The sequence below is a fragment of the Mycobacterium shunyiense genome (genome assembly GCF_058270075.1).
The window spans coordinates 245605-302709 of sequence record NZ_JBZDPU010000017.1 but is presented as its reverse complement, the minus strand read 5'-3'; the positions used below and the strand labels follow the sequence as shown (position 1 = coordinate 302709).

General features: G+C 63.1%; 53 protein-coding genes and 2 pseudogenes (2 of these 55 cut by a window edge). 34 read left to right on the top strand and 21 right to left on the bottom strand.

All coding sequences use genetic code 11. From position 1 onward, the window contains the following. The 5 genes and pseudogenes from AC4ELH_RS22515 to AC4ELH_RS22495 all read left to right on the top strand — a co-directional run. Positions 1-220, top strand: a pseudogene (locus AC4ELH_RS22515) (TniQ family protein) (its annotated part extends 197 nt beyond the left edge of the window); the annotation flags it as partial. 147 nt (positions 221-367) lie between these two features. Beyond that, positions 368-2170: a hypothetical protein gene (locus AC4ELH_RS22510; protein ID WP_234814728.1), complete on the top strand. Its 1803-nt coding sequence runs from the start codon at positions 368-370 to the stop codon at positions 2168-2170. 239 nt (positions 2171-2409) lie between these two features. Then, positions 2410-3207, top strand: coding sequence for a TnsA-like heteromeric transposase endonuclease subunit (locus AC4ELH_RS22505; RefSeq protein WP_105367234.1), 798 nt, complete (start codon positions 2410-2412; stop codon positions 3205-3207). Then, on the top strand, positions 3200-5368 hold the full coding sequence (locus tag AC4ELH_RS22500) for a transposase family protein (protein ID WP_498886801.1): 2169 nt from the start codon (positions 3200-3202) through the stop codon (positions 5366-5368). The genes AC4ELH_RS22505 and AC4ELH_RS22500 overlap by 8 nt, the downstream gene beginning before the upstream one ends. 2 nt (positions 5369-5370) lie before the next feature. Further along, positions 5371-6408 carry a TniB family NTP-binding protein gene (locus AC4ELH_RS22495; protein WP_498886799.1) on the top strand — a complete coding sequence of 346 codons (1038 nt, stop codon included), beginning with the start codon at positions 5371-5373 and terminating at the stop codon, positions 6406-6408. Positions 6409-6430: 22 nt separating this feature from the next. Here the strand turns inward: AC4ELH_RS22495 and AC4ELH_RS22490 are convergent, their stop codons facing one another. Further along, positions 6431-8125 carry a TniQ family protein gene (locus tag AC4ELH_RS22490; RefSeq protein ID WP_498886900.1) on the bottom strand — a complete coding sequence of 565 codons (1695 nt, stop codon included), beginning with the start codon at positions 8123-8125 and terminating at the stop codon, positions 6431-6433. A 573-nt stretch (positions 8126-8698) separates the two neighbouring features. On the opposite strand from AC4ELH_RS22490, the gene AC4ELH_RS22485 reads away from it, so the two are divergent. The 4 genes from AC4ELH_RS22485 to AC4ELH_RS22470 all read left to right on the top strand — a co-directional run bounded on the left by AC4ELH_RS22485 (position 8699) and on the right by AC4ELH_RS22470 (position 10868). After that, positions 8699-9130 carry a hypothetical protein gene (locus tag AC4ELH_RS22485; RefSeq protein ID WP_498886797.1) on the top strand — a complete coding sequence of 144 codons (432 nt, stop codon included), beginning with the start codon at positions 8699-8701 and terminating at the stop codon, positions 9128-9130. A gap of 99 nt (positions 9131-9229) precedes the next feature. Continuing rightward, positions 9230-9814, top strand: a complete 585-nt coding sequence (locus AC4ELH_RS22480) for a helix-turn-helix domain-containing protein (RefSeq protein ID WP_498886795.1) — start codon at positions 9230-9232, stop codon at positions 9812-9814. A gap of 418 nt (positions 9815-10232) precedes the next feature. Further along, complete coding sequence (locus AC4ELH_RS22475) at positions 10233-10508, top strand: helix-turn-helix domain-containing protein (protein ID WP_051577068.1); 276 nt, start codon at positions 10233-10235, stop codon at positions 10506-10508. Between the two features lie 99 nt (positions 10509-10607). Then, positions 10608-10868: a helix-turn-helix domain-containing protein gene (locus AC4ELH_RS22470; protein ID WP_036446786.1), complete on the top strand. Its 261-nt coding sequence runs from the start codon at positions 10608-10610 to the stop codon at positions 10866-10868. Positions 10869-11439: 571 nt separating this feature from the next. On the opposite strand, the gene AC4ELH_RS22465 is transcribed toward AC4ELH_RS22470, so the two are convergent. Next, entirely contained in the window at positions 11440-11766 is a 327-nt protein-coding gene (locus AC4ELH_RS22465; RefSeq protein ID WP_234814512.1) for a carboxymuconolactone decarboxylase family protein, read from the bottom strand. Between AC4ELH_RS22465 and AC4ELH_RS22460 the strand changes: the two are divergent. Together AC4ELH_RS22460 and AC4ELH_RS22455 are read left to right on the top strand one after the other, a co-directional pair. Then, positions 11759-11989: pseudogene (locus AC4ELH_RS22460) on the top strand (AMP-binding enzyme); the annotation flags it as partial. The gene AC4ELH_RS22465 and the pseudogene AC4ELH_RS22460 overlap by 8 nt on opposite strands. A gap of 19 nt (positions 11990-12008) precedes the next feature. Beyond that, positions 12009-12617: a DUF305 domain-containing protein gene (locus tag AC4ELH_RS22455; protein ID WP_498886792.1), complete on the top strand. Its 609-nt coding sequence runs from the start codon at positions 12009-12011 to the stop codon at positions 12615-12617. A 23-nt stretch (positions 12618-12640) separates the two neighbouring features. Here AC4ELH_RS22455 and AC4ELH_RS22450 read toward each other — a convergent pair whose 3' ends face one another. The 5 genes from AC4ELH_RS22450 to AC4ELH_RS22430 all read right to left on the bottom strand — a co-directional run bounded on the left by AC4ELH_RS22450 (position 12641) and on the right by AC4ELH_RS22430 (position 17801). Beyond that, entirely contained in the window at positions 12641-13324 is a 684-nt protein-coding gene (locus AC4ELH_RS22450) for a TetR/AcrR family transcriptional regulator (RefSeq protein ID WP_498886790.1), read from the bottom strand. A gap of 10 nt (positions 13325-13334) precedes the next feature. Next, a complete protein-coding gene (locus AC4ELH_RS22445) occupies positions 13335-14564 on the bottom strand; it encodes a CaiB/BaiF CoA transferase family protein (RefSeq protein ID WP_498886788.1) in 1230 nt (409 codons plus the stop codon). Next, a complete protein-coding gene (locus tag AC4ELH_RS22440) occupies positions 14564-15757 on the bottom strand; it encodes a cytochrome P450 (RefSeq protein ID WP_498886786.1) in 1194 nt (397 codons plus the stop codon). Before AC4ELH_RS22440 ends, AC4ELH_RS22445 begins: the two co-directional genes overlap by 1 nt. 187 nt (positions 15758-15944) lie before the next feature. After that, positions 15945-16727 carry a FadR/GntR family transcriptional regulator gene (locus tag AC4ELH_RS22435; protein WP_498886784.1) on the bottom strand — a complete coding sequence of 261 codons (783 nt, stop codon included), beginning with the start codon at positions 16725-16727 and terminating at the stop codon, positions 15945-15947. Between the two features lie 75 nt (positions 16728-16802). After that, positions 16803-17801, bottom strand: coding sequence for an LLM class flavin-dependent oxidoreductase (locus AC4ELH_RS22430; protein ID WP_498886898.1), 999 nt, complete (start codon positions 17799-17801; stop codon positions 16803-16805). 49 nt (positions 17802-17850) lie between these two features. Here AC4ELH_RS22430 and AC4ELH_RS22425 point away from each other — a divergent pair, with 49 nt between their 5' ends. The 11 genes from AC4ELH_RS22425 (at position 17851) to AC4ELH_RS22375 (ending at position 30671) form a co-directional block, all read left to right on the top strand. Further along, positions 17851-18021, top strand: coding sequence for a hypothetical protein (locus AC4ELH_RS22425; protein WP_498886782.1), 171 nt, complete (start codon positions 17851-17853; stop codon positions 18019-18021). Between the two features lie 1751 nt (positions 18022-19772). Continuing rightward, positions 19773-20486: an MlaE family ABC transporter permease gene (locus AC4ELH_RS22420; RefSeq protein WP_498886896.1), complete on the top strand. Its 714-nt coding sequence runs from the start codon at positions 19773-19775 to the stop codon at positions 20484-20486. Further along, positions 20483-21331 (top strand): ABC transporter permease, encoded by an 849-nt coding sequence (locus AC4ELH_RS22415; protein WP_498886780.1) that lies wholly within the window; start codon positions 20483-20485, stop codon positions 21329-21331. The genes AC4ELH_RS22420 and AC4ELH_RS22415 overlap by 4 nt, the downstream gene beginning before the upstream one ends. A gap of 4 nt (positions 21332-21335) precedes the next feature. Then, entirely contained in the window at positions 21336-22853 is a 1518-nt protein-coding gene (locus tag AC4ELH_RS22410; protein WP_498886777.1) for an MCE family protein, read from the top strand. Positions 22854-22893: 40 nt separating this feature from the next. Continuing rightward, positions 22894-23922: an MCE family protein gene (locus AC4ELH_RS22405; protein WP_498886775.1), complete on the top strand. Its 1029-nt coding sequence runs from the start codon at positions 22894-22896 to the stop codon at positions 23920-23922. Next, positions 23919-25328 (top strand): MCE family protein, encoded by a 1410-nt coding sequence (locus AC4ELH_RS22400; protein ID WP_498886773.1) that lies wholly within the window; start codon positions 23919-23921, stop codon positions 25326-25328. Before AC4ELH_RS22405 ends, AC4ELH_RS22400 begins: the two co-directional genes overlap by 4 nt. Then, entirely contained in the window at positions 25328-26734 is a 1407-nt protein-coding gene (locus AC4ELH_RS22395; RefSeq protein WP_498886771.1) for an MCE family protein, read from the top strand. Before AC4ELH_RS22400 ends, AC4ELH_RS22395 begins: the two co-directional genes overlap by 1 nt. Next, positions 26734-27885: a virulence factor Mce family protein gene (locus tag AC4ELH_RS22390; protein ID WP_498886769.1), complete on the top strand. Its 1152-nt coding sequence runs from the start codon at positions 26734-26736 to the stop codon at positions 27883-27885. Before AC4ELH_RS22395 ends, AC4ELH_RS22390 begins: the two co-directional genes overlap by 1 nt. A gap of 1 nt (position 27886) precedes the next feature. Then, positions 27887-29344 (top strand): MCE family protein, encoded by a 1458-nt coding sequence (locus tag AC4ELH_RS22385; RefSeq protein ID WP_498886767.1) that lies wholly within the window; start codon positions 27887-27889, stop codon positions 29342-29344. Continuing rightward, entirely contained in the window at positions 29308-29979 is a 672-nt protein-coding gene (locus AC4ELH_RS22380; RefSeq protein ID WP_498886764.1) for an Rv1363c family protein, read from the top strand. Before AC4ELH_RS22385 ends, AC4ELH_RS22380 begins: the two co-directional genes overlap by 37 nt. Continuing rightward, complete coding sequence (locus AC4ELH_RS22375; RefSeq protein WP_498886762.1) at positions 29976-30671, top strand: Rv1363c family protein; 696 nt, start codon at positions 29976-29978, stop codon at positions 30669-30671. Before AC4ELH_RS22380 ends, AC4ELH_RS22375 begins: the two co-directional genes overlap by 4 nt. On the opposite strand, the gene AC4ELH_RS22370 is transcribed toward AC4ELH_RS22375, so the two are convergent. Further along, positions 30651-31271, bottom strand: a complete 621-nt coding sequence (locus tag AC4ELH_RS22370) for a cysteine hydrolase family protein (RefSeq protein ID WP_498886760.1) — start codon at positions 31269-31271, stop codon at positions 30651-30653. The genes AC4ELH_RS22375 and AC4ELH_RS22370 overlap by 21 nt on opposite strands. Before the next feature lie 78 nt (positions 31272-31349). On the opposite strand from AC4ELH_RS22370, the gene fadD4 reads away from it, so the two are divergent. Continuing rightward, positions 31350-32870 (top strand): fatty-acid--CoA ligase FadD4, encoded by a 1521-nt coding sequence (fadD4, locus tag AC4ELH_RS22365; RefSeq protein WP_498886758.1) that lies wholly within the window; start codon positions 31350-31352, stop codon positions 32868-32870. On the opposite strand, the gene AC4ELH_RS22360 is transcribed toward fadD4, so the two are convergent. Genes AC4ELH_RS22360 through AC4ELH_RS22350 form a run of 3 tightly spaced genes read right to left on the bottom strand, consistent with a single transcriptional unit; the run spans position 32871 to position 35684 of the window. Beyond that, entirely contained in the window at positions 32871-34028 is a 1158-nt protein-coding gene (locus AC4ELH_RS22360; RefSeq protein WP_498886756.1) for a cytochrome P450, read from the bottom strand. A 15-nt stretch (positions 34029-34043) separates the two neighbouring features. Beyond that, complete coding sequence (locus tag AC4ELH_RS22355; RefSeq protein ID WP_498886753.1) at positions 34044-34841, bottom strand: SDR family oxidoreductase; 798 nt, start codon at positions 34839-34841, stop codon at positions 34044-34046. A gap of 12 nt (positions 34842-34853) precedes the next feature. Continuing rightward, positions 34854-35684, bottom strand: coding sequence for a mycofactocin-coupled SDR family oxidoreductase (locus tag AC4ELH_RS22350; RefSeq protein WP_498886752.1), 831 nt, complete (start codon positions 35682-35684; stop codon positions 34854-34856). A 172-nt stretch (positions 35685-35856) separates the two neighbouring features. On the opposite strand from AC4ELH_RS22350, the gene AC4ELH_RS22345 reads away from it, so the two are divergent. Next, positions 35857-36684 (top strand): enoyl-CoA hydratase/isomerase family protein, encoded by an 828-nt coding sequence (locus AC4ELH_RS22345; RefSeq protein ID WP_498886750.1) that lies wholly within the window; start codon positions 35857-35859, stop codon positions 36682-36684. Between the two features lie 53 nt (positions 36685-36737). Here the strand turns inward: AC4ELH_RS22345 and AC4ELH_RS22340 are convergent, their stop codons facing one another. Genes AC4ELH_RS22340 through AC4ELH_RS22325 form a run of 4 tightly spaced genes read right to left on the bottom strand, consistent with a single transcriptional unit; the run spans position 36738 to position 40613 of the window. Further along, complete coding sequence (locus AC4ELH_RS22340) at positions 36738-37517, bottom strand: SDR family oxidoreductase (RefSeq protein WP_498886748.1); 780 nt, start codon at positions 37515-37517, stop codon at positions 36738-36740. A gap of 38 nt (positions 37518-37555) precedes the next feature. Continuing rightward, on the bottom strand, positions 37556-38626 hold the full coding sequence (locus AC4ELH_RS22335) for an acyl-CoA dehydrogenase family protein (RefSeq protein ID WP_498886746.1): 1071 nt from the start codon (positions 38624-38626) through the stop codon (positions 37556-37558). Then, a complete protein-coding gene (locus AC4ELH_RS22330) occupies positions 38623-39756 on the bottom strand; it encodes an acyl-CoA dehydrogenase family protein (RefSeq protein WP_498886744.1) in 1134 nt (377 codons plus the stop codon). Before AC4ELH_RS22330 ends, AC4ELH_RS22335 begins: the two co-directional genes overlap by 4 nt. Next, entirely contained in the window at positions 39753-40613 is an 861-nt protein-coding gene (locus AC4ELH_RS22325) for an SDR family oxidoreductase (protein WP_498886743.1), read from the bottom strand. Before AC4ELH_RS22325 ends, AC4ELH_RS22330 begins: the two co-directional genes overlap by 4 nt. 101 nt (positions 40614-40714) lie before the next feature. Between AC4ELH_RS22325 and AC4ELH_RS22320 the strand changes: the two genes are divergently transcribed. From AC4ELH_RS22320 to AC4ELH_RS22310, 3 genes are read left to right on the top strand one after another with little or no spacing between them, the layout of a single operon-like run. Beyond that, positions 40715-41935 carry a Zn-ribbon domain-containing OB-fold protein gene (locus AC4ELH_RS22320; protein ID WP_498886741.1) on the top strand — a complete coding sequence of 407 codons (1221 nt, stop codon included), beginning with the start codon at positions 40715-40717 and terminating at the stop codon, positions 41933-41935. Continuing rightward, on the top strand, positions 41932-43092 hold the full coding sequence (locus tag AC4ELH_RS22315; RefSeq protein WP_498886739.1) for a thiolase C-terminal domain-containing protein: 1161 nt from the start codon (positions 41932-41934) through the stop codon (positions 43090-43092). The genes AC4ELH_RS22320 and AC4ELH_RS22315 overlap by 4 nt, the downstream gene beginning before the upstream one ends. A gap of 10 nt (positions 43093-43102) precedes the next feature. Further along, positions 43103-43912 (top strand): enoyl-CoA hydratase/isomerase family protein, encoded by an 810-nt coding sequence (locus tag AC4ELH_RS22310; RefSeq protein WP_498886737.1) that lies wholly within the window; start codon positions 43103-43105, stop codon positions 43910-43912. Positions 43913-43956: 44 nt separating this feature from the next. On the opposite strand, the gene AC4ELH_RS22305 is transcribed toward AC4ELH_RS22310, so the two are convergent. The 5 genes from AC4ELH_RS22305 to AC4ELH_RS22285 form a co-directional block, all read right to left on the bottom strand. Then, the gene (locus tag AC4ELH_RS22305) at positions 43957-44778 is read right to left on the bottom strand and encodes a PaaI family thioesterase (RefSeq protein ID WP_498886735.1); all 822 of its coding nucleotides are present in this window, start codon (positions 44776-44778) and stop codon (positions 43957-43959) included. Then, positions 44775-45515: a FadR/GntR family transcriptional regulator gene (locus AC4ELH_RS22300; protein ID WP_498886733.1), complete on the bottom strand. Its 741-nt coding sequence runs from the start codon at positions 45513-45515 to the stop codon at positions 44775-44777. Before AC4ELH_RS22300 ends, AC4ELH_RS22305 begins: the two co-directional genes overlap by 4 nt. Positions 45516-45631: 116 nt before the next feature. After that, entirely contained in the window at positions 45632-46774 is a 1143-nt protein-coding gene (locus AC4ELH_RS22295; RefSeq protein ID WP_498886731.1) for an acyl-CoA dehydrogenase family protein, read from the bottom strand. Between the two features lie 23 nt (positions 46775-46797). Then, entirely contained in the window at positions 46798-47778 is a 981-nt protein-coding gene (locus AC4ELH_RS22290) for an acyl-CoA dehydrogenase family protein (RefSeq protein ID WP_498886729.1), read from the bottom strand. Positions 47779-47809: 31 nt separating this feature from the next. After that, the gene (locus tag AC4ELH_RS22285; protein WP_498886727.1) at positions 47810-49039 is read right to left on the bottom strand and encodes an acyl-CoA dehydrogenase family protein; all 1230 of its coding nucleotides are present in this window, start codon (positions 49037-49039) and stop codon (positions 47810-47812) included. Between the two features lie 113 nt (positions 49040-49152). Between AC4ELH_RS22285 and AC4ELH_RS22280 the strand changes: the two genes are divergently transcribed. The 6 genes from AC4ELH_RS22280 (at position 49153) to AC4ELH_RS22255 (ending at position 55340) form a co-directional block, all read left to right on the top strand. Beyond that, positions 49153-50649 carry an aldehyde dehydrogenase family protein gene (locus tag AC4ELH_RS22280; protein WP_498886726.1) on the top strand — a complete coding sequence of 499 codons (1497 nt, stop codon included), beginning with the start codon at positions 49153-49155 and terminating at the stop codon, positions 50647-50649. 111 nt (positions 50650-50760) lie between these two features. Continuing rightward, positions 50761-51972 carry a CaiB/BaiF CoA transferase family protein gene (locus AC4ELH_RS22275; RefSeq protein ID WP_498886724.1) on the top strand — a complete coding sequence of 404 codons (1212 nt, stop codon included), beginning with the start codon at positions 50761-50763 and terminating at the stop codon, positions 51970-51972. A gap of 2 nt (positions 51973-51974) precedes the next feature. Next, positions 51975-52919, top strand: coding sequence for a VOC family protein (locus tag AC4ELH_RS22270; RefSeq protein WP_498886723.1), 945 nt, complete (start codon positions 51975-51977; stop codon positions 52917-52919). Positions 52920-52955: 36 nt separating this feature from the next. Beyond that, positions 52956-53777 carry a mycofactocin-coupled SDR family oxidoreductase gene (locus AC4ELH_RS22265; protein ID WP_498886721.1) on the top strand — a complete coding sequence of 274 codons (822 nt, stop codon included), beginning with the start codon at positions 52956-52958 and terminating at the stop codon, positions 53775-53777. A gap of 4 nt (positions 53778-53781) precedes the next feature. Then, positions 53782-54522, top strand: coding sequence for an alpha/beta fold hydrolase (locus AC4ELH_RS22260; protein ID WP_498886719.1), 741 nt, complete (start codon positions 53782-53784; stop codon positions 54520-54522). Positions 54523-54527: 5 nt separating this feature from the next. Continuing rightward, complete coding sequence (locus AC4ELH_RS22255) at positions 54528-55340, top strand: SDR family NAD(P)-dependent oxidoreductase (RefSeq protein WP_498886717.1); 813 nt, start codon at positions 54528-54530, stop codon at positions 55338-55340. Between the two features lie 541 nt (positions 55341-55881). Here AC4ELH_RS22255 and AC4ELH_RS22250 read toward each other — a convergent pair. Continuing rightward, positions 55882-56511 carry a TetR/AcrR family transcriptional regulator gene (locus AC4ELH_RS22250; RefSeq protein WP_498886716.1) on the bottom strand — a complete coding sequence of 210 codons (630 nt, stop codon included), beginning with the start codon at positions 56509-56511 and terminating at the stop codon, positions 55882-55884. Between the two features lie 158 nt (positions 56512-56669). On the opposite strand from AC4ELH_RS22250, the gene AC4ELH_RS22245 reads away from it, so the two are divergent. Beyond that, positions 56670-57105 carry the start of a cytochrome P450 gene (locus AC4ELH_RS22245; RefSeq protein ID WP_498886714.1) on the top strand. 797 nt of this gene lie beyond the right edge of the window, so the window shows 436 of its 1233 coding nt (coding positions 1-436); its start codon is at positions 56670-56672; its stop codon lies off the right edge, out of view.

The following is a 57105-nucleotide window of genomic DNA, read 5'->3' as shown; positions in this document are numbered from 1 at the left end:
GCTCAGGGTATCAACGGGCGCTGCGCCCGATGACCTTCGCGCGATGACCATGGTGCGCTACGAGGGGCATCTCGTCTCGATCGATCAGTCGGTCGGAGGACTGCAGTGGTCGACGTGGCATCCAAATCGCACACGGTTCTGTCCTGCATGCTTGATGGAATCGGGCGGTCGGTGGCAGCTGCGCTGGCGCCTGCCGTGGGTGTTTGTCTGCGACTTGCATGGGTGCCTGCTGGAGGACACTTGCTCGCGGTGTGGTCAGACGCAACAAGTGTCACCATTTTGGCTCCCCCCGGGACTCATACCTGACCTGCGGCGGTGCAGGTCGCGGGTTGGTAGCGGGAGGGAGCGCAAGCGGTGCCAAAACGACTTGCTCGCAACTGCCTCCGCTCGGCTGGTCGTCGGCGATCCCCTTGCACAGGCACACTCTCGGCTGTCGGAGATCTTGGCACAAAAGGTCACCACCTTTGGTGTTTATGCGCTGTCGCCGGCGTCGAGCTTGCAGGTGCTCGCTGATCTGCGTGCGCTGTCGGCGCACCTGCTCGCCGCAGTCGCACTGGATGACGTAGACGACTTTCTAGGCGCGAACCGGTGGTGTTCGCTCAGTGCGCGAGTAACAGCGTCGAACACGGGCCTCGAGCAATGGGGCGACCCGCAGGCCTTCTCTTCACAGGCTCCCGCCCTAATCACCGGCATCGGCATCGCGCTGGCTTTGAAGCTCCTTGAGGCTGAGTCGGTGTACGACGCCGGAGTTCGTTTGCGCGCGGTCGTCGGTTGGAGTCGGGCTCACGACAAAATTCCTAACCCCTCGCAGTTGAGGTGGAGAAAACTGAGCCCTGCACTAGAGGCGGTGTATCTGAGCGCCGCCAGTGTGCATCTAACTCCATCGAGCAAGCTGCGCTACCGAACAATGACTGAGCTTCCGCAATACCCCGATGGCGACGACGACAGACGTTGCGATGCTGCTCTACGGAGTATTCCATCGGCGTTGTGGCGTGACTGGACGCTGCGGCTTGTCTCCAGGGTGCCCTGCCCGGATACGGTGGGTCCGTCCTTGTCTGCCGTGTTGCTGATCATCGGCACACGTATCCCGGTCGACGACGCCTATCGACGCCTTGGGTGGGAGGGCCATCGGCAACAAAAAAATTTGAGGGTCTACAGAGACCTCCATCGAAATCCGTTGTGGCCGAATATCGCTACCGCGATCATCCGGTTACACGATTACCTTCTGGCCCACCCCAGCCCAGTTGACTACCAGCGGCGACGCACACTTGACTACACCGACTTGCTGCCGACTGATCGGTGGACGAACATCTGCGAACGTGCGGGCCTAAGTCACAGAGAGTCAGTCGCATATTTGGAAACCGCCCGGACGTGGTTGTTCGAACGTGTCAGCGGCCGGCCTGCGGGCACGATCCCGTTCATCAGAGGGCACGTCGCGGCTCAAAACATGCGCAACCAGTTCGTCGAGCGGTTTACGTCCGAGCTCCTTACGGCACTCGACCGAGAAGCGGAACGATTCCTGCACGACCACAGTATTTTTGGCGAGCCTGTGTGCTGGGCGCCACCTCTCAGCATCGTCAGCGATCTTGAACTGCCAGGACCAGATCTCGGCACGATCTCGTTATCCGAACTGCATCTGATTGTCGATGTCAAGGCAAGGACGGTGACCAGCGCGGCGTGGCACTTCGGTGTGAGCACCTCAGTAATTCGGCTATTACTTGAACGCTTTCCGAGGCAAAGCCAAGTGTTTCCAGAAGGGCAGGTGAGTCAAGATAGCGGGGTGCGTCCAGAGGGGCAGGTGAGTCAAGAAGAACAGAGGGGTCCATCGACACAGCTGGAACGACTCAGGTCAACTCTCACCCGGCAAGACCTCATCAGGTTGCATCATGGCGAACGATTGTCCGTCAGAACCATTGCCGCGCGGTTCGGTGTGCGAAGCAAAGCGGTGTATGCCCTGGCCTCTGAGTACAACGTCGAGACCCGGAAGGGCAGGGGGCGCCCCCGGCTGGATATCGACCCAGCCTGGTTCAGACGTGAGCGCGTCCAGAATGGCCGGTCGCTCCGTGACATCGCCGATGAGATCGGTGCGTCATACGCAGCGGTGCGCCAATTCGGTCAACGGCAAGGCATAGCTGTGGAGCGCTTTCGCCCGCGCCGCAAACCATCGTGACGACGAATTGTACGAACGACGAAGGAAACATGCGCCTAGGGTGAGCTCAGACCTGGGCCGATTGAGAATGGCTTCGTGGTTGACAGATTCGCCCGGTGCGCGCTGGTCGGCGTAGCCGGAGTGTTACTACCCCATTCCTTGGCGCCGGCAATCGGGCTTTGGCGGCTTGTGATCGTTGGGGGCTAGCTAGCGGTGCTCAAACCGCTGGCGAGTGACTAAACTGAGTTCACGCGATCACGATGGACGTGGAAGTCGAGGCGATGCGTCCGTGTCGAGCTGCTGATGCCAATGACGGCGTTCCCGCCGCCAGCAGCGCCGGTTTGTGTTTGGCCTGGGAATTCAGTATCGACGGAGCGCCGACCAGCGAGTGGTCATGGTCAGACGATGCATCCCCGCCTCTGGATCGTTTGACCCCGGTACGTCAGCCCCAGTCCTCCGAACATAATCGCCACGTCCCGGCGACGGTCTACTCGATGACCAACGGTGACTTCGTATCACTGGAATCAGGACTGGAACACGATCTGGTTCGCAGGCTTGATCGCGATCCTGCAGTCGTGCGAATCTTGCCGCAGCCGTTTAGGTTGCGGTGGAGTGGATCTGTGGAAGGCACCCACACTCCAGACATCCTTACGTTGCACACCGACGGTGCGCCGACAGTGTGGGACGTCCGCGGACTGGATAAACAAGACGATGACTTTCTGGCGGAGAGCGCGGTGATCCGTCAGGTATGCCCATTGGTGGGATGGCGTTACGAACTGTTCGCCGGAACGGACGAAATTGAGCGGTTGAACATGCTGTGGCTGAATGGTTTCCGTCGGAAACCGCCGTGGGCATTTCGTTGTGAAGACCTAGTCCGCCTAGCGGTGGGGCCGGGCGGCTCCACCATAGCGGGCGTATCCTCCCACGACGATGGCAGTGGCGAGCTCATCTCCACCATGTGGCATCTTTTGTGGTGCAACAAGTTACAGATTGACGTGACAGCGTCATGGACGCTGGACACGATCGTCACGCTCGGACAGGAGTGTGCAGATGACTGATGGCCGCACAACACTCATTGCAGGTGCCCGGATACTCACCGAAAAGGGCACGGCCGTTGTTGTCGCCGTACCGAATGGCGAGGTCCAGCTTCGCGACGTCTTCGGTGAGGTCACATCCTATCCATACGACGATTTACCGATCATTCAGAATATGCGCAACACAGACGCAGTCGACCTCATGGAGCCGTTAAGGCCGTTATGGGACAGGCTTCATGAGCACGTGCGCCAGCAGGCGCTCGAACGTCTGGAGATCGTCCAAGAAATCCTGACTGGCTTCCGCGAGGGCCACCCCGAACTTGCCCGGCCTGGCGAACCGCGCTACCCATTCGGGCCAGATTTCGGAGAATCGGAGTCGCGCCGTTGCGCGGTCATGGCCGAACTTCTTGTTCTGGAGAGCCAGAGCCAGCGTCAGAGTCACCGGCGGCCACGGGGCGGTTCAGGCGAGGAATCAGATTCCGCTGGGCGTAATCCCAGCACCATCCGAAATTGGTTGCGTCGCTTCAAAAACGGTGGCCTGCGAGCTTTGATCGACGGGCGGAGTCTTCGTGAAAGTATGTTCTGGGAGCTCATCGAAGGTCCCTACCGTGAAATGGCCCCCAAGGTTATCGACACGCTCGACGGAGACATCTCGACCGTCTCGCTGTCCGAACTGGATCGTCGTATCCGGGTCAAACTGCGTAACAACGGAGTTGGCGACTGCGTGACACCGCAAAGGATCACGCAGCAGTTCCTGTCCACCCTCAAACGCCAGAAAGGCAGAACTACTCGCTCGCAACGCACCCGCGCCTTGCAGAAGGTGTCAGGCACCCGCCACTATCCGGCGATTCGACCGGGACAAGTGGTGGCTATCGATGTCACTCGCGCCGATAACCTCGTGTTCGACCCTCTCAGCGGAAAACCCGTCAGCGTAGAGATCATTACTGGCATTGACGTTGCGACCCGCGTGATTCCCGCGTTGCGCGTCGTACCTCGCAGCGCCAACGGATTGGAAGCGGGACTGCTCCTTTACGATGTGTGCCGCCCGTTTTCCCTGCGCGTCGCTGGGACCACGGTGAGTGATTGGCGATGGGTAGGTTTGCCATCTGCGGTCGACTTCTCTGAGGTTCATGTCCACACCGCCCACCGTCACGTGGCACCGGACTTCTCGACGCTGCAAGGCGACCACGCCATCCCGTCAGTGATGCCAGACGCCATCCACTGCGACCACGGATCCATCTTCATTTCCGAGTGGTTCATCTCGTTGCTGCGCGATCTAGGAATCGATCTGCTGTTAAGTCGAGGTAAGAAGCCGACAGACAATCCACAGGTCGAACGGTGGCACGAAACGATTCAGCGTGCGCTGCAACAAATCCCAGGATACAAGGGAAGAAACGTTTCCGAGCGTGGCCGATTGGTCAGCCAGGAACCGTTGTTAACCGCACATGAACTGCAGGAACACCTACGGCGTTTTGTTGCTTTGGATTATCACCGCACCGGCCATACGGGGATCGTGGTGCCGGGCTGTGAGGAAGCCGACGCCGAGGCCAGGTTGTGCCCCCTAGAGATGTGGGACGCAATGGTTGAGGCGACGGGGCGGATCGACGTGCCGCAACGCCCAGATCTGATCTACCAGTTCCTGCCAATTCGATGGGGAACGATCCAACAAGCGGGCGTCGAATTCAGTGACATGACTTACGACTCACCGGTATTGGAGGACTACCGCGCCGTGCCCACAGGCTATTTCCGCCCTGGGGACAAAGCCGCCCCGTTCTACGTCGATCCTCACGATCTTTCTCGTATCTGGTTCCCGGATCCGCAGACCAAACGTGTCGAGCCGGTGGAGTGGCGCGGTGCGCAACGTACGCTGGCGCCGATGACCGACGTGATTCTTGGCGCCGTGCGTCGGCGGATCATAGCGCGCGGCGGTAATGCTGTGTTGAAGCGAGGCTCTGCCACACGCCAAATCCTCGCTGAGCTCACCGAACTCACAACCGCCCCCACCGATCCCAAACTGAAGGCTCAGCTCGCGGCCGCGGGCCGCCGCGTCGAACAATCCCGGATCGACCACGACGAAGCACAACGAGCCCAAGGCGTTACACAGGGCGGGCAGCCAGCCGCCCCTGCACCGGCAGATTCGATGCGTCGGCGGTGGCCGAACCTGCTCGGAGACGAGGGCACCTGACTATGGACGCGCGGATGTGGCACAACTACTGCCTGTTGAAAGCTCCGGAGAAACCGCCACCACTGACTCTGAAGTTGGCGAAGAGCATGTCAGATGAGGAGCGCGCGGCGTATATCGATCGACTCCAGCGTTGGCTTGAGCACCTCTACTTGCTCACCCCAGAGCTCGAGGTGATCTGTGCAGCGATGACAAACGTTGTGCGTGTCAACGCTCGAAAACCACCAGGCACCAAGGATGTCATCGTACTGACAGGGCCGAACGTAATCGGCAAGAGTAGCGTGATGATGCGATGGGGGCGCGACCGCTACCTCGAATGGACACGCTTCGCCCCTCACGATCAATACGGATATCCCATCATCCAACTGTCCGAGGACAGCGAAGCGGACCTGGTCCCGCTCGCGTGGATGAATCTTCCGGCGGATGCCGTGAAGGGTGCCTTCGACCGTGAGTTCCTTGGGTGCTTCGGACTTTCGGGCCAAGGCAGGGTTGACCAGCTAACCCACAGAGCAATCAGTGCCGCCGCGCGCCACCAGACCCGTGTGCTGATCGTCGACGACGTTCACCTGTTGAAGACGGATTGGAAAGGGGGCCGCGCAGTCCTCGACCATCTCAAGCACATCAACACCGAACTGGGGATGATTGGAGCCACGCTCATTCTGGTGGGGCCAAACCTCGTGGGCGGCGACATAGTGTGCGACCCTCAAATCGAGGGCCGGCTCAAGCTGATGAAGTTTCCGTCCTACAGTAAAGACAATGTCGACGAGATGCGTCGCTGGCAAGCTGTCGCCCTCCAACTCGAAAAGAAGGTTCTCCCATACCTGCCCGCTGGTAGGCGCGGCATGTTGTTCACCCAGCTCGCCGGTGAACTGTTGTACCGCACCGACGGCTATCTGGGAGATCTCGCGGAGCTTGTGGCCGCCGCGACTCTCGCCGCGATTGAGGACGGTACGAACCGAATTCTTTTGCGGCACCTCAATGGTGTGAGGCTGTCTGAGCGTGCCGAGAACATCCGACGCGCACCCCACACCGACGGGAGCTGAAGTGCAGCCGGCTGCTCGTCGCTCATGAGTCGGAGAGCACTAGTGTGCGCAGATCATACTGTGCCGCAAGCGAGATCGATTTGCGAAACATATCGTAGGAATCCCTGCGCCGGAATGTGATCGGATCCACCCACCCGGGACTGGTGTGGATCGGTGCTTGAGCAACCTCACACCACATCCATGCGATGGCATAAGGCAGCGACGTGGGCCGTCGCGACGGCGACATGGACGTACGCCAGTTTTCCCACCATGTGCCTGGGTCTTGTGCCAGCGCACGAACGACGGCTTCACGGCGCCGAAAATCACGACCAGGAAAAAGGAGATATGTCGCTCGATGGACGGCAGCGGCGAATTCCTCGGGAGACACGCGCATACGACCACTTGCTGCACGAGCAGTGCGTACCCCCACCTCGGGCTCCATACCGATCATGGCTGCAGCGGCCGACCAACTCTGCACCGGCGAAATGGCTCTCACAATGCACAACGACGCATACATACGACCTGTCCGCTCATATCCGCCCAACATTGGGGCAAAGATATCGCGAAAAATACGGGCGTCTAGCATCTGCGGAATCGAAGACGTGGTGAGCGCTCGGCTACCGTGGACTACTGTGAGCCGACGCCCCACATGGTGCTTGTTGGCAACGGCAGCACGGATCAGCCTTTCCATAGTCGCCGTTCGAGTGCTCCTGTTCAACAGCCACGTGCACGGCCCGCCGGGTTGATCGGCATTGCAGTCGAGCCACGGAACCAAGAAGGCGACCGCACTGCCTAGGCTTGTCTGGCTCAGGATGACATGTGCTTCGGCCAGAGCGTGACCACGCACGACGGCACTCTGAGGAGGGCGAAAGCCCCAGCGCGGGCCGCCACGTGCGGCGGCACGCTGGGCAGATTCAGCGTGGAGAACCTCGGCCCACGGTGCAAAGCCTGCACCTCTAGGTTGTGCGAGCAAATGGATCAAAAGTGTTGCAAGGTGGCGTATCTCGGCAAGGTACGTACCAGGATCGGTGAGGGCTCCGAGCATCGGTACCTGTTGTCCTGAAAGAGCTTCTTGGATGACCTGAGCTGATTCGAGAACGGTAGGAGGGCAGTCATCGGTTTTGTGGCTGAGCACCGAATATTCACAACAATTCCCGGATCCGACTGAGTTCCCGCACAGTTGCTCTCGGCCTACAAAGGCTCGCAACGGCATACGTCGGTGCGTGCGAAATCGACCACCACACGCAGTGCATTCGGTAACCATGAAAACCTGATGTGCGCTACACACCGCGATAATCGGCAACCGCCAGTGCAACTCCCAGACCCCACAATCGCCGAGACACATCGGACAAGCCTGCGTGCCCAGCCCCGGAAACCATCCCTGGCCGACGACCTGTCGGTAGGTATGCCTTCGTGATGGGTCCAGGTTTTCCAACTGAAACGGCAAGCCGGCCCCGAATCGCAGAAGCGATGCACGACGTACAGACTCTTCGCCGACATCGCCAAGCCTGGCAATCCTCTCCACAATCAATGGGTCCGGTTTGACCATCAAAAACGCCGCAGTCGGCGACCCCGCCTCGTCCGGTGCCGTGAGAAGCCGAAGTAGCTCTGTTGGGAGAAGGTCGTTAACGGTGGCGAGGCGTTCCAGGAAGCCGTCCAGTGCTTCGCCGTCCCTGAGTCGTACACGGGCGGGCAACCTGCCTGTCGTTCCAGGCCGTACCTCTCGTGGGTGGGTCATGATCAGGTTTGCAGGCGCGCTAACGCGACAACGCCGAACCAGCTGCTGCATCTGGCGACAATGCAGTTCGGCGGCCGGCGCCAAAGTCTCTGTTGGGTCCCGAATGCGCCAGCGCAGGCCTGTGCAAAGACGTGTGGTAGGCAGAGTTGAATAGCAGATTGCCGCAGGCAATTACACCTCCTAATGTATCACTAGTGATACATTAGGAGGTGCGGTCCGGGAGTGGCTGATCTGAAGAGTTGGAACTACGGGGTGGGATCCAACCGCGCAAGAGGCGCCTGCAGGCGCCGGCAAGACGCCCTCGAGTGCCCTCCCGGATCCGCCTATGGGTGGCGTTGCCTCGGGCTGCGGCCCTGGCGGGGATGTCGAAGAGCCATTCGTGCATCAGGCCACTTCTACCGTTCTCCACTTGCGCGAGCATGGCTCGGCCCACATTGGCGGCGTTCGGTAGCCGCTCCTGCGTCAGTCACCGCCAGGCGAGTGGCCTCCCATGCGGCAGCGCGGTCTGGTATTCGGCGCCGGACATGGCGTTTCGCAAAGCGATGCGGTACGTATCAACGAGAGGAACTGGCCATGGCCACCACCATCGAACGGATCGCGCACCGTGCCCAAATCCGCCGCGCCCGTGAACGCCTCGACCAAATCGAAGAGATGCGCGCCGCTGACGAGCTCAATAAGCTCGGCAAGAGCCAACGAGAAATCGCCGACCTGCTCATCACCACGCAGCCACGCGTGGGCCGACTGCTGCGCGGTGCCCAAACGCTCGGAGATGCCCCGACGCCAGAGGAACTCATCCTGCGCGCCACCGTCGAAGACATACCCCGGGATCTCCTCGTCGGAGGGCTCAGCGCGTACGACTACACGTTCACCGAGTACGCCCCAGCTCCCCACGAAGGTTCTGTCCCGGGCACTTGGTCCCAGGTAAATACGGCCCACCAGCTCGGACTGCTCAGCAAGGAGGAGAATGGGACTATCCGCGCCGCAGTCCGACCGCCGACTCTGTAACCGGGTCCATGCCGTGGCCGCTGTCCTCCACGGCGGGATCGACACGTTTTCCTAACGAATATCGTCGAGTGTTAGAAGTCGTTAGAGATGGTGAGTGTCATGCAGCCAAACCCTGAGCTGGACCAGCTCCTCCAAGACCGATTCGAGATCACCACCGCCCAATTCGTCGCTGCATTGGAGCTGCTTCCCGCGGTGCGTCCCTGGGCCGCCTCACTCACCGAAGACGAAGCCAGGATCCTCGACGGGCATGACTTTCCCGAGGAGAGCGACGCCTTCCTCGTCGCGGGCACCGAGGTTGCCGGCCACGTCGCCCACTTCACCTTCAGTGCATTCACAGGTAAACAAGTGGCGGCCGGGCTGGGCATCAGCTCGTCCCGAGTGCGGCAGAAGCGACTGGCCGGCGAACTGTGGGCCATGTCCGATGGCCGCGGCTGGCTTTTTCCCATGGTGCAGTTCGAGATTGACGACAAGGGTGGCCCGCGCCGGCAGGTTCGCGGCCTCGACCAGGTCTTCAAAGCGCTGCCCGCTGGCCTCCACCCCGTCGCCATCGCAGGGTTTCTCCGCGCTCCACAGCCCGACCTGTCCGATGAACGCCCGATGACTCCTCTGGAATGGCTGTGCGACGGCGGCGACATCGGCCGAGCTGTCACTGCGGCCGCCAACACCGACTGGTACACCGTGTGACAACACGCTTTCCGGGCTGCTACCTGCTGCAGACCTACGCGCGATGGGCATCCGCGACGACGACTACCGCGTCGTGCCTACGGCGAGTTGTGGTGGCGCGTTCACCGCACCACCGGTGCCAACGTTTTGGCGCGGAACGCAGTCCGGGAACACGGCCGCCGGACTTGAGATTCGACCTGCAACCCACACACCCGCTCGTTCCCGCTCTGGCATTGGTATCTGGCGCGGAGCCCCAGGTCTTACATCCGCCCTAGGCGAAGCCTTCCAAGTCGCACGCATCGCTGAGTCGCCGAAGCCTCCGGTGCGGCGACAGGACTCGGATTGCACGACGGACGATATGGAATATTGCCCGTGTGGTGCGCAGAACCTCCAGCGCTTCTCAGCAGAAATGCCCTACTAGTAGGGCTACGATTGGCTGGTGGATGAAAATGGCGGACAGGGGTCGGACCGATCCTGCTCAAACGCCGGCGCGCAGCTTTCGGCGCAGCGCCGCCGGTACGTCGGTACCCGCATCGCTCGTCTGCGCGCACAACGGGGATATGCCTCCGAGCAGCTGGCGGATCTGGCCGGCCTCACCCTCGACGAGCTCGAAGAGATTGAGAGCGGACATCGCGGGGTTGTCTTCGAGCGTCTCCTTGACATCGCGGACGCACTTGACATCACCGGGGCCGAACTTGTCGACGGCATGATGTAGCGCACGAGGATCCCGCGCCGGTGGGAGATTCAGGCCGTGCTGATCTGGCACGCGGTTTTGGTGCGCTTGACCTGCAGGCACTCCTGCTAACTTAAGGAGGTGCCGACCCGACCCAGTCAGGACGACCCCAAACGAGTGAAAGTTTGGGAGAGGCGGCGACGCGCACTCGGGGCCCGGGTCGTTCAACTGCGCACAGAGCGCGGGCTAACGCAGGTGGAACTGTCCGCGAAGTCGGGAATTTCCAGAAACGTCCTCATCGACGTAGAGCAGGGAAGGCGCGGTCTGCTTTACGAGCGTCTCGGCGACTTGGCCAAAGCGCTGGGCGTCAGCGCGTCCGACCTCCTCGAAGGCATCAGATAACGCGGCAGGCCAGCCGGCATGCAACTCGTGCCGCTCGGAGACCGTCCCTGAATTCGGCGCCGCATATCGGCGGGCAATACTTCCAGCGACTTCCTGGTCGCTGGACCTGAAATCACGTTTCGGAGACAGACTAAACACGTGCGAACTTCCAGAACCACCGCCCATCGCGCCTGCACACCGAGCCCGCAGCGATGTGCTGAGAGACACACGGCAGCGTGCCGTCCTGGGGCCATACCACTCGGAACCTCGTGGTGATCTCCTCCCGGCTGCGGTAGCCCGAGGGATTGCGTCCGCGATTGTGCAGGCGACCGCCCTCGGGGGTGCGGAGGCGTAGAGGCGCTCGACGGCGATCGCACCCTCAATGTCTGCGCAGTGATAAGCCGCCGCGGTCGAGGCGACCCCGCTGACCATGCGGTGGCCGACGAGCAGAGGGATTCCGACCTTGGGTGGCGGAGCATCTTGGTGCCGGGCCCGAGGACTGCTTGAGGTACAACCCCTTGATCGTGTCCGGGAGGATGACCGGGCTGGGGACAAAAACAACAACACACGACAGGCGGCGGCCGGCTCCGCTTTAGCGATCGGTCGCGGAGGCCGGGCTTGTGGCGGACGGGCTGAGAACAGCTTCTGCCACGGAGGACCGAGCCGTCGCGGCGGCTGGAAAGCCGGCGTAGCTGCTGCAGTGATAGATCACTTCGGCAATCTCGTCGTCGGTCAACCCGTTACGACGTGCGATCGGGAAGTGGGATTTCAGCTCATCGGTGGCGCGTAGCGCGATCAAGATGCCGAGCGTGACAAGGCTTCGGTCCCGACGGGACAGTCCCTCTCGTCCCCAGAGTCGCCCGAAGACGTTATCGATGCTGATCTCGAGGAGTTCGGGTGCGAAGCTTTCCTTGGTCATCCGTGCCGGCGAAACCATTTCCTCCGGACCGGTCGAAGACGTTCTCAACGCACACCCTGCGGTCGCTGAGGGGGCCGCCGTCGCCGCTCCGCATCCCCGTTACAGCGATGTGGTTGCCGCGGTCGTGGTCCACAAGCCGGGTGCCGCGTTGGATCTCGACGAACTGCGCGACCACTTCGCCGCGTCCGGGCTCGCGAAGCAGAAAACCCCGGAGCGTTTGGCGTGATCGATAGGCTGGCGAGATGAGGTCCACTCCCTTCCGATTGCTGAGCGCACTGAGCGCGGTCGCTGCAGTCCTGTTCCTGCCGTCCTGCGGCGATGCGACACCGGACGATAAGCCTCAACCGACATCGGAAACTCCCGCGATCAACGGCGAGCCGGCGGGATCGAATGCTGGTGATTCTTCGTTCGCGGTGAACATGATCGCCAATCATGCTCAGGCTGTGCAGGTTGCAGAATTGGTTCCGGACCGTACGACCAACTCGGACCTTGTCGAGCTGGCAGCCGGCATCGTGTCGTCACGTCGGACAGAGATTGCGTTGATGAAGGCGCTCCTGGTCCAGTGGAACGCGGATTCCACGACATCGTCGACGCCAGATCACCCGGCGGTCCCCGCGCAGGGCACCATCGAGGAGCAGATGCTGAGTCGACTGCAAGCACTGAGCGGGCAGGACTTTGACGTTTTGTGGCTCCAGTCGATGATTGCGCATGCGCAGGGAGCACTTCAGATTGCCGACACCGAGATTGCCGACGGTGAGAACGTCGATGCCCTGACGTTGGCGAAGCAGATCGTTACAAAGCAGCAGGCGGAGATCGACCGCATGCAACTGCTTCTCGCGAGTGGCGGATAGGGACCTGACGCCGGGAGAACAGGCTATGGCTTGTTGTGGCGCAGCTGATCCGCGAGATTGTTCAGCGCGTCGAGGGCAGCTCCGACCGCGACTTGGACCTCCATGGTGCGCGAGACACGTTCGCCGCTGAAGCCATTTGAGGCGGCAAGTCCGGGGATGATGAAGTGGCGGAAGCGTCGTATGACCTCGCCTTGGGACCGATCGATTTCCTCGGCGGCGAGGTAGGTCTGCTCGACGAGGAAGTCGACCATCTCGTCGATCTCGATATCAGTACGCACCTCGCCGCTGTGCTGGCCTTCGACCAGTACAGGCCCCATCGCATCCACGGCTACCTGATGAACGCGGGGATCGTGGACGGTTGCGGAGTGCTGGGCGATGAGAGCCGAGATGGATGGATCGGACGGCAGCTCTTGCGCGGTGTACACCAGCGCGGCCTCGATCTTGGCGAACACGCCGGCCTTGGCCGCCATGATCGCTTGCACCTGCAATACGTGCCTGCGGGCGCGTAACAAGGCAACCTGCACCAGCATCTCCGAGACACTGCCGAGCTGGCGGAAAGCGGTGGCGCGGGAGACGCCGGCGATCTTGGCCACCACTTCCATCTGCACTGCGTTGATCCCGCGGGCCGTGATCTCCTCATCGGCTGCGCGAATCAACCGGTCCTTAACCGTGCCGTCGTCACGTGAGTGGAAGTCGACGGCGTTCACGGAGGTCAGACTACGTGATCGCACCGGCGACTTTGAGCTCGATGAGGTGGTCATCGCCGACTCCTAGTTCGCGTAGTACGTCGTCGGTGTGTTCGGCGAACTGCGGAGCGCGTTCGAGGTTGCCAGGGTCGTCGTCGAATTTCACCGGGCTCGCCACCAGGCGCTGCGGATTGCCTTCGGCGTCAACGATGCTGGCGATGCGGCCGTTGGCGGTGAGTGCTTCGTCATTGGCCATCTCCCAGGCGTCTTGTACGGGCGCCCACTGGCCGGTGCCGCGACCGAGTATTTCTTTGCATTCGGCGAAGCTCAACTCGGCGATGGCGTGGTGAACGATGTCATAGGCAAGGTCGGCGTTTTCCGCCATGGCCTGTAGTGATGCGAAGCGCGGGTCGGTGGCGTATTCATCGAGGCCCATCAGATGGCAGAACTCCGGCCAATACCGGGTGGGCTGAAGCATCGACAGCTGCATGAATCGCCCGTCGGAGGTGCGGTAGGCGCCGGTGAGCGGGTTACCCGGGGCTTGGGTGCGGCGCTCGATTTTCGGCAGCGGACCGCCCCACAGCATTGCCATGTTGACACTGAACTGCGTGGTCCAGGCACCCACCGCGAGTAAGGAGACGTCAAGCACCGACGGCTCGCCTGTCACGTGCCGTCCATAAAGTGCGGCTGCCACGCCACCCGCGATGGTCATGCCGCCGATGTTGTCGCCGTAAGCCCCGGCGGGCATGAAGGCCGAGTGGTCGGCATCGGGTGGGTTGAGTCCGTCGGCGCTGCCGCCGCGGGCCCAGAATGCGGTCGCATCGTAGGCGCCAGCATCATTGTCGGGTCCGTGCATGCCGAATCCGCTCCCCGCCACGTAGATGATGTCGGGGTTGACGCGGCGAACGTCATCGACACCGATGTTCAACTTCGCACGTGCCGATGGCAGATAGTTGGTGAGAAACACGTCGCTGCGTCGGACGAGTTCGTCGAAAACAGGCCGGCCTTCGGCATTGTCGAGGGCGAGACCGACGCTGCGTTTGCCGCGATTGGGCGCCTCCATGATCGGCGCGAACGACGATCCCGGTTTCGAGGCCGCGGCGCCGAGCACCTTGACCAGCCCGCGCTGGGCATCACCGGTGACCGGATGTTCGATCTTGATCACCTCGGCACCCCAGTCGGCCAGCACCGCACCGGCTGACGGCACGTAGGTGAACTGTGCCACTTCGAGAACACGAACTCCGCTGAGCGGCTTGCGCATCAGAGGTCCCAAACCAGAGGCAGGCTCTCCAACCCCAACTGCGAGCCGCTTTCCAGCATTTGCGCGTCCGGGGACACTCGGTAGTTCGGTATCCGCTTGTGCCATTCCTCAAGGGCGATCCGGAGTTCTTGACGGGCCAGGTGCGAACCGAGGCACCGGTGCGGACCGGCACCGAAACCGATGTGATTGTTCGGCTTGCGAGTGATGTCCACTGACGTCGCATCGGGGAAGGCGGCGTCGTCGCGGGTCGCGGCAGCCAGCGGAATGTTCACCATGTCGCCGGCCTTCATCGGGCATCCTTGAACTTCGATGTCGGCCATCACCTTTCGGGCCGGAATGACGATCGCGTAGGCCCGGACGAACTCCTCGACAGCGGTCGGGATGGTGGCGGGTTCTGTAACGATCCGCTCCCGGTCGTCCTCGTTCCGGGCGAGGTGAAGGAACGCCCAGCCGAGCGTGACCGAGACGGTGTCGAGGCCCGCCATGAACATCAGCAGGCAGAACGACAGGAGATCCTGGTCGGTGACCGGCTTTCCGTCGATCTCGTAGTCCAGTGCCTTACTTACGATGTCGTCGCGTGGCTCTTCGCGCCGCTCGGCGATGACGGTCGAGAACCGGCCCATCACCGCGAACATCGCGGTCATCTGCTTCTGCAACTTCTCCTCGTCACTGCCGCCGGCATGGAGGATGTCGTGCTCCCACTCCAGGTATTGGTCGAGTTCGTCAACGGGCAGGCCCATGAGATCGAGAAAGATGGTGGTCGGAAAGCGGGTTGCGAAGTCGGCCATGAAGTCGCACGATCCGCGCTCGGCGATGCCGTCGATGAGCTCGATCGCGCGCTGCCGCACTGTCGACTCCATTCGTGCCACCGCGCCCGGGGCAAACAGTGGGCCCAGTTGGCGGCGCCACTGCTTGTGCTCGTCGCCGTCCAGCATCTCCGGAATCCACTTGATTGCAGGTTCCGGATCCAGGGCGGTCACCACACTGTTCGAGAAGACCTCCGGGTTCTGCATGATCTCCAGGATTCCCTGGTAGTTGCACACAGTCCAGAACCCTGGGCCGAATTCATTTCGGTACCAAGGGAACTGAGCACGCAGTTCGTCATACCGACGAAACCAGGTGCCCTCGGGTTCGGTTGTTGTGTAGTCGAAGGTAGCGGTCGGCACGGTCTCGGCCCGCTCACTCGTTGTCACTCTGCCTCCTAGCTGCGATTAGCGCAGACATTCGTCTCACTATTGCGACGAAATTAGGTAGATAGTATCAGTGGAGGCGGCTCCGTGCGAGACCTGGGACACAATTCTGGAACCTATGAGCGCGAGCGCACAGGTTAGATGAACCCGCGGAAGGCGTGGCCGGGGCAACCGGCCCGAGGGCGAGGATTCAGTAGATGATGTCGCGGACTTGAGTTTTCTCGTAGCCCTTGAGCAGGGCGGCGCCGGAGTTCTCCATGTGTTTGCGCCAGTGTGTCTCGGTCTCAACAACTTTGCGCGCTGAGACCAGGTCGTAGAGCCGGGCATAGGAGCGCATGAGTTTGGTGTACTGCGCTTTCGGTACCACGTTTTGCGCGCTCTGGAGAGCGGCTGTCATGTGTCTTTCGAAGATCTCGTGGAGCATGCCGGCGATCATCGCCAGGGTGGCGTTACCCGACAGTTCCACCAAGCCTCGGTGTAGCTCGGTCGTCGCCGTCGCCAGCCGTCCCGTTTCCCACGCCGTGGGGATCCCGTCGATCAGGCGTTTGAGTTCTCGGTGCGTCTTCGCGGTCCCGTCTTTGGCGAGCAGGCCGGCTGCATAGGGCTCGATGCCGATCCGTGCTGTCATGACGTCGGTAAGAGTCGTTCCCGATAGCGCGAGCAGCAGCCCGGCGGGCCTCGCGACGACTTCGGGCCCTGGTACGCAGACCCGGGCGCCGGTACGTGAGCCGCGACGGACCTCCACCAAGCGGTCAGATTCCAGCACCCGCACGGCTTCTCGTATCGAAGGTCGACTGACCTTGAAGTGTGCCATCAGATCGGCCTCGTACGGCAAGAAGTCGCCGTCCTTGAGTTGCCCGTCGACGATCATCCGCCGCAGCGTGTTCGCGACCAGCTCTGCTGTTTTCGGCGAGCGAACCGCAGTGGAGGATTCCGGTGGGATCATCGGCGCGATGGGTTCCTGTCGAGCCATCCAATCCTCCTGACGGTTTCACGAAGCGCACCCAGTAAACCATGTCAGCGTGGTGTGCCGTGGGTAGGCGAATCCCTATGCTTTGACTTTTTGCATGAGTCTGATGGCCGCTGCATCGTAGGTGGCGCGGCGGCGACGCCCTACCAGGAAGCTCGGTGCCGATACAAAGGCTAGGTCTGGCAGCCGCTTTCGATCGGCGAGCATCTCCGACGCCTGTTTGGTGTCCCCGCATATCGCGATCGACCACAGCATCTCATCGCTGACGTAATCTGCGATCGTGTCAGGCCGGCCACTGCGAAAAGCTGTACGGATGGCCGCAACTTCGTCCTGCCAGCCGTGCAACTCGACGAGGGAATCGTAAGTTCGGACGGTCAGGTAGAACGCGATCTGCAGCCGCGCCTCCCGGATCGCGCGCTGCGGGTCTTCGTCGTCGATCGCGGTGATCAGCCAACCCCAGCGCCGCAAGGAAGCGACATCGCGGCCGCTTGTCTCCGCCCCTCCGGCGAGCTCGGGCTCCACCAGCTCAGCCCACCAGCGGTCGGTGAACACGCCGTGGCCGAGGATGCCGTCGGCGACGCGGCCCGCGGTGCGCACCATGATCTTGTTGAATGCTCCGACCAGGATCGGTACCTCAAGCCGGCCGAAAACCGGTGCGCGGATGTCGGCGTCGATAGAGTAGAACCGGCCCTGATACCGGATCGGCTCGCCGTTCTCGGCATAGAGGAATGCCCGGATGGCTTCGATGAGTTCAGCCATGCGCGGAGCGGGATGGTCGGCGTCGACGCCGAACCAGTCGCGATTCATCCGAGAGGTTCCCGATCCCAGGCCGAGAAACACCCTGCCGGGCGCCTGCCTGGATAGGTGGCGGACGGCCGCCGCGTGAATGAAGGGTGAGCGCGCGAAGGCGTACGCGATGCCGGGACCCACCATCGCCGTCGCGGTGTCGCGGGCCATCTCACCGGCGTTGACATAGGCACTCAGGTCTGCGAACTCGCCGGTACAGAAGCCGCCGGCACCGGCGGCTTCGGCACCGGCTGCCAGCTCTCGCCCGGGCCAGGGGAGTCCCCACTTCATCATCGACCTCACAATGCCGTTGTAGATAACGTAGATCACCTAGTGAGATATGACCATACGCGGTCAGGCGGCGTCGTGGAAGCAGACGGTGGCCTATGGTCGAAAGCGGTACGCGGTGACGATCCGTGACGTCACCGATCTCGCGAATGTCACCAGAGGACGCCGAATCCTGGGTTCCCTTGTGGCGTCGCGTATCTGGACCGCAACGGCCACTTCGTGATTCGCTCCGAGTAAGGCTTGCCCGATGACTGTGGTATCGGCGGGCCGGCGCGTTCGCGCCGCCAAACGGCTACAGCGTGGTCTCTACCGGCCCAAGCGTTGTGCAGATCGAGCCCTGAGTCGTGTACACCGAGCCGCAGCCCCTGCCCGTGGTGGTATATGTCGTCCCGGGTTTGTACGGGGCAAGGACCTGCGCGTTGCTCGGCACGGCGCTGAAACCGCATACCGGCGGAGCCGACGATCCTTGGGGAGACAAGCAGACCGTAAGGGAGTTTGGGCTGATCGCTCCAGTGCACGGATACGGGGTGAGTGTCGCCCGCACCATGGTGGTCTCCGACACCTGGACCACCTCTGGCTTTGAAAGGGTGTAGCTGCAGGACGGTTCGGCCCTGCCATCGCCCACAGGGTCGGCGCTCGCCGTGACCGCGAAGCTGAGGCCGGCGAGCGTGGTCGCGAAGCAGCTGACAATGACAGCGAGACACCGACTCATGTGCGGATGGTACAACCGGATCCGCAGTCTCAGTTGTGAATCGCAGCCGTGCGTACACGAAGGCCATCGCGGGTCCGAGGCTGTGCAAGTTCACGAAGACTCTCCGGCGAAACCGCGAATCTGCGAAACCACGCAGTGTCAATGGGGCGGCTAGATGTCGATATACCTGGGACGAGCAACCCATGGATATCCGACGCGAGACCGGGCCGGGGAATGGCAGGGTGTCAACTGTGGCGCGGTCGCGACTGTGAAATAGGCACATATTTAATCCGGTAAATGGATAGATGATTTACTGGGCTCGTGGGCATGGATGGCAGGCGGAGACCGCGATCATTTCTCGTCTGGACAATTGCGATGGCGACAGACCGGCCGACCACCTCTCGGCCGGCCCAGCCGAACCGGCTGGGGGGTGCACAGCTGCTCGGTCGCAGTCGAGACGGCATTGAAACCGATGCTGGGTGTGCACGACCGGCCGGTCTTCCGCCGCGCGATCTGGCGCGGTGCGCGGTTTGGCGACCGTGAATTCCGAATGGGACCGGCGAATCAAATGGATGTGTATATCGCATGATTGATTTAAGAACCGTGGCCAAAAGTGGTCGCTGAATTTGATGAACGATAGATGCGACGACGCCTTGTGTGAGAAATATATCTTTGGGCGGCTAATCAATATTAAATACATACTCAGCAACTATTGATGAAAAGGGAATGTACTTGCTGTCCATCGGTGCGGGAAGGCGCATTGCGGCCCGAATATAGGGAACACAGCAACCGTCCATGCGGGACTTTGAGGCGCGGGATGCCTGTCGATGAGACGGAAGCCGGGTGTTATCCAGCGGATGCTGCTGCTGCTCGACGTATGCAATATCGGGCCAACGCGGGCGGTTGAACCGAGGGTACATGCAGGTCGCGACGCTATTGTCCACGGCTGACGAAACCGTGCTGTCAGGGTGCAACCGTCCCAAGTCTGAGACGGTTCGGCCTAGGCGACACATATCGCGATAGCAAAGTTGACCTATCAAACTAGGTCGCCCTGGTGGTAAGCGCCGAAACTTGTCCGTAACGGTTGCTCGAATAGAAAATTGTGGTGTACGGTTCACCGGCAGTGCGCTTGTGTCTCGGATCACAAGCTCTCAGTAGTTTTCGAACTTTAGGCACGGAGGATTCAGCGATCTTGCCAATCTGGACGAAGAGAGGAGGTGGCGCTGGTGGTTAGCGCGCCATCCGTCGCCAAGCCGGTTCGCAGCATCGGGGAGTTCTTCGCGATGGCGCTGGACACATTCGTTCAGATGTTCAGGCCTCCGTGGGCTTGGCGCGAGTTCATCCTGCAGACCTGGTTCGTGGCCCGTGTCGCGCTGATGCCAACCATCCTGTTGTCCATCCCGTTCACCGTGCTGACCACGTTCACCATCAACGTCCTGCTGGTCGAGATCGGTGCGGCCGACTTCTCCGGCACCGGTGCGGCGCTCGGCACAGTCACCCAGACCGGCCCGATCGTGACCGTGTTGGTGATTGCCGGCGCCGGTGCGACTGCGATGTGTGCCGACCTCGGCGCGCGGACCATCCGCGAGGAGCTCGACGCGTTGCGGGTACTCGGCATCAACCCGATTCAGGCGTTGGTTGTACCGCGGGTACTAGCGGCGACGCTGGTGTCGCTACTGCTCGCCTCCCTCGTCTGTCTTGTGGGCATCACCGGTGGCTTCTTCTTCGCCGTCTTCTTTCAGGACGTGACGCCCGGCGCGTTCGCCGCTGGCCTCACATTGTTGGTCGGTGCGCCGCAGGTCACCGTGGCGTTGATCAAGGCCGCGGTCTTCGGCCTGGCTGCCAGCCTGATCGCTTGTTACAAGGGCATCTCGGTGGGTGGAGGGCCGCAGGGCGTGGGCAATGCGGTCAATGAAACCGTCGTGTACACCTTCATGGCTCTGTTCGTCATCAACTTGATCGCCACCGCCGTCGCGGTGAAGGCAGGAGCCTCATGAGCCACGCGAGCACACAGTTGCCCCGACTACGCCGCACCATCCTTGGTGTGGCGGACAGCTGGAACGGAATCGGTAGGCAGACACAGTTTTACGGTGAGACTGTCAAAGGCGTCGGTAACGCGGTCATCCGTTACCCGGGTGAAGTTGTGCGGCACATCGCCCAGATGAGCCTGGGTGTCGGTGCGCTCGCTGTTATCGGCGGCACCATTGTGATCGTCGGATTCCTGACGTTGTCGGCCGGCTCACTCATCGCGGTGCAGGCCTACAGTCAGCTCGAGGAGGTCGGCGTCGAGGCGCTGGCCGGTTTCACCTCTGCCTTCCTCAACGTTCGCCTCGTCGGGCCGCTCGTGGCCGGCATCGGCCTGGCGGCGACGATCGGAGCAGGGGCCACTGCACAGCTAGGCGCCATGCGAATCAGCGAAGAAATCGACGCACTGGAGGTCATGGGCATCCGTGCGGTTTCCTACCTGGCCTCCACGCGCGTCGTGGCCGGGATGATCGTCGTCATTCCGCTGTACTGCGTCGCTGTGCTGATGGCCTTTATCGCAACCAGGGTGGGAACCACAGCTGTGTTCGGGCAGTCCACGGGCGTGTACGACCACTACTTCAACACCTTCCTGAACCCGATGGACGTGATTTATTCCTTTCTCCAAGCGATTTCGATGGCGATCGTCGTGATGCTGGTGCACACCTACTACGGCTTCAATGCCTCGGGTGGTCCGGCGGGCGTCGGTGAAGCCGTCGGGCGCGCGGTGCGTACATCGCTGATCGCCGCCGTCTTCGTGACCTTGTTCGTCTCACTGGCCATCTATGGCCAGTCCGGCGGCCTCAACCTGTCGGGGTAGGGCAGTGGCATCGAATAGGGAAAAACGGCTACACCCCGGTTGGTGGACGCTGATTCTGCTCGCGGTACTCGCTTTGATCGTCGGCGGTACGGGGGCAATGTTTTCGGGCACCTTCAGGTCCTATGCACCGGTCACTCTCACGTCTGATCGCTCCGGCTTGGTGATGGAGCCCGGCGCCAAGGTGAAGCTGCGCGGTGTGCCGGTCGGCAGGGTCGGTGACATCAAGAGTGGTGTCAACCAAGTGAGCCTGAAACTGGAGATCGATCCCGACCAACTTCAGCAGATACCCCGCAACGTCGGAGCCGAAATCCGTGCAACAACAGCATTCGGCGCCAAGTACGTCAACCTCATCTACCCGGAGCAGCCCAGCTCGAAACGGCTGTCCGCGGGTGACGTGCTCCAGACCTCCAACGTCAGCACAGAAGTCAACACGGTCTTCCAGAACCTGCGTGATGTCTTGCAGAAGATCGATCCGGCCAAACTGGATTCCGTCTTGTCCGCGCTCGCCGAGGGACTGCGTGGCCGTGGCGAGAAGATCGGCGAGGCGACTTCAGGTGCCAACGAAGTACTCATTGCGCTGAACTCGCGCTCTGACTCGCTGCGGCGAGACTTCCAGTCGCTCAAGGGATTCAGCGACACCTATGGCGTTGCGGCGCAGGACATCGTGAAAGTTCTCGACGCGGCGAGCACGACGAGTGCGGCGATATCCGACAACGCGGCAAACGTCGATGCGCTGCTGGTGGGGTTGCTCGGATTTTCCCGCAGCGGCATTGATCTGCTGGGCCCCAGCAAGGACAACTTGGTCAAGGCGATCAACGTGCTGGTGCCGACCACCGACTTGTTGATGAAGTACAACCCAGAACTCACGTGCCTGCTGGTCGGCGGCAAGACGGCGATCGACAGCGGCTTTCTGGATGTCACTGGTGGCGCCAACGGCAAGTCGGTCGTCCTTGACACCGGCATCCTGCTCGGCGATGACCCGTACAAGTATCCGGACAATCTGCCGATCGTCGCTGCAAAGGGCGGACCCGGCGGGAAACCCGGATGCGGTTCGCTGCCCGACGTGGCGAAGAACTGGCCGGTGCGCTACCTGGTCACCAACACCGGCTGGGGCACCGGTAACGACGTGCGGGCCAACCCGGGAATCGGTTTCCCGGGTTGGGCCAACTACTTCCCGGTCACCCGGGCGGTGCCGGAACCACCGAGCATCCGGAACCCCGGCGGTCCTGCGCCGGGCCCGATCCCGTATCCCGGCGCTCCGGCTTACGGCGCCCAGCAATACGCGCCTGACGGCGCGCCGCTGTACCCGGGCCTGCCTCCCGCGCCGCCACCCGGCGCTCCGCGCGAACCGGGGTCACCGGGATTCGGGTTGGAGCCCTTCGTCCCGCCGGTCCCGGCGCAGAGCCAGCCGACACCGTTGCCTCAGCCGTCGCCGCCCCCACCGCCCCCGCCGGCACTGGTGGGTCCGCCGGAAGGGAACGGGCCTGCGGGGCCGTTGCCAGCGGAGGTGCCCGCACCCTGATCATCAAGCCACACATGAATTTCGGTAACGAGGAGTAGCAGTGAAGGACAACCTGCGAGGAGCCCTGTGGCGCCTGGCCGTCTTCGGCACTGTGTGCGCGTTCGGCATTTTCGCGATGTATGCGATCTTCGGCCAGATGCGGTTCCAGAAGGAGCAGACCTTCAACGCTGAGTTCACTGATGTATCCGGTTTGCAGCGTGGGAACTTTGTGCGCATTGCCGGAGTGGAAGTCGGGAAGGTCAAAGACATTCACCTCAAGCCCGACACCACCGCCGTAGTGCGGTTCGCGACCGACGACACCGTGGTGTTGACGGAGGGCACTCGCCTCGCCATCCGATACGACGATCTGATCGGCGGTCGGTACCTTGCTCTCGAGGAAGGTGCCGGCGGCACCAAGAAGCTCAACCCCGGAGCCACGATTCCCACGGCGCGAACGTCTCCTGCGCTCGATCTGGACGCGCTGATCGGAGGTTTCCGCCCGCTGTTCCGCGCGTTGGATCCTGATCAGGTGAATACGTTGACCAGCCAGCTGATTCAGGCCCTGCAGGGCCAGGGGGCCACCATCGGCTCGTTCCTCAGCCATACGGCTGCGCTGACCAACACCCTGGCGGATCGAGACCAGTTGATCGGCCAGGTGATTACAAATCTCAACACCGTGCTCGGTTCACTGGGCGACCAGAACAAGCAATTCGACAAGGCGGTGACGTCGTTGTCCCAATTGGTGGGTGGCCTGGAAGGCCGCAAGCAAGACATCAGCAACACGGTGGCCTATGCCAACGAAGCAGCGGCCGGCGTGGCGGATCTGTTGGCCAAAGGGCGCGCCCCGCTCAAGAAGTTCGTCTCCGAAGCCGACCGAACAGCGGGCACCGTGATGGCTGACAAGGACTTTTTCGACAACCTGCTCGACACCCTGCCCGATGCATATCAGGTCCTCGGCCGGCAAGGACTCTACGGCGACTTCTTCAGCTTCTATCTCTGCGACATCGTGCTGAAGCTCAACGGCAAGGGGGGCCAACCGGTGTATGTGAAGTTGGCCGGCCAGGATACGGGTAGGTGTACGCCGCGATGAAATCCTTCTCCGAACGCAGTCCCTTCGTCATCGGTGCCGTAGGTGTCGGGATGACGGCGGCAGTGGCGATCGGCGTCCTCAATTACGACCGCGTGCCGTTGTTCAACGGTGCCAAGGAATATTCGGCATATTTTAGTGAAGCCAGTGGGCTCCTGGCGGGCGCTCCGGTTCAGGTGTCGGGGTTCGAAGTGGGCAAGGTGTCCAGTGTTGAACTGGACGGTTCGAAGGTGCTGGTGACTTTCGATCTGCAGAAAGACATCAGGCTGGGGGACCGGACCGAAGCCGCAGTGAAGACGAAGAGTCTGCTCGGCTCGAAGTACCTTGCGGTCGTGCCGCGTGGCGATGGACAACAGACGGGGGCCATACCGGTCGACCGCACCAAGCCCGCCTACCAGCTGGCCGACGCCCTCGGCGACCTGACCTCGACCATCAGTGGGCTGAACACCGATCAATTATCTGAATCACTGGCCGTGCTGACAGATACGTTCTCCGACACCCCGCCCGAGCTCAAGGTTGCTGTCCAGGGGGTGTCGCGCTTTGCCGAGACGCTCGCCAAGCGGGACTCCGAGCTGCGCAACCTACTGGCCAACGCCAACAAAGCCACTTCCGTGCTCCGGGAGCGCAGCGACCAAGTCGTCAGCCTGATCGCCGACACGAACGCGCTGTTGGCCCAGCTTCAAACTCAGAGCGCCGCACTGGATCAGATCTCCGGAAACATCACCGCGGTCGCACAGCAGGTCAAGGGCTTCATCGCCGAAAACCGCGACCCGCTCAGACCCGCGTTAGAGAAGCTCAACGGCGTCCTGGAGATCGTCGACCATCGCAAGGAGCGGGTCCAGAAGGCCATCAAAGGGCTCAACAAGTACGCTCTTTCGCTGGGGGAGTCAGTCGGTTCTGGCCCGTTCTTCAAGGCATACGTGGCCAATCTCTTGCCGGGACAGATCCTGCAGCCTTTCATCGACGCCGCATTCTCCGATCTCGGGCTGGACCCGAATGTGCTTCTGCCATCGGAACGTAGCGATCCTCAGACCGGTCAGCCAGGCACCCCGGCGCTGCCGGTGCCGTACCCGCGGACCGGCCAAGGTGGTGAACCGCGGCTGAACCTTCCCGACGCGATCACCGGTAATCCCGGCGACCCGCGCTATCCCTACCGTGAGCCTCCTCCCGCGCCGGCACCCGGCGGCCCGCCACCGGGTCCACCGGCGCCGAGCCCGCCCAACCAGCAATCCACCCAGACACCGGTCGGACCCGTGGAATTGCCTGCCCCTGGTGCAACGCCGCCGGTGACGCAGCTTCCTGGCCCCCCGCCGCCGTTGCCGCCGGGCCCGCCCACGGTCGGACCCGGTGCGCCGGGCCCGGCCGGGGTGACCCCGGTGCCGCTGACCCCGCCGGAAGGTAACCCGTGATGAGGAATTCGCGCTATGGACGGATTATCCTGGCCACGGTCTTGTCGCTTGTTCTGATCGCCGGCGGGGTCGTGGTAAGCCGCTCGACCACCACCGCGAACCGGACCGAGGTTGTGGCCTACTTCGCCAACAGTAACGGCCTGTTCCCGGGCGACGAGGTGTGGATCCTGGGTGTGCCCGTCGGCAAGATCGATACGATCGAGCCGCAATCGGACCGTGCCAAGATCTCCTTCCACTTCGATGACAAGTACAGGGTGCCTGCCGACGCGAAGGCGGTCATTCTGTCTCCGTCACTGGTCAGTTCGCGAGCGATCCAGCTCACGCCGGTGTACACCGGTGGACCGGAGATGCAGAGCGGGACGGTGATTCCGCAGGATCGCACCGCTGTGCCGATCGAATTCGATGACCTCCGTGATCAACTCAAGCGCCTTGCCCAGACATTGCAGCCGACGGAGCCCGGGGGGACGAGCACTCTGGGCGGGTTCGTCAACACCGCCGCGGACAATCTGCGCGGGCAAGGTGCCAACATTCACGACACCATTGTTAAGCTGTCGCAAGCGTTTTCGGCGCTGGGCGACCACAGCAAGGATTTGTTCAGTACCGTGAAGAACATCTCGATCCTGGTGTCTGCCCTGGAGAGCAGCCAGGACCTGATGCGCCAGCTGAACCAGAACCTCGCGTCGGTGACAGGGTTGTTGGCCGACGACCCCAACGAGGTTGGCAACGCAGTCGATTCCTTGAATGCTGTTGTGGGCGACGTGCAGGGTTTTGTGGCCGACAACAGAGAAACTCTGGGCACGACGGCTGACAAATTGTCCTCTGTGACCACGGCGCTGTATCAGAGTCTCGACGACCTCAAACAGACCCTTCACATCGCCCCGAACGCGTTCCAGAACTTCTTGAACATCTATCAGCCGGCGCAGGGTGCGCTGACGGGCGCCCTGGCGCTCAACAACTTCGCCAACCCGATCCAATTCCTCTGCGGTGCAGTACAAGCAGCGTCGCGGTTGGGGGCCGAACAGTCCGCGAAGCTGTGCGTGCAGTACCTGGCGCCGATCATCAAGAACCGTCAGTACAACTTCCTGCCGTTCGGTGAGAATCTCTTTGTCGGTGCTCAGGCTCGCCCGAACGAGATCACCTACAGCGAGGACTGGTTGCGTCCTGACTACGTGCCGCCGGCGGCCGGGGCGCCTTCGAGCGCAGGCGGTCCGCTGCCGCCGGCTGGCTCGCCGTTCACACACTTTGAACCAGGAGCTTCCGACCCGCCGGTACACGCACCATTCGTGCCGGTTGCACCGCCGCCACCGCCGGGACCAGTGGATCAGTCACTGCCCGCGGCGCCGGTATCGACCAACCCGGCCGATGGGTTGCCGGGACTGATGGTGCCCCCAGGGAGTGGAGGGTGATGGCGACACGATTTGGTCGGCTGATGCGCGCGACCATCGCCGGTGGCGTGGCGTTGTTGGTGGCCGGAGGATTGTCTGGGTGCGGTGATTGGCGCGGTGCGAACTCGCTGCCGCTGCCGGGCACCGAGGGCAGGGGCCATGGCGCCTATACCGTCCAGGCACAGTTGCCCGATGTGAACAACATCGAGCGCAACTCTCGCGTGCGCGTGGGAGATGTCACGGTCGGCAACGTGACCAAGATCGAACGGCAGGGCTGGCATGCGCTGCTGACGATGTCGATCAACGGCGATGTGGTCTTGCCTGCCAACACCACGGCAACCGTCGGCCAGACCAGCCTGCTGGGGTCCCTACACATCGAGCTGAGTCCGCCAAAGGGCGTTGCGCCGATTGGCAGGTTGAAAGACGGAGCACTGATTCCGCTGTCATCCGGCTCGTCCTATCCGAGTACCGAGCAGGCTCTCGCCTCAGTATCGTTGGTACTCAACGGCGGTGGGCTCGGCAACGTCCAGGACATCACGCAAGCTCTCAGCGTGGCCTTCCGTGATCGCGAGGGAGATCTGCGCAGCCTGATCACCCAATTGGATACCTTCATCACCAATCTCAATGACCAGACCGGCGACATCATCTCGGCCTCGGAAAGCCTGAACAACCTGGTCGGTCAGATCGCCGAACAGAAGCCGGTGGTCGACAAGGCGCTCAAGACGATTCCTGACGCGCTGGCCGTGCTCAACGACGAGCGTGACAACCTCGTCAATGCTCTTGACCAGCTCGGCAAGTTCAGTGCGTTGGCCGCCGACTCGGTGAATCAGTCCAAGGAGGCATTGGTCAAGAATCTGCAGAATCTCGGTCCGGTACTGGAATCACTGGCCAACGCCGGCCCGGCGCTGACCCGATCGCTGGACTTCTTCCTCACGTTCCCGTTCCCGAAACCCACACTGAGCAAGTGGCTCCGGGGCGATTTCGCCAACCTCACCGCGGTTGTCGACCTGACACTGAGCAGGCTCGACGCATCGTTTTTGACCGGGACCCGGTGGGAGGGTGACCTCACCGAGTTGGAATTGCAGTGGGGCCGCACGATCGGACAGATGCCCAGTCCATACACCGCGCGTAATCCGTTGGTCGTTCCCTACCACGTCGATCAGGGGCCGTGACATGCATCTGGCTAGACGAATCTGGATTCAGCTGGCGATCTTCCTCGTGGTCTCGTTGGTCGCGATATCGGTCATGGCGTTTGGGTATGTGAAGCTGCCGAAGTTCCTGTTCGGAGTCGGGACCTATCAGGTGACCGTCGAATTGCCCGAGGCCGCAGGTCTTTACGAGCGTGCGAATGTCACGTACCGCGGAACCGAAGTCGGTCAGGTCAAAGAGATCAAGCTGAACGACGGGGAAGTCGATGCTGTGCTGGCGCTCAAGTCCGGCATTGACATACCTTCGGATCTCGACGCGCAGGTCCACAGCCAGAGCGCCGTCGGCGAGCAGTACATTGCTCTGTTGCCGCGTAACGCGACGTCGCCGCCGCTGAAAGCCGGTGACGTTGTCAGCCGTGACCGAAGTTCGGTACCACCGGACATCAACGAGCTGTTGGGCGCGACCAACCGCGGTCTCGAGGTGATTCCGGGTGACAACCTCAAAACCACGATCGACGAGGCGTACCTGGCATTCGGCGGCCTGGGACCGGAGCTTTCACGCTTCATCGACGGGTCCACCCAACTCGCGATCGACGCGAAGCAGAACATCAACGAGCTCACCAACGTGGTCGACAATGTCGGGCCGATTCTGGACACCCAGACCGATACATCGGATTCGGTGCAGGCCTGGGCGGCCCATCTGGCCACGGTCACCGAGCAGCTGAAGGACAAAGACCAGGCGGTACGGGGTGTCTTGCAGAACGCCGCGCCGGCAGTCGACGAGGTCCGAGCCCTGTTCGACAGGCTGCAGCCGACGCTGCCTGTGATCCTGGCCAACCTGGTGGCCGTCGGCGAAGTGGCCGTCACGTACCGGCCCGGAGTGGAACAGCTGCTGGTGCTGCTGCCTACCGGTACGGAAGCGATCCAGGCTGCCATCATGGCGAACCGAAATACCAAGCAGGACTACAAGGGTGGCTATCTGAGCTTCAACGTCAATGTCAACCTGCCACCAACATGCAACACTGGCTTTCTGCCGCCCCAGCAGCAGCGCGCCGCCAGTTTCGAGGACTACCCTGACGCACCGCCAGGTGACCTGTACTGCCGGGTTCCGCAGGACTCGACGCTGAACGTGCGCGGTGCGCGTAACACGCCGTGTGAGACGCGGCCCGGAAAGCGGGCGCCGACAGTGGCGATGTGCGAGAGCGACGAGAACTATGTCCCACTGAACGACGGGTTCAACTGGAAGGGTGACCCCAACGCGACACTCTCCGGCCAGTCGGTTCCTCAGCCCCCGCCGGGGACCCCCGGGTCAACGGCTACACCGCCGGCCGCGCCTCTTCCGATCGCGGTCGCGGAGTATGACCCCGCGACCGGTACGTACGTCGGTCCGGACGGGCAGGTCTACACGCAGAGCAACCTCGCCAACGACGCATCGAAGGAGCGAACATGGCAGTCAATGCTGATACCCCCGACGGGGAATTGAGTTCGTCTGGCACTCAAGATGAGGCGATGCCAGCGATCGAGGACGCGGATGTGGAGTCGCCGGCTTCCTCCGACATCGCGGATGCAGACGCCATCAGTGCCGATACCGATACCGATACCGATATCGACGACACCGATACCGGGCAGCGCGGCACACCTGCGCTGCGACTGGCTCTCGTCGTGGGATTGATCGTGGTGCTGGCGCTGGGTGGGATGGCGGGCTGGCTGGGTTACCGCGCCGATCAGTCGCATCAAGCCGAGAACGATCGTGAGTTGTATCTACAGGTCGCCCGGCAAGGTGCGTTGAACCTCACGACTATCGATTTTCAGCAGGCCGACGCCGACGTACAGCGCATTCTCGACTCCGCGACCGGACAGTTCCATGAAGATTTCGAGGCCCGTTCTCAGCCGTTCGTCGACGTCGTCAAACAGGCGCAGTCCAAATCTGTCGGCACGATCACCGAGGCTGGCCTGGAATCGGTTACCGGTGGCGAGGCGCAGGCGATCGTTGCCGTGTCGGTCACGACATCCAACGCCGGGGCACCCGAACAACAGCCACGGGCATGGCGGATGCGCGTGACCGTGCAGAAAGTAGACGAAGACGTGAAGGTTTCGAACGTGGGATTCGTAGCATGATCAAACTGAAATTGCGTGGTACCGATGCGGCCGCCGACGAACCGACAGAACAGGACTATCCGGAAGAGGAACATCCAGAGGTCGGGGAGGGCAGCGGGCATGGTGCAACTGACGCCGACGACGTTGAAGCCGCGCCCGCAGCGGACGCCGGTGGGGGTTTCGATGACGATGTTCCCGGCGATGATGCGACAGCTGCCGTAAGCCATGGATCAAACTGGATGCGCATCCTGGTTTATGGTGTGCTGCCGACCTTGGCGCTGGTCCTGGGACTTACCGCAGGTTTGCTGAAATGGCTGGATTCCTCTGTGCGCGACGCGCAAGTCGCCGGTATCGAATCCGTCCAGGCAGCAAAAGATTCCACTGTCGCGCTGCTGTCCTACAAGCCGGACAGCGTGGAACAGGACCTTACCGGTGCGCAAGATCTGCTGACCGGCGACTTCCGTGACTCATACACTCAGCTGACCCGAGACGTGGTGATTCCAGGCGCCAAGCAGCAGCAGATCGCCGCGGTCGCGACGGTGCCGGCGGCCGCCTCGGTATCGGCGGATCCGAACCACGCGGTCGTGATCGTGTTTGTCAATCAAGCGACCACCATCGGTACGGGCGCACCGACGAACACGGCCTCCAGCGTGCGGGTCACCCTCGAGAAGGTTGGCGACCGCTGGCTGATCTCAGGGTTCGAGCCTGTCTGACCCGGACCATTCGTGGATGAGTTCGTCGACACTGGTCAGCCGGCCGAGAACGGCAATCGTGTTGTCCAGCACCTGGTCTGCGTAACTTGACGGTGTACCTCCGACCGCGTCGCGCGGCACGACGAGGTCGAATCCGGCCTGGGTAGCGTGTCCGGCCGTGTGGGTGATAGCCAGGTTGAGTGACACTCCAGCCAGGACAATGGTGGTCACGCCCAGACCCTTGAGCACCGGCAACAACTCGGAGTCCAACGTTGGGAACAGCCCATGGTGCCGTGGTATGACCAGGTCTGTGGCGGCCAGCAGTTCGGGAACCACAGCCGTAGCGGACGTTCCAGGAGCCCACTCTGCAGTCGCGGGTCCCAGTACCCTCCACAACCGCGCGGTGCCGGTTGGTCGGCCACCCAGGCTGCCCTCGTAGGTGGCGTGTACCACCCGCACGCCGAACTCGCGTGCACTGTCGAGCAATCGACGAATGTCTCCGACCAGACCAGCGGCGTCGGTGGCCAGCGCAGGTAACACCGAATCTGGACCGAGCACACCGTTCTGGCATTCCACGCAGATGACGGCTGTGCTATCAGGGTCCCAAGGTTTCGACGGCATTATCCCACTCTAGACGGTAAACCCTTGCATACCAAGCAAATTGACTGCCCATGCGCTACCCAACGCTAAGCTGGCAGCATGCAGATTCGCGAGTATGTCGAGTCCGGTAAGCCCGCCTTCATCGTGTCCGGATCGGGCATCATGGTCGACTTCCGCGACCTCGAAGAGCGCGCCAACCGGCTCGCGCACTACTGGCGCGCAGCCGGTCTGCGCGAAGGCGACACCGTTGCGGTGATCATGGAGAACAACGAGCACGCGCACGCCGTCATGTGGGCGGCTCGGCGCAGCGGGTTCTACTACGCACTGATCAACACGCACTTGACTGCAGCCGAGGCGGCCTACATCGTCGACAACAGTGGTGCCAAGGCGGTGATCGGATCGCGAGCGATGCGCGCGGTGTGTGAGGGGCTGGTCGCACATCTACCCGGCGGGCTGCCGGAGGTCCTGCTGATTGCAGACGACCAGCTCCGTGGCTGGGCGACATACCCGGAATGCATTGCGGATCAAGCCTCGACGCCGATTTCCGACGAGCGCGAAGGCGATCTCCTGCAGTACTCGTCCGGTACGACCGGGCGTCCCAAGGGCATCCGCCGTGAGCTCACCCATCTCTCACCTGATGCAGCGCCCAATATCCTGATGCCATTGCTGAACGCGGTCGGGATCACCGGCCGCTCGGTCTATCTGAGTCCGGCCCCGCTGTACCACACCGCGCCGTCGTTTTGGTCGATGGCGGTGCAGTCGCTGGGTGGCACGACCGTCATCATGGAAAAGTTCGACCCGGAATGCGCGCTCGAGGCCATCCAGCGCCATGGCATCACTCATGCCCAGTTTGTCCCCGCGATGTTCGTTCGGATGCTCAAACTTCCTGAAAAGATCCGCAATTCGTATGACGTATCCAGTCTCGAGCGCGTGGTGCATGCCGCCGCACCCTGTCCGGTTGAGATCAAGAAGCAGATGATCCAGTGGTGGGGACCGATCATCGATGAGTACTCCGCTTCGTCGGAAGCTGTCGGCGCTTCTTTCATCCGCGCTGAGGACTGGTTGAGTCACCCGGGGTCGGTGGGCCGACCCTTGGTCGGGGTCCCGCACATCCTGAGCGAGGACGGAGAGGAGCTGCCGCCCGGAGAAGTCGGCGAAATCTACTACGAGGGCGGGCATCCCTTTCAATACCTGAAGGACGAGGAGAAGTCCGCGGCGGCGCGCAACGCGCGTGGCTGGGTGACAGTGGGTGATATCGGGTACCTCGACGAGGATGGCTATCTGTATCTCACCGACCGTCGCCATCACATGATCATCTCTGGCGGGGTCAACATCTACCCGCAAGAGGCGGAGGATCTGCTGATCACCCACCCCAAGGTGCTTGACGCTGCGGTCTTCGGTGTTTCCGACGACGAGATGGGCCAGAGTGTCAAAGGCGTTGTTCAGACGGTTGATCCCACCGATGCCACTGAGGCGTTCGCCACCGAGTTGCTCGACTGGCTTCGAATCCGGTTGGCGCACTACAAGTGCCCGCGGTCGATCTCGTTCGAGGAGCAGCTGCCGCGCACGGACACCGGCAAGCTCTACAAACAGCAGCTTGTCGTCAAGTACTCGACGTAGTCAGCCCAGCTTCAGTGGCACACGTTCCAGCGCGAAGGTCTGTGCGGGGAAAACGATGTGCGGTTCATAGCCGGCTTCCACCGAAAAATCGGGAATGCGCTTCAGCCACTCCTCGAGAATGAGCGTGAGCTCCATGCGGGCCAGATGCGACCCGAGGCAGCGGTGCGGCCCACCGCCGAAGCCCCAATGCCGGTGCACCTTTCCGTCCATCACCACGTCATTGGTGGAGATCTCGTCGCTGTCGTCACGGTTGATAGCGGCAATGCACAGGCGCACCTGGGTGTCCGGGGGCAACGTGAAGTCACCGATGGTCACCTCCTGGGTGGTGACCCGCGGCAGCATCGGTGCCGGCGGCTCCAATCGGACGATCTCCTCGACGAATACGTTCATCTGGTCGGGATTGTCGCGCAGCGTGGTGCGTAACTCCGGATTGCGGGCGAGTTCTAGCAGCGCCATGCTCATCGCCGCGGTGACGGTGTCCAACCCGGCGAGCACGAACAAGAAGCTCAGGCCCATCACCTCGGCGTCGTCGAGGGCATCATCGCCGGTGAGTACCTGGGACAGGATGTCAGGGCCGGGGTTGGCCCTTCGTTCGTTGACAGCCTCGGTGAGGTAGGCGAGCAATTCCATTGCCGGCGTCAGATCATGGCCCTCGAGCGACGGCGAATCTGCTAGCGCGATAACCGAGTCCTTCCAGGCGATGAGGCGGTCCCGATCCTCAAGGGGCAGCCCGAACAGCGTCAGGAACACCTGTGAGGGGTAAGGGATCGCGATGTCGGCCACCACCTCGCACTCACCCTTCATGACCACGTCGTCGATGATGTCGAGTGCTTGTTTCTGCAGCGACGGCAACATCTCGTTCAAGGTCTTCGGGCTGAAGAAGGGCTGCAGGATCTTGCGGAACCGGGTGTGCTCCGGCGGATCGAAGGAGATGGGCACGAGCGGCAGCGGGGCACCGAGTACGTCGAACGCTTTCTTCGACGAGAAGAGCTCCGGATTCCGGAGTGCGGCCAGCACATCCTCGCGGTGGGACAGGTAGTACCAGCCGTCGATGTATACCACCCGGCCGGCGTCGCGCACGGTCTTCCACCCCACACCACGGTCGGCGGTCATCGGCAGGCCCGCGAAGGAAAGCTCCGGTGCACCAAGGGTATTCATGTGTCCTCCCGGAGGTTAGAACGCCGAGCGGTGTAATCCACCGTCGACCTCGATCCAGCTGCCGGTGAGGTATCCGGCAGGTTCTGAGCATAGATACGTGACAAGGGAGGCGATTTCGGGCGCCTTCCCCATCCGACCCGCGGGTACGCGGGCCTGGGCGAGCATGAAGTCGCGCCGCTGTTCTTCCGAGCTGGCGCCAAAATGCTGGTCAAGGTAGTTGCGCGAGTTCTCGGTCTCGATCCAACCGGGAGCGACGGTGTTGACGGTGATCCCGTACCTGGCGTACTCGTCGGACACCGTCTTGAGCAAGCCGACGGTCGACGGGCGGCTGGTGTTGGCCACCGCATGGTGGATGTTGCCTGCCGGCTCCTTCGCGGTGGCCGAACCGATATGCACGAAACGGCCCCAGCCGGCTCGCTGCATTGCCGGCAGGACTGCCTGTAGCAGCAGGATCTGGCTCATGGTGTGCGCTTCGAACGACTCGCGGTAGACGCTGATGTCGCTGATGTCGGCGAAGTCCCCCGGCCGCTGGTACTTCGCCTGCCCGACCACGATCAGCGGAGCGCCGTGCTCGGCCGTCACCGCACGGACGGCGTCTGCCACCTGTTGCGGACTGCTCACGTCGGCGGGGACGCCGAGGGCGGTGCCGCCCTCGGCGCGGATGGCCTCCACCGCATCGTCGACATCGGTCTTGGTCCGGGCCACTATGGCCACCCGGGCACCTTCCCCGGCAAGCATTTTGGCGACTTCGAACCCAATTCCCTTGCTACCGCCAACGATCAGTGCCGACCGACCATCGATCCCGAAGTGCATTGCGGGTGTTCCCTAGCCTCGTCGGATGTCCATGCCTGCGTCTACCTTCAACAAGCTTCCGGTGAAGGATCGGCCCGCGTCGCTGAGCAAGAACAGGATGGCGTTGGAGACGTCGCGTGGCTCGATCAGCGGCAGGTCCGGCAGCGCGGTCTGAACGGCGTTGACCATTCGGGGGTTCTCCTCGATCACCTTGAACAGGGCCGGGTTCTCGGTGATCATCGGCGTCGCGCAGTTGGTGGGCGCTACCGCGTTGACGCGGATGCGGTCGGGGGCGAGCAGGGCCGCGTAGGCGCGAACCAGGCTAACGATGGCGACCTTGGACAACAGATAGGCGTCGCTGCCGCCACGTCCATCGGTCAGGTCCAGGAGCGCGACCATCGAGCTGGTGGCGATCAGATTGCCGCCCTCGCCGCGTTCCTTGATGTGGGGGATCGCGACCTGGAATGCGTTCCACACACCGACGAGCATGATGTCGAGCCCCAGGCGGAGGGCTTCGGAGGCGTCGCGCTCGTCGGCGTTGGTCAGCACGACCCCGGCATTGGCCAGCACGGTGTCGACGTGGCCGAACTGTGCGACGCCGGCGTCGAACGCCTCCTGCAGGGCGGCGATGTCGCGCACGTCGGCCTTGCGGGTGATCATTTGCCTGCCGGTCTTTTCGACCAGGCGTGCGGTCTCCTCGAGCTCCTCGGTGGTTCCCAGCTGATACGGGACGACGTCGAGGTTCTCGCAGATATCTACGCCGATGATGTCAGCGCCTTGCTCAGCGCACATGATTGCGTGCGAACGGCCCTGTCCGCGGGCGGCTCCGGTGATGAAGACGACGCGGCCGTCGAGTGAACCCATTCCTTGTTCCTCCGGTGATCGATAGATATGGCCGCGCTCAATCGGGCGGCGTCCGGTTGTGGTGCCTGTGAAGTGCGCCATGCCCGATGCTACGCGGAGAGTTTGGAATCATACAACTATATGGCTAATTTGATGGCAGGCAGATCCATCGACGCTCTGAAGGGATTCCCACATGTCCACTACCCCCAACGGCGGTCCGCGCCCACCCGACGGCGATTGGTTGGGGACCCCCTACCTCACGTTCAAACGCGAAGGGGCGTTCGCCATCTGCACGCTGGACCGTCCGCAAGCGCGTAATGCGATGACCCCCGCGATGTATTTCGGCATCCGCTATGCCATCAATCGGGTGAATGGCGATCCCGACCTGGCCGGCTTGCTGATCACCGGCACCGGAGACGTCTTCGCGCCGGGTGGCGACCTCGGACAGGCCGGCGAAGACAACTGGATAGATTTCGCCTCGAACTTGGGTATGGATGTCGCACCCTTCGATGTGCTGCGTCAGTCGCCAAAGCCCGTGGTGTCGGCGGTCAACGGTCTCTGCCAGGGCGGTGGCCTGCAGATCGCGATGTGCAGCGATCTGGCCGTGGTCAGTGACCGGGCGACCTTTCGGGTGCCCGAATTGTTCCGTGGCATCGCCGACACGTACTACAGCCAGGTGCTTGCGCGGCTGATCGGCCCGGTCCGCACCAAGGACCTGATGTTCACCGGGCGCACTCTGAATGCAGAAGAGGCACTCGACTGGGGCATGGTGGCCAGGGTGGTTCCCCACGACGACCTACTGGATGTTGCGAAAGATCTTCTCGCGCAATGTTGCCGGACTGCGCCCGGCGCGCGAGGGATAGTCAAGGCGAGCCTGGACAACTACTTGGGTCTGTACGACCGGATCGGCATGCAGACGAGTCTGTTCGGCCCCGAGGCGCGGGAAGGATTCCGCGCGTTCAAGCAGAAGAACTCACCGGCCTGGGTGCACCCCGAGTTGCAGGTGGACGGCCGTCTCTAGCCGGCGGACGGCGGTCTGGCGATGCGGAAGGCGCCAGACCGCCGTCCCTCGGGCTACTTCGGGGTGAAGCGCTGTGCTCCGTCGAGGCGCATCACTTCGCCGTTGACGTAGCCGTTGCTCAGCAGGAATGCCGCAGCGTCGGCGTACTCACCGGGTGTGCCCAGCCGCTTCGGGAAGGGGATGTTGGCGGCGAATTTGGCGATGGCCTCTTCGCCGACCGACTCCATGATCGGTGTCTTCATGGTGCCCGGTGCGATGGTGTTGACCCGGATACCAACCGAACTGAGGTCGCGAGCAGCCGCGATGGTCAACCCGATCACGCCCGCTTTCGCCGCTGCATACGCTGTCTGACCGATCTGTCCTTCGTATCCCGCCACCGAGGCGGTCATCACGATGGCACCCCGCTCACCGTCCTCGCCAGGTTCCGTGCCGGCCACCGATGCCGCCACCAATCGGGTCAGGTTGTAGGTGCCGGTCAGGTAGAGGTCGATGGTCTTGGTGAATCCGCCCAGATCGGCCGGGCTGCCGTCGCGCTGGACGATGCGTTGGGCGACACCGAATCCGCCGTGTGCCACAACGGCGTAGCGAAGCTGACCGAGCTGGTTGGCCTGCTCGATCGCAGCGAGGATGCTGTCGTCGCTCGTCACGTCGGTGCTGACGAAGAGGGCCCGGCTGCCCAATTCATCCGCCAACGCCTTGCCCTTGTCGGCAGCGAGATCGGCGATCACCACGCCGAGTCCATCGGCGTGAAGCCGGCGCACTGTGGCTTCGCCCAGACCTCCCGCGCCGCCGCTGACAATCGCCGACGCACCTTCGAATTTCTTTACCGTCATCGAGTTCTCCATTTCTACTGTTGGGTGAGCGGTTTCTGTCATGTTGCTGTGACGAGGTCCCATGGATCCTCGGCAGCTAGGGCCAACCGGCCCAGGCGCCGGGCGTACTGCGTGGTGGTGCCGTAGTCCCCGGCCCAGCTCTGGGCGCGCAAGGTGAACAACCACAGTGGATGTTCCTGGGTGACGCCGATTGCGCCGTGCAGTTGGTGCGCGACGGTCGTGACTGGGCCGACTGCGCGGCCCACCGCTACCTTGGCAACGGCGATGGCGTGGTCGGTGTCGGCGGAATCGAATCCATGCTCGGATGCCACCGCTACTGCCAGTTCTGCAGCAGCACGGGCTGTTTCGATCTCCCCGGCCATACCGGCCAATGACTGTTGCACCGCTTGGAACGCGCTGAGCGGGCGACCGAACTGGACACGCTCGCGCGTGTGGTTCACCGACAGCGCGGCAGCTGCGTCGAGAGCCCCGACGATCTGCACACAGCGCGACCACGCGCCGCGTCGCTCAAGTCCGTCACCGAGCGCAGGGTCCACGGCGTGCAACCGATCGGCGGGCAGGTCGAAGGCGATGGAATCGCGAGGTTCGCCGGCGAGGTTGTGATCTTCCCTCAGGTTGCTGGGCGACACCTCGACCAGGCCTACACGCAGGCTGTCGGGACCGCGGACCGCCAGCAGCACCGCTGCGCAGGATCGTGCCCAAGGAACGGACCGTGCTGTCCCGGTGACCCGGCGGCCGTCGGTGTCCGCGTCAGCGATGGCGACTGTCAGCGGTCCGTGCGGCAATTCAAGGTCGGCCTGTTGGCCCAACCATCCTGCCAGCAGGTCGGTTTCGGCCAACGGTACCGATCCGGCATGACGGGCCAGGCCGTAGAGCGTGATCGCGAGCTCTCGCGGGCCGGCGCCCAAATCCGTGGTGCTCGTCAGGCGGGCCAGCCCGGCGTCTTCGAGGATTCGCCAGAGGTCGGCGTCGAACCGATCGGGTAGGCCTCGACGGCCCAGCCGAGCATCGAAGGCAAGCCGACCCAGATCGTCAACGAGCCGTCGAAGTTCGGCATCGTCGTCGTTGCTGTCATCGGAGCCGAACACTCCTCCTGCGAGCGCACTCATCGCAACCCCATTCCGCGAGCGATCACGCCACGCAGCACCTCATTGGTGCCGCCCCGCAAGGTGAACATGGGCTTGTGTAGCCAGGCCGTTCTCAGCATGGTCTCCACCTCCGGATTCGGGGGCAATCGCGCTATCAGGTCATCGATCAGTTCGACCGACTCGGCTTCGAAGCGGGTGCCGAGGTCTTTCACCAGCGCCGCCTGGTTCGCGGCGTCGCCGCCGTCGGTGAGCGTGCGAGCTACCGACAAGGACCGCTGCCGCAGCGAGATCAATCGGGCCAGCAGGTCGCCAACGGCTACCACAGTGCGGTCATCGGGCGCCGGCCCGGATCCCAGCGCGCGGATGGCGGCGAACAGCAACGGGCCGGTGGACAAGATGCGCTCAGGTCCGCTGCGTTCGAACGATAGTTCCGAGGTGACCTGGTGCCAACCATTGCCGACTTCACCGAGCACGTCGGCGTCGGGAACGAAGACCTGGTCGAAGATCACCTCGTTGAAGTGGTGCGCACCGGACATCAACGCGATCGGCTCGACGCGGACGCCCTCGGCCGCGCACGGCACCAGGAACTGGCTGAACCCGACGTGGCGGTTTTGCGGGTCGGCGGGACTGGTGCGTGCCAGCACCACGACCTGGTGCGCATGGTGGGCACCGCTGGTCCACACCTTGGTGCCGGACAGCAGCCAGCCCCCGTCGGTTCGGGCTGCCTTGCTCGCGACAGCTGCCAGATCGGAACCGGCACCGTGCTCGCTCATGCCGATCGACGAATAGAGCTCGCCTGCAACGATCTTCGGGAGCATTCGTTGGCGCTGTTCCTCGGTGCCGTAGGTCAACAGACTCGGAGCGACCTGTCGGTCGGCGGTCCAGTGCGCTGCCACGGGTGCTCCCGCCGCGATCAGTTCCTCGGTGACCGCATAGCGGTGCAGGTGGCCGAGCTCGTGGCCGCCGTAGCGGCGCGGGATGGTCAGACCGATGAACCCGGCGGAGCCCAACCGTGCCGAGAACCCCTCGTCCCAACTGCCCAGCCACGAGTCGACGGCCGGCTGCCAGCCGAATTCGGCACGGTCGGCTTGCAGGAAATCCCGTACGGCGAAACGTAACTTGGCCAGCTCGGCCGCATCGTTCCCGCTCACCGGGCAGCCGGCGAGAGGTAGAAGTTGGGAGTCAGATCCTCTTCGCGAGCGGCCAGCCGGTACTCATCCAAGTCGTCATCGTCCCAGCCCTCTTCGCGAAGGATCTCCTCGTCGGTGTAGAAGTGTCCGCTGCATGTTGCGGCAGGGCGGGTGACCAACGCGTGTACGGAGTCAGACATGATCTGCGGGTTGCGGGCCTGGGCGCGCACCACCGCCTCGCCCATCGCGACCATCATTCCGGTGCTGGCGATCGTGGTGGCCGGCCACACCGAGTTCACTGCGATCGGCACTGCGGCGAACTCGTCGGCCCAGCCTAGCGTCAGCAGGCTTTCGGCGTACTTGCCGACGGTGTGCCCGACATGCGCGCCCACCCACCGGGGCTCCAGGCTCAGCGGAGGAGAAACGTTGACCACGTGCGCATTTCCCGATCGGCGCAGGTGCGGCAGGGCGGCCTGCACCACCGCAAAGGGTCCTTCGACGTTGATCTCGAGCAGTCGGCGCAGACTCTTCGGGGGCAGGCTCTCGGTCGGTCGCAGATCCAGCGCGCCGGCATTGTTGATCACGACATCGATGCCGCCGAACGCGTCAGCGACCGCGGAGATGGCTGACGCCACAGCAGCACCATCCCGTACGTCGCAGGCCAGCGGAAGTGCCCGCCCACCGGCGGCTTGCACAGCGTCGGCGGTCTCGGCCAGAGTGCCCGCGATTTTCGGGTTGGGTGTGTCGGTCTTGGCCAATAGCGCCACTGCTGCACCGTCCTGCGCCGCGCGCACGGCAATGGCGGCGCCGATGCCGCGGCTGGCGCCGGTCACCACTATGACGCGATCCTTCAGGGTGCGGGGAGCGGGAATGCTCACAGTTGTCCTTCCGCCGTCGCTGGGCTGTATCCTTGAATGCTATAACTATATAGCTCATTAGTCGGCCGCTGTGATGCGGTCACCGACCAAAGCGAGGCTCTATGACACAGGTTGCCGCGATCGGCACCTACCTGCCGCCGTGGACTGTGCGCGAACGCCGGGTGAAGGGACCCGATGAGGACGCGCTGACCATGGCAGTTGCCGCCGGGCGGGCTGCTGACCCGGATGCCACCGCACACCGGGTGGTGCTGGTGACCCGCGACTTCCCTCTGCTGGAGGGGGGGAACGGCGCGGTGCTGCTGGCAGGTCTGTCGCTGTCCGCTGATGTGGCGGTGAGCGAAGTGCTGGGCGGTGCACCGGCCGTGCTCGACCAGATTCTCGGAGCGAGGGACGGGACTCTCGTGATCGCGGCCGACGACTCCGCAACGGTCGCCGCGGCAGCTGCCGTGCTGGTCGGTGCCGAAGGTGCCGCCGTGGAACCGGTGGCCCGCCAGACCCGCAGCTTGCCGACCACCGTGCGTGGTGAGGACGGCGCCCGACGCCACTATGGCGACCCGCGGCTGCAACGTGAGATCGGGGTCAAGTCGACCATCGCGCGATTGGGGCTGACGGATTCGCAAGCCGTTGCGGCCGTCGTCGGCGTCAAAGCAAAGGAACTCGGCGGCGACATCTCGACCGCCGGCGCGATCGAAGAGCCGATCTCCTCAGCATCAGGAGTCATCAGGGCACTAGCCGACCTCATCGAGAAGGAGCACGCGGCCGGCCTGTTGGTGGCCGTCGAACAGTCCAGCGTGACCGCGGCCGAAGTCCGCGGGTCAGCTACGGTGCCGACCGTCTCCCGCGACGAGGCTCCGGCACGGGAGCTACCGAAATTCCGCACCGCTGACGGCAACGGCATCCCGATCTCGCTGCCCGCCTATGCCCGCGCCTTCGAACCCAAGCTGCGCTGGGAGGCGGCGGTATTCGACGAACGGCCCGGTATCGACAGCGCGCCGCAGTTCCCGCCACGCGCCCGGGTCGACGACGACGGCGGGTTGGTCACCGACTACCGGCTGGAACCGTTGCCGCGCACTGGGACCGTCTATACCCAGACCACCGTTCGTATCCCGGTGCCGGACCTCCCAAGTCCGTATTCGATCGCTGTCGTGCAACTCGACGGCAGCCCCGTGCGGGTGCTGATGAAGGTCACCGGGGTACCTGCCGGTGAGGCCACCATCGGTCAGGCCGGCTCGGTGGTCCTGCGCAAGATCGCCGACCGCGCCGGCGTCCCGGATTACGGATACGCGTTCTGGCCCACGACCGCCGAAGGAGCCCACGCATGAGGAACGTCGCGATCGTCGGAGCGGGGATGACCCCGTTCGCCGAGCATTTCGATCTCGGCATCAAGGACCTGGTCCCGATGGCTTACGCCGAGGCGGTCGGTAACGTCGACAAGGGCATCAAGAAATCGGATATCCAGGCCGCCTGGTTTGGTGAACTGTCCACCACCGACGGTTTTCCGTCTGGCATCCTGGCCGACACTCTCGATCTGACCGGCATTCCGGTCACCAGAGTCGAAAATGCCTGCGCCACAGGAAACGACGCGATCCGTAACGGGACCTTGGCCATCGCGTCAGGGCTCTACGACGTGGTGCTGGTGGTCGGCGCGGACAAAGTGCGCGAAACCGCGTCGAACACCACATTCTGGGATTGGGCCGCCATGACCCGCGACAATGCCTGGGACTATCCGTTGGGGCTCGTCGCGCCCGCCAACTTCGCGCTGCACGTCATCCGCTACCTGCACGAGTCGCCGGCGACCAAGGAGCACATGGCGATGGTCGCGGTGAAAAACCACTTCCACGCCCTGAAGAATCCGAAAGCCCAACTGCGGTACGAGATCACCGTCGAACAGGCGTTGGCAGCGCCCATGGTGGTCGAGCCGTTCGGGTTGTACGACTGCACGCCGCAGAGCGACGGGGCGGCCGCGGTCATCCTCGCCGCCGAAGAGGTCGTGGACCGCTACACGGATCGACCGGTCTGGGTGCGTGGCGTCGGTCTGGGGATGGACCGGGTGATGCACCAACACAAGAGCGATATGACGACGTTCCCCCCGACTGTCAGAGCCGCGAAGGCTGCCATGTCCATGGCCGGTGTGACCCCGCGCGACATCGATGTTGCCGAGGTCCACGACTGCTTCACCGGTGTTGAGTTGATCAGTTACGAAGACCTCGGCCTCGCAAACCGGTTCGAGGCCTACAAGTTGGTCGAAGGCCGCGAGCATTACGTCGGCGGGTCGATCCCCATCAATCCGAGTGGAGGGTTGAAGGCCAAGGGCCATCCGCCGGGCGCAACCGGCGTCGCGCAATGTTACGAACTGTTCAACCAGCTGCGCGGTGAGGCCGAAAATCAGGTAGACGGCGCCCGCGTGGCGCTGGCGCACAACATCGGCGGCCCAACCGCGGTCTCCGCGGTGACCATCCTTTCCAACAAAAAGAACTGACGGTAATCACATGACCACTTCAGAAATTGCAACTTTGGCCGGCTACGAGCAGTTCGCACCGTGGCTGCTGGTGGAGAAGCGCGGCAACGTCCACGTCGTGAGCATCAACCGCCCCGAGGCGCTCAACGCCGTGACCGAGGAGGTGCACCACGCGTTCGCCACCATCTGGCGAGTCCTGGAGGCCGACGACGACGTGCGCGCAGTCGTGACCACAGGTGTGGGCAAGGCCTTCTCAGCCGGTGGTGACATGGTGATGTTCGGTCGCCTGATCGAGGACGAACAGGCGCGCGCCTTTCAGATCCACGAAGCGCGGACGGTGTTCCTCGAAGTGATCAACTTCCCCAAGCCACTGGTGTCGGCGGTGAACGGGCCCGCGGTGGGACTGGGCTGCTCGATCGCGCTGCTGAGCGATCTGCTGGTGATGGGGGAGAGCAGCTACCTGGCGGACCCGCACGTAGCGGTCGGGCTGACCGCCGGCGACGGCGGCGCAGCGATGCTGCCCCTACTGGTTGGCATGATGAAGGCCAAAGAGTTTGTGCTGCTCGGGGATCGGATCACCGCCGAGATCGCCGAGAAGCTGAACCTGGTCACCAAGGTGGTCAGCGATGACACCGTGCTCGACGAGGCGCTGGCACTCGGTGAGCGGCTGGCCGCTCTGCCGCCGCAGGCCCTGCGGTCGTCGAAGGTGGCCCTGAACATGCACCTGTCCCGCGCGGCGCATGGTGTGCTGGAGTACGCACTGGCCGAGGAACTGACCTCGTTCTCAACCCCGGAGTTCAAGGAACGCGTGGCAGCTTTCCGGGCCCGGTCGAAGAAGTAGGGACTTCGGGGCGCAGATATCCGTCTGCGCCCCGAAATCGCAGGTCAACGGTAGGCGGTCACTCGTGCGGTGACCGCCACCTTGCCGTCTTCACCGATCGCCTGGGCATCGCCGACGCCGGTATTGCGGCCCACCCGCAACGGGGTGCCGACGTAGCGGGAATCGGCACCGGCAATGAAGGGCCGCAGGAAGTTCACCCGTAATGAGCCGGTACGCAGTGCGCCCTGGGAACCGTTGATCGCCGCGGAGGCAACGAGTTCGAGTCCGGCCGCCGCCACACCGCCGTGCACGATGCCGATGTCGTTGTTCAGGTTGGGATCTGGGAGCTGCGCCAATGCGTGGACATCGGCCGCCGGACGGGCCTGAAGAGCCATCAGCTCTGCCAGCGTGGTCTCAGGCGATCGGTGCAACGTCTGGGGTGGCCGGCTGCTGAGAACTCCGTCAGCCGGGACGAAAAAGGATCGCACCGTGCCGCCGCCGATGATGCCGCCCCGATACGTGAGGGTGCAGATCGACAGCGACGTCGCGCCTATCGGGCCTAGGGTGCGGGCACTGGCGATGACCGGCCCGTCGAGCACTTCGGCTTCATCGAGGCTGAGTTCCAGGGAAAGTTCCGATGACACCGTCCACTGGCCGTTGGGGCGACGATAGTGGTTGACCATGCCCGCCGCAGCATCGACCAGAATAGCCAGCGGGCCGACCGCTGGTGTGCCCGTAATCGGGTTACGATAGCGGTCCATCGGCATCGAGAACACGACGGTGGCCGCATCGCGATCGGCTTCCAGGTATTCGATCCCGAATCGAACCTGGATCGAATCCGGTGTTTCCAGATCGTAGTCGGAGATGCGCTCGTGCAGGCCGGTCATTCGAGAAGATCCACGACAGTGGACAATTCGGATCCGGTGAGGACGAACTCCTCTGCCTTTTGCAGATGCTTCTTCCAGAGCTCGCCGGCCTTCTCCGCATCGCCCGCCTTGATCATGTCGAGCACCATTCGGTGGGTCTTGGCTGACCGGCGGACCGCCTGTTCGGCGCGCGTCCCCTTCGTGGGCTGCAACGAGCGGTTGGCCTTCTCGACGATGTGATGCAGCATGTCGCTGACGATCTGCAACGTGGCGTTGCCTGACAGGCGCGCGACCGCGGCATGGAAGTCGGTGAGCTGATCGACGGCATCGCTGCCGGGTTCCAACTGCGACTCGCGTTCGACGATCTGCTCGAGTTCGGCGATCACCTTGGGGTCGCGATCCTTGGCCAGCTGCTCGACCATCGGCACTTCGAGCGTCACCCGGGCGTCGTAGACATCCTTGACCGTAACGCCCTCGTATTCCAGGATCAGGCCCGCATAGCGAGCCAACGTCTCACGCTGCGGACGGGTGACCCGGGCGCCGCCCCGCACCCCCCGCTGAACCTGGATCAGCGACTCCGACTCGAGCACGCGGAACGCCTCGCGCAGGGTCGGCCGCGACACACCGAAGCGTTCCATCAGTTCGGATTCAGGGGGCAGCATGGTGCCTTCGGTGATCTCACCGCGGATGAACATCCGGCGCAGCACCGTGGCCACCCGATCGGCCATCTTCGGCTCCCGAAGACTGGTGACCTCCATTGCAACCTCCACCGTTAGTGCCGTGCACGAATTCGTTAATTATTTTGCAGGTTAGCCGAATGCTGGAATCGATCCGGGAATACACGGCCTACCAGTGACCAAGATCATCGCCACGGTTAATACCCCATCGCCCGGCCCATGAGATCCTTCATGATCTCGGTGGTGCCGGCGTACAGCCGCTGCACCCGTGAGTCACGCCAGAGCCTGGCCACCTCGTACTCGTTGATGTAGCCGTATCCGCCGTACAGTTGCAGGCAGCGGTCGATGATTTCCCATTGGACCTCGGAGGTCCACCATTTCAGGCCGGCGGCGTCCTGGTCACTCAGGGTGCCGTCGTTGACGGAAAGCACGCACTGGTCCAGATAGGTTTGGGCGGCGTCGAGCTTGGTCTGCATCTCTGCCAGAAAGTGCCGATTGACCTGGAACTTGCCGATCGGTTGGCCGAATGCGGTGCGCTCCAAGGCATAGGCTTTGGTCAGATCGAGAGCGCGGCGGGCCGCAGGCAGCGCATAACAGGCCACGCCGACCCGTTCGCTGGGCAGGTTGGAGACCAGGTGATAGAAGCCCCGGTTGAGCTCGCCGACCAGGTTCTCCTTGGGCACCTTGACGTCTTCGAAGAACAACTCGGCGGTGTCCGCGGAGTATTGGCCGATCTTGTCGAGCTTGCGGCCTCGGGTGAACCCCTCCATCCCGTCCTCGATCATCAGGAGGCTGATGCCTTTGTGTCGGGCTGAGGGGTCGGTCTTGACGGCGGTGAGCACGAGCTTGGACAGCAACCCGTTGCTGATAAAGGTCTTCTGGCCATTGACCACCCAGTGATCGCCCTCGTCGCGGGCAGTGGTCTTGATACCTGCCAGATCCGATCCGGCTGCGGGCTCCGACATCGCGATGGAACCGATGTATTCGCCGGAGATGAATTTGGGCAGCCATCGTTCTTTTTGTTCTTCGGTGGTGAGCTTGTTCAGGTACGGCATCAGGATGTCGTTCTGCACGCCCAGGCCGATGCCGACCGATCCGGTACCGAACATCTCCTCGGAGATGATCTGGTTGAACCGGTAGTCCTTGATTCCCAGACCACCGTATTTCTCGTCGAACTCCCAGCCGATCAACCCATGTTCGCCTGCGGCGAGCCATGCCTCACGGCTGACCTTGCCGTCGCGTTCCCACTTCTCGACATTTGGCACACATTCGCGCTCGAAGAACTCCCGTGCAGTGGCCCGGAAGTCATCGTGGACTTCCTCGAAGATATTGCGGCGCATGTACTTTCCCTCTACTAGGCAGGTCAGTTTGCCCACGTCACGACCGCGGGCAATGCGCGGCCGGGAGCGTAGGTTTCGAAGAGCCGCCCACCCAAGAACGACTCGAGCTGATCGTGCGAACCGCACAGCGCGTCCGCCTGGAATCCCCGGCTGACGTAGCGGTGCAGGTCGTGTTCGGCGGTCAGACCGATTGCGCCGCAAACCTGCAATGCGACGTCGCTGACCGCGCGATGCGCTCGCCCGGCGGCAGCTTTTGCGGTCACCGCAGAGAGCTGGCCGCCGTACCGCCATGACTCGCCGAGGAGTGCCCGCGCGCCGGCCAGCACCGCAGACGCGTCGGCCAGTGCGTGTCGGGGTGACTGGAAGGATCCGATCGGTCCGCCGAACTGCACGCGCACGCTGACATGTTCGACCGCTATGCGCAGCGCTTGCTCAGCAAGCGCCACCAGCTCGGTGGCCAGCCCCCGCTGCGCCGCCGCGAGGGCCTGGTTCCACTGGGTGTGCGCGTCGATCAGGGGGACCTCGAGGGGACCGCTGACTCGTGTCCAGAATGTCGACGCATCGAAGGTGTCGAGGCGCTCGCCGTGCAGCTGCGTCGCTTCGACGACACCGATCGACACCGCTCCAGTTGGTCCCGGCACGGGGACTACCACCCGGCCCTCGAGTGGGCCGATCAGAATGCCCGACACCCGATGTTCGTCAGAGCCGGGGAGGTACCCGGGTGTCAGATCCGGCAGGAGGACGCGGTCGGCCGGCTCATCGAGCAGAGCGGTCAGCTCGGCCAGCATGGTTCGATCCAGGCAGTCGGTCAACGCCAGCGAGCGGCCCTGCGCGCGGAACAGCAGTTCGCAGGCCTCGATCGGGTATTCGCTCTCAATTTCCGACCAGCCCAGTTCGGCCAGTCGTGGCCCGATCGCTACGTGCTCGGTCGAGTCCTTGCCTGCCAGTTCATCGAAGAGCCGGAAGACCGCCTCCTCGATCATCGGCCAAGTTTCGTCGGTCATTTGCCTGTCCCTCTGATCTTCGCGCGAGCGCTCATCGCCTCTCCTTCGGGAGTCCGAGGAGGTGGTCGGCGATGATGCCCCGCTGCACCTCGGCAGTCCCGCCCATCACCGTGGCCGCGCGCGAGTACCACCACTCGGCGCGCGCGGTGTCCAGAACTGCGCCGCTGTGGCCGGTCGCCGATTCGGATGTCGCCGGGGCGGCTCCGGCCACCATCTGGGCGCGGGTGATTTCCAAGATGAGGTCGTTGACCTCCTTCTCGGCGCGACCGAACAACAACTTGTCGATGCTGCTGTCCGCTCCGACGGCCTCACCGGCGGCAAGCCGACGCACTGTGGTTGCGGTACGGGCTTGCGCGGCTGCTACGTCGACGTACACCCGGGCGAAGCGCTGGCGCTGCGCATCAGTAGCACCCGCGTTGACCATCTCTTCGCGCAGGCGGCTCAGTTCGGTGAGCACCTTGTTGAGTACGGCGTAGCCGTACATTCCGCGTTCGTACTGCATCAGGTGCATCGCCACGGCCCAGCCGCCCCCGACCTCGCCGACGACGCGATCGCCGTCCACTCGCACGTCGTCGAAGAACACCTCTGCCAATTCGCGGCGTCCGCTGGCCAGCGCGATCGGACGGATGGTGACCCCCGGCACATCGGCGTCGACCATGACCATGGTCAGCCCGCGGTGTCGGCTCTCCGGCGTGCCGGTCCGCACCAACGCCAGCAGTCGTGTCGCGGTCGGGCCCTGGCTGGTCCAGATTTTCTGGCCGTTGATGACGAATCCACCGGCGCCGTCCTCGATCGCGCGGGTGCGCAGGGTGGCCAGGTCACTCCCGGATTCCGGCTCGGAGAAGCTTTGGCCCCACCATTCGGCGCCGCTGAGATAGCCAGGCAGGAACTGGGCGGCCAGATGCGGGGCGAACGCGAGCAGCGCGGGGCCGAGTGTTTCCAACGTCCAGTGCTGCGCGGGGATCGGCAGCATCGCGTAGCCGAGTTCCTCGTAGTAGACGGCACGGTGGATTTCGTTGCCACCCAGCCCGCCGGCGGACTCCGGCCAGCCGTATCGGTTCCAGCCGTCGGCATACAGGCGCGCCATCACCGTGGCGTCGTGAGCCAGGCCGTCCTCGGCGCTGGTGAACGCAGCCGAGCGCCATTGATCGGCCGCGTCCAGTTCATGCAGGTACTGCCGGAATTCCTGGCGATACACCGCGATTTGGGCGACATACTCGTCGTGACGGCGGGTCACGGCGCTGTCGGGAGGGGCGGTCAACGGATCCCCCTTCATCGGGTCGGGGACTCGACCCGGGAGGCCGAATCCGCTAAACAGTTATCTATAAAGAGCTATACTAGCTCACGTCGACACTTCCATGAGAGGGACTGCCAATGACGGCCTCACCCATTGCCGCCGCCACCGTGAACTTCAACCCCGAGACCCGGCTGTTCATCGATGGGGACTTGCGCGATGCGACGAACAGTCGGACCGCCGATAACGTCAACCCCGCTACCGAGGAGGTGCTGGGTGTCGCAGCCTGCGCTTCCGCCGAGGATATGGATGAGGCGATCGCCGCTGCGCGGCGGGCGTTCGACACCACCGACTGGTCGACCAACCGGGAGTTCCGCCAACACTGCCTGATCCAGTTGCACGAGGCGCTGCAGCAAGAAAAGGAAGAGATGCGCGCCGAGTTGGTCGCCGAGGCGGGCGCACCGATCGGCATGACCTACATCGCCCAATTGGACTGGCCGCTGGCCGACGCAATCCGCTGGCCCGCGGATTACATCTCGGAGTTCACCTGGGAGCGGCAGCTCGGTCAGGACGCCAAACTGGGCGTGCCGTACAACCGCGTCGTGGTCAAGGAGGCGATAGGCGTCGTTGCCGCCATCACGCCGTGGAACTTCCCTGTCGAGATCATCGCCAACAAGGTCGGTCAGATCCTGGCCACCGGCAACACCATGGTCCTCAAACCGCCCATCGAAACGCCGTGGAGCGCGCTGCGCTGGGGCCGGATCATCGCCGAAAAGACCGACATCCCTGCGGGTGTGGTCAACATCGTGACCACCTCTTATAACAGCGTCGCCCAGCGGCTCCTGACCGATCCACGGGTGGACATGATCTCGTTCACCGGATCGACCGCGGTCGGGGAACTCATCGGCCAGCTGACCGCCTCGACGATGAAGCGCAACCTGATGGAGCTGGGCGGAAAATCGGTGTACCTCCTTCTCGACGACGTCGAACTTGCCGCGACGGTTCCCGGCTGTATCGGCGCCCTCATGCACTCGGGCCAAGGCTGCGCTCTGACTACCCGGATGTTGGTGCCGCGCAAGCACTATGACGCGGCAGTTGAAATGGCGACCGCTGCATTCGCTGGGGTCACCGTGGGCGACCCGAGTGATCCGGCGAACTTCTGCGGTCCGCTGGTGTCGGCCAAGCAACGCGACCGGGTCCTGGACTACATCCGTATTGGCAGGGAACAGGGTGCGCGGGTGACGGTCGGTGGCGGTAAGCCTGTCGGACTGGATCGCGGATACTTTGTTGCGCCGACGATTCTCGCTGATGTCGCTCCGGATCATCGAGTGTTCCAGGAGGAGATCTTCGGCCCGGTCCTGACCATCACGCCATATGACGGAGGCGACGACGGCGCGGTCGAGTTGGCCAACGATTCGATGTACGGGCTCGCGGGCACGGTACTGGGTCCCTACGAGCGCGCGATGGCCGTCGCCAGGCGTATCCGCACGGGATCAGTGAACGTCAACGGCGGAGTCTTCTACGGTGCGGACGCCCCGTTCGGTGGCTACAAGATGAGTGGTATCGGCAGGCAGAACGGTGTCGAGGGATTCGAGCAGCATCTGCAGACCAAACTCATTGCCTACACAACGGACTGACTCAGACTGCCGTAGGCCACCAGCAGCGGCGACTGTTCCCGAGGGAATCGGCCACATCCACTTCGGTAACCCGCCCCACTGACCACCAGCCATGATGTAAGCGAGGAAATAATGACAGACATTCTCAACGGGATCAGGGTCGTCGAGCTGGCGGCGTGGACGTTCGTCCCTGCCGCCGGTGCGGTGCTCGCCGACTGGGGTGCCGACGTCATCAAGATCGAACACCCGGAGACGGGCGATCCACAGCGCGGACTGATCAGCTCCGGGGTTGTCACCGGCGCAGGGGGCGTGAATCACTTCATCGAACAACCCAACCGAGGCAAGCGCAGCATCGGGCTGGACACTTCCACACCCGAGGGGCTGGAATTGTTGATGAAGTTGATCGAGACCGCCGATGTGTTCGTCACGAATCTGCTGCCGGATTCACGGCAGCGGATGGGTATCGATGTCGACCAGGTCCGGGCACGCAACCCGAAGATCATCTACGCCCGCGGGCATGGTTACGGGACCAAGGGCGACCAGGCTTCGCAGGGCGGCTTCGATCTCGCGGCCTACTGGGCACGCGGCGGAATCGGCGATGCGTATTCCGACGGCGCCGGGTCCTACCCACCGATACAGCGGCCGGCGTTCGGCGACTCCTACGGCGGTCTCGCGATTGCGGGCGGCATCGCGGCGGCACTGGTGAAGCGGGAGCGCACCGGCGAACCGTCGGTCGTCGACGTATCGCTACTGAACGCCGCGATCTGGCAGCTCGGCCCGGACATCGTGGGGGCCGGTGTTACCGGCCAGGACATTCCGAAGTTCAACCTGGATGAGATGCCCAACCCGATCGCCAGCATTTACAAGACCCGCGACAATCGGTTCATCGCCTTCGTGCTGTTACAGGCGGACCGATTCTGGTCGGACTTCTGCACCCGGCTGGGCAGGCCCGACCTGATCGGCGACGAACGGTTCGCCAGTGCTGCAGTGCGATTCGGCAATCGCAAGGAGTGCATCATCGAGCTGCGGCGCAGCTTCGAATCCGAGGATCTGTCCCACTGGGAGAAGGCGTTTTCCGGGTTCGATGGTGTGTGGGACGTCATGCGCACCGCACGGGAAGTCCACGATGACCCGCAAGTGATCGCCAACGGCTACCTACCCCGCGCAACGGACGCGAACAACAACGAGTTCGCATTGGCGGCCAGCCCGGTGCAGTTCGACGAGGTGCCGTTGAATCTGAACGGTGCGCCGGGACACGGTGAGCACACCGACGCGTTGCTCGCCGAACTCGGCTTCAGCGAGGAAGAGATCATCGACTTCAAGATCAACTCGGTGGTGCTGTAGCAGTGGCTTCCGAAGTGCTGGCCCGGAGATTCCTGCACGTCAACCTCAACTGCGCATCGCTGGACGCGACTGAACGGGTGTACAGCGACGTGCTCGGCTTGCGGGCGCGGATGCGGACCGATCCCAAGGTCGCTACTGATGGGACGATTCTGGGTCTGGACGGTGAAACGTTCTGTGCCACCTCGTTTCTCTACGATGCGCGCGGCGGTCGCGGAGGCTGTGCGTTGGAGACCATCGAGTACTACTCGCCGGCGCTGAATCAAGATCCGAACGCCGATCCGGGACGGCCGGGGATTCGCGCCGCGCAGCTTGCCGTTGCAGACCTCGATGGCGCGGCGTCGACCCTGCGCGGTGCGGGGCTGACGGTCGGTGACCCGGTGGCGGGGCTGCTCGGTGGCGGGAAGTCAATGCTTGCCTACGATCCCGACGGCGTGGTGATCGAATTGACCGAGCTGCCTGCCGGCGCCGATGCGTCCAAAGGTGGGTTCTTCAACGGTATCCGGATCGCGGCGATCGACGCGGCAGCCACGGGTGAGTTCCTGACCGCCATCGGGTTCGAGGAGGTGGATGCGCCGAAGACGGTGTCGGTGGCGGATGCTCAGTTGGCCCCCGACGGAGCGGGCGAAACAGAATGCGTAGTGGCCCGTTATGCGCTGGCCGAGGACGCTGATCAGTTCACGTTGGTCGTGGTGCAGCACCCGGCCACCACCCCGACGCCCGTGCCGTGGGGCGGTAACCTTCAGGGGTTGTACCGCTGCGCGCTGCGGGTGGAAAATGTGCATGACGCGCTGGCGGCGGTTCCCGATTCGGTTGAGCGCATGGGTGATCCGGTGTGGTGCCCGCTGCCGGGGACCAAGATCGAGGGACTGCACATCGCGTTCCTACGTTCGCCTGACGGCGTTGTTTTCGAGTTCGTCGAGCGACCGCTGGCCCACTTCAGCCGCTAGCCCACGCCGTCGAGCGCAATGAAGAGGGATCGATGTATGGAACAGCTGACAGGCAAGGTCGCGTTGGTTACCGGCGCGGCGCGCGGCCAAGGGCGCAGTCACGCCGTGGCATTGGCTGATGAAGGCGCCGACATCATCGCGATCGACCTCGCGGCCGACATCGACTCGATTCCATACCCGTTAGGAACCAAAGAGGATCTCGACGAGACCGCGCGACTGGTTCGAGGCACCGGCCGACGTGTCGCAACCTATGTAGCCGACGTACGTCACCTTGCCGAGCTACAGGCTTGCGTGCAGTCAGGGATCGCTGAGCTCGGCGACATCGACGTCGTGGTGGCCAATGCCGGTGTGGTTGCGACCGGCCGGACCGATCCAAACGATGAGCAGGTTTATCGGGACATCGTCGAAACCAACCTTTTTGGCACCTGGAACACGATTGTGGCCGCGGTGCCGTCAATGATCCGTAAAGGCCGGGGCGGTTCCGTCATCTTGACGAGTTCGACGCAAGGCCTGGTCGGCCGCGGCGGCGACGGGTCGGCGGCGGCATTCGGCTACGCCTCGTCCAAGCATGGTGTCGTCGGTCTGATGCGGTCGGCCGCACATGCATACGCCGAGCACAACATTCGGGTCAACACGGTGCATCCCACCGGGGTGGCCACGCCCATGGTGCTCAACGAGCACATGGCCCGGGTGTTTCAGGACAATCCGTCGGCGCCGAAACTCGCGACCAATCTGCTCCCGGTTCTGTTCATCGAGGCCCAGGACGTCACCAACGTGGTGGTTTGGCTGGCCAGCGACAAAGCGCGGTATGTCACCGGAGCCACTCTGCCGGTGGATGCCGGCTTCACCGCGTTGTAGAGCAATGAACTCGTCACTCGATCCCGCATTCGTCTTCATCCACGGCGGCAAGTTCGACGGGCGATGCTGGGACCTCACCATCGAGGAAATGCGACGCCGTTCACCGCAAATGCGGTTCCTGACGGTGAATCTTCCTGGAAGGCAGGGCATACCAGCAGACGTGAGGAGTTTGACGATCGCCGATTGCGTCGAAGCCGTCGTCGGCCAGATTGACCAGGAGGGCTTGGACGAAGTGATCCTGGTCGGTCACTCGCTGGCGGGCATCGTCATTCCGGAGGTAGCGGCACGCCTCGGGACCCGTCGCGTTCGCCGAATCGTCCTGCTGGCGTGCAACGTACCGCCCGACGGCAAGAATGTCGTCAGCACTTTGATAGCACCGGTGCGCTTCTTCGCTCGGATGAACATCGACCGGCTGCCCGTGTGGATGGCGCGCTGGATGTTCTGTAACGGTATGACCGAAAAGCAGCGTGATCACTCGCTGAGCATCTTGGTTCCGGAGTCGCTCAGTATCGTTCACGAGCCGGTAGATCGATCGCGGATGCCTACGGACGTTCCTCGCACCTGGATCCTCACCCTCCGCGATCATGTGCTGTCGATCAAAGATCAACGCCGCTTCATCGACAACCTCGGCGGCGTGGACGAGGTCGTCGAACTCGACACGTGCCACAACGCAATGATTTCCGAACCGGCCGCGCTTGCGTCGATTCTCCTGCGTCGCCAAGCCGTAGCATCGCCACCGAAGTAGGTCCAATGGCAAAGACAATCATCATCACCGGCGCCAGCGACGGGATCGGGCGTGCGGCGGCGCGAGCCCTCGGCGAAGCGGGGCACACGATCGTCGTGGTGGGGCGCTCGCCCGATAAGACGAAGGCCATCGCTGACGAGCTTGGGTGTCAGTATCATCTCGGCGATTTCGCCCGACTTGACGACGTTCGTCGTCTGGCCGCCGAGTTACTGGAGCAGTATCCGGTTATCGACGTGTTGTGCAACAACGCCGGTGGCGTCATGGGACCCCGTCGCACCACGGCCGACGGCCATGAAATGACGTTTCAAGTCAATCACCTTGCGCCGTTCCTCCTCACCGAGACGATTCTGCCGCGCCTCATCGCCAGCAAAGCAACTGTGATCGCCACATCGAGCAGCGTCAATCGCCGTGGCCGGATCCAGCTGGACGACTTGGATGGAGAGCGAAAGTATTCGGCCATCGGTACCTATTCGGCGGCCAAGTTGGCGAATATCTTGTTCACCAAGGAACTTCACCGTAGATACGCCGATGCCGGCGTTGCTGCCGCGTCCTTCGAACCGGGCCCGGTAGCGTCGAACTTCGGAGCCGACTCAACGCTCCTGATGCGGCTTGTGTACCACTCTGTTGCGAGTCGATTCTTACTGTCGCCCGAACGAGGGGCCGATACTCTGGTGTGGTTGGCCGGTTCGAGACCGGGGGCCGACTGGTCTCCTGGCCGGCATTACGGAAAGCGGAAACCGGTGAAAGCCAACCGGTTAGCCGAGGACGCGGTGCTCGGGGAACGCCTCTGGGAGCGGACCGCGCTGATGACGCGATGATGCATGCGAAGAGGTTGTGAGAAGACCCATTTGAGAAAGCGGTATATAGTTTATAGATTGGCAGCGGGTGCGATTCAGCGCCGTAGCGCACCGCGGCGGGCGCTGCTGACATGAATTGGAGATTGACGAGCGAGACATGGAGAGAGTCGATTCGGTGGCGTGGGAACTGGCCGAGCTCGTCGGACCCAAGCTCGGCCGCGCCGAGCGGGCCAAGCTCTACGTCAATCTCGGTAGCGGTGAAACGCTCTCATCTATCCGGTTTCTGATGGCGACTGCAGTGCGAAAAGGGTTGCCAATACCTGGTGACGTCATCGCAAGGTGTGCGGCATGGCTGGAGGGATACGTTGGCCATGACGCCGAACCGTCGCTTCGTGCGCTCGTCAAACAGATCCGGAGCACTTCGTGTGGTCAGCCATCGCCCCCGCGCCTGCAGCGCAGGTATCTGTCCATTACTGCCCGCTACCGTCGTGGCCCTTCACCAGCACGGGCGTCGCGTTAGCCAAATGGCGATCCCTGCTAGGCCGCCCTGCAGCGCGGCTGGTCATCTCGACGGTGGGGCCAAAGCGCCGGGAAGAAACGTGCGAAGCAACCCTTCGTCGCCGCCATACTCCGGCTTGCCTGGATCAGCTATGAGGCTGAAGCAGATGCGGGTCACCCAGTGCGCCAGGGTTTCTGGCGGGACATCGCTGCGCACTTCGCCGGCGGCGGCCGCGTCGGCGAAACGTTGAGCGAGGCGTGCGCGCACGTCACTGCGCCAGATCTCGGAGGCTTCTGCGGCGCGATGAGTCTCGGCTAGTTCGTCGCCGGCGATGAGCAACTTCATGGCGGGGGAGCTGCGCGCCACGTTCAGTCCCACCAGCACGGCTTGGACCAACCGCTCGGAAAACGGTTCGTCCGAGTCGAAGTGCGGCTCGGCTGCCGTGACGACACCTGCCACGGCCCGCACAAAGCACGCGGCGAGCACTGCGTCACGATTGGGGAAATAGCTGTAAACGGTGGTGCGGTGCACGCCGGCTTCCTGGGCAATATGCGTCATCTTGGTGCGGCTGGGCCCGTATTTCGCATAGCAGATCTCGGCTGCTTGCAGCAGCCGCTCGCGTGCCTGCTCCTCGTCGGTGGGCAGATCCGCGCCCCAGCGGGCCGCTCGGCCCGCACCACTATGCATGGTCATACCCGACATCCCATCAACTCGTCGCTGTCCGGACCAGTCGGCGTTGATTCAAACTACATTGAGGCCTAGTCTGTTGCGTAGACTACATCCCAGCGAACAGTGTTGCGTCGGGCACAAGTGAACCTTTTGCCTGAGCGGATCCGAAGAGAGGACTTTGAGTGACCATCGAGCACGCCGTGCAACTCGGCGCGGGTTTCGACCATCACTGCCCAGCGTTTCGCGAAGCTCCATACGAAGCTTTCGAGCAGATGCGTTCCAGTTGTCCGGTTAGTCATTCCGATCAACATGGCGGCTTCTGGTCCCTGGTCGATTACCAATCGGTGTTCGAGGCAGCCCGCGACGACGACCTGTTCAACTCCTATCCGTCGGTGGGTGTACCGGCCAGCGGAGCGCCGTTCCCGATCCTGCCGATCGAGTCGGATCCACCGCTGACCCAGAAGCTGCGCCAAGTGACGATCAAGCAGTTCTCACCAGGCACTGCCGAGCGGCTGCGGCCCCGCGCCCGGCAGATGGCCACCGAGATGGTCAACGAGTTCATCGAGCGCGGCGAATGCGATATCGTCGCCGAACTCACCAACCCGTTGCCGGCCAAGC

Bases quoted from the DNA above. Each gene is read 5' to 3' on its own strand.
- AC4ELH_RS22250 (WP_498886716.1), bottom strand. From the start codon at position 56,511: ATGACCATGCATAGTGGTGCGGGCCGAGCGGCCCGCTGGGGCGCGGAT.
- AC4ELH_RS22425 (WP_498886782.1), top strand. From the start codon at position 17,851: ATGACCATACGCGGTCAGGCGGCGTCGTGGAAGCAGACGGTGGCCTAT.
- AC4ELH_RS22265 (WP_498886721.1), top strand. From the start codon at position 52,956: ATGGAACAGCTGACAGGCAAGGTCGCGTTGGTTACCGGCGCGGCGCGC.
- AC4ELH_RS22295 (WP_498886731.1), bottom strand. From the start codon at position 46,774: ATGCGCCGCAATATCTTCGAGGAAGTCCACGATGACTTCCGGGCCACT.
- AC4ELH_RS22360 (WP_498886756.1), bottom strand. From the start codon at position 34,028: ATGAATACCCTTGGTGCACCGGAGCTTTCCTTCGCGGGCCTGCCGATG.
- AC4ELH_RS22315 (WP_498886739.1), top strand. From the start codon at position 41,932: ATGAGGAACGTCGCGATCGTCGGAGCGGGGATGACCCCGTTCGCCGAG.
- AC4ELH_RS22335 (WP_498886746.1), bottom strand. From the start codon at position 38,626: ATGAGTGCGCTCGCAGGAGGAGTGTTCGGCTCCGATGACAGCAACGAC.
- AC4ELH_RS22300 (WP_498886733.1), bottom strand. From the start codon at position 45,515: ATGGAGGTCACCAGTCTTCGGGAGCCGAAGATGGCCGATCGGGTGGCC.
- AC4ELH_RS22385 (WP_498886767.1), top strand. From the start codon at position 27,887: ATGCATCTGGCTAGACGAATCTGGATTCAGCTGGCGATCTTCCTCGTG.
- AC4ELH_RS22480 (WP_498886795.1), top strand. From the start codon at position 9,230: ATGCAGCCAAACCCTGAGCTGGACCAGCTCCTCCAAGACCGATTCGAG.
- AC4ELH_RS22390 (WP_498886769.1), top strand. From the start codon at position 26,734: ATGGCGACACGATTTGGTCGGCTGATGCGCGCGACCATCGCCGGTGGC.
- AC4ELH_RS22370 (WP_498886760.1), bottom strand. From the start codon at position 31,271: ATGCCGTCGAAACCTTGGGACCCTGATAGCACAGCCGTCATCTGCGTG.
- AC4ELH_RS22345 (WP_498886750.1), top strand. From the start codon at position 35,857: ATGTCCACTACCCCCAACGGCGGTCCGCGCCCACCCGACGGCGATTGG.
- fadD4 (WP_498886758.1), top strand. From the start codon at position 31,350: ATGCAGATTCGCGAGTATGTCGAGTCCGGTAAGCCCGCCTTCATCGTG.
- AC4ELH_RS22355 (WP_498886753.1), bottom strand. From the start codon at position 34,841: ATGCACTTCGGGATCGATGGTCGGTCGGCACTGATCGTTGGCGGTAGC.
- AC4ELH_RS22505 (WP_105367234.1), top strand. From the start codon at position 2,410: ATGGACGTGGAAGTCGAGGCGATGCGTCCGTGTCGAGCTGCTGATGCC.
- AC4ELH_RS22375 (WP_498886762.1), top strand. From the start codon at position 29,976: ATGATCAAACTGAAATTGCGTGGTACCGATGCGGCCGCCGACGAACCG.
- AC4ELH_RS22435 (WP_498886784.1), bottom strand. From the start codon at position 16,727: ATGGCTCGACAGGAACCCATCGCGCCGATGATCCCACCGGAATCCTCC.
- AC4ELH_RS22255 (WP_498886717.1), top strand. From the start codon at position 54,528: ATGGCAAAGACAATCATCATCACCGGCGCCAGCGACGGGATCGGGCGT.
- AC4ELH_RS22340 (WP_498886748.1), bottom strand. From the start codon at position 37,517: ATGACGGTAAAGAAATTCGAAGGTGCGTCGGCGATTGTCAGCGGCGGC.
- AC4ELH_RS22305 (WP_498886735.1), bottom strand. From the start codon at position 44,778: ATGACCGGCCTGCACGAGCGCATCTCCGACTACGATCTGGAAACACCG.
- AC4ELH_RS22310 (WP_498886737.1), top strand. From the start codon at position 43,103: ATGACCACTTCAGAAATTGCAACTTTGGCCGGCTACGAGCAGTTCGCA.
- AC4ELH_RS22465 (WP_234814512.1), bottom strand. From the start codon at position 11,766: ATGACCAAGGAAAGCTTCGCACCCGAACTCCTCGAGATCAGCATCGAT.
- AC4ELH_RS22500 (WP_498886801.1), top strand. From the start codon at position 3,200: ATGACTGATGGCCGCACAACACTCATTGCAGGTGCCCGGATACTCACC.
- AC4ELH_RS22380 (WP_498886764.1), top strand. From the start codon at position 29,308: ATGGCAGTCAATGCTGATACCCCCGACGGGGAATTGAGTTCGTCTGGC.
- AC4ELH_RS22490 (WP_498886900.1), bottom strand. From the start codon at position 8,125: ATGACCCACCCACGAGAGGTACGGCCTGGAACGACAGGCAGGTTGCCC.
- AC4ELH_RS22395 (WP_498886771.1), top strand. From the start codon at position 25,328: ATGAGGAATTCGCGCTATGGACGGATTATCCTGGCCACGGTCTTGTCG.
- AC4ELH_RS22485 (WP_498886797.1), top strand. From the start codon at position 8,699: ATGGCCACCACCATCGAACGGATCGCGCACCGTGCCCAAATCCGCCGC.
- AC4ELH_RS22415 (WP_498886780.1), top strand. From the start codon at position 20,483: ATGAGCCACGCGAGCACACAGTTGCCCCGACTACGCCGCACCATCCTT.
- AC4ELH_RS22455 (WP_498886792.1), top strand. From the start codon at position 12,009: ATGAGGTCCACTCCCTTCCGATTGCTGAGCGCACTGAGCGCGGTCGCT.
- AC4ELH_RS22350 (WP_498886752.1), bottom strand. From the start codon at position 35,684: ATGGGTTCACTCGACGGCCGCGTCGTCTTCATCACCGGAGCCGCCCGC.
- AC4ELH_RS22320 (WP_498886741.1), top strand. From the start codon at position 40,715: ATGACACAGGTTGCCGCGATCGGCACCTACCTGCCGCCGTGGACTGTG.
- AC4ELH_RS22420 (WP_498886896.1), top strand. From the start codon at position 19,773: ATGGCGCTGGACACATTCGTTCAGATGTTCAGGCCTCCGTGGGCTTGG.
- AC4ELH_RS22280 (WP_498886726.1), top strand. From the start codon at position 49,153: ATGACGGCCTCACCCATTGCCGCCGCCACCGTGAACTTCAACCCCGAG.
- AC4ELH_RS22400 (WP_498886773.1), top strand. From the start codon at position 23,919: ATGAAATCCTTCTCCGAACGCAGTCCCTTCGTCATCGGTGCCGTAGGT.
- AC4ELH_RS22430 (WP_498886898.1), bottom strand. From the start codon at position 17,801: ATGAAGTGGGGACTCCCCTGGCCCGGGCGAGAGCTGGCAGCCGGTGCC.
- AC4ELH_RS22445 (WP_498886788.1), bottom strand. From the start codon at position 14,564: ATGCGCAAGCCGCTCAGCGGAGTTCGTGTTCTCGAAGTGGCACAGTTC.
- AC4ELH_RS22275 (WP_498886724.1), top strand. From the start codon at position 50,761: ATGACAGACATTCTCAACGGGATCAGGGTCGTCGAGCTGGCGGCGTGG.
- AC4ELH_RS22495 (WP_498886799.1), top strand. From the start codon at position 5,371: ATGGACGCGCGGATGTGGCACAACTACTGCCTGTTGAAAGCTCCGGAG.
- AC4ELH_RS22290 (WP_498886729.1), bottom strand. From the start codon at position 47,778: ATGACCGACGAAACTTGGCCGATGATCGAGGAGGCGGTCTTCCGGCTC.
- AC4ELH_RS22260 (WP_498886719.1), top strand. From the start codon at position 53,782: ATGAACTCGTCACTCGATCCCGCATTCGTCTTCATCCACGGCGGCAAG.